Annotated in this window: 57 protein-coding genes and 2 riboswitches (1 of these 59 running past the window's edge); of the genes, 31 read left to right on the plus strand and 26 right to left on the minus strand. The window is 37.4% G+C overall.

Features of this window, described 5'->3' with window-relative positions:
• Positions 1-271: 271 nt before the first annotated feature.
• Entirely contained in the window at positions 272-496 is a 225-nt protein-coding gene (locus ACNSTQ_RS15065; protein WP_418200643.1) for a hypothetical protein, read from the minus strand.
• Between the two features lie 404 nt (positions 497-900).
• Between ACNSTQ_RS15065 and cls the strand changes: the two genes are divergently transcribed.
• The 5 genes from cls (at position 901) to ACNSTQ_RS15090 (ending at position 7,091) form a co-directional block, all read left to right on the plus strand.
• Positions 901-2,349 carry a cardiolipin synthase gene (cls, locus tag ACNSTQ_RS15070; RefSeq protein WP_418200644.1) on the plus strand — a complete coding sequence of 483 codons (1,449 nt, stop codon included), beginning with the start codon at positions 901-903 and terminating at the stop codon, positions 2,347-2,349.
• 149 nt (positions 2,350-2,498) lie between these two features.
• Positions 2,499-3,197 carry a class I SAM-dependent methyltransferase gene (locus ACNSTQ_RS15075; RefSeq protein ID WP_418200645.1) on the plus strand — a complete coding sequence of 233 codons (699 nt, stop codon included), beginning with the start codon at positions 2,499-2,501 and terminating at the stop codon, positions 3,195-3,197.
• 322 nt (positions 3,198-3,519) lie between these two features.
• The gene (locus ACNSTQ_RS15080; RefSeq protein ID WP_418200646.1) at positions 3,520-3,780 is read left to right on the plus strand and encodes an SHOCT domain-containing protein; all 261 of its coding nucleotides are present in this window, start codon (positions 3,520-3,522) and stop codon (positions 3,778-3,780) included.
• A 128-nt stretch (positions 3,781-3,908) separates the two neighbouring features.
• On the plus strand, positions 3,909-4,544 hold the full coding sequence (locus tag ACNSTQ_RS15085; protein ID WP_418200647.1) for a nitrite reductase: 636 nt from the start codon (positions 3,909-3,911) through the stop codon (positions 4,542-4,544).
• Positions 4,545-4,628: 84 nt separating this feature from the next.
• The gene (locus tag ACNSTQ_RS15090; protein WP_418200648.1) at positions 4,629-7,091 is read left to right on the plus strand and encodes a heavy metal translocating P-type ATPase; all 2,463 of its coding nucleotides are present in this window, start codon (positions 4,629-4,631) and stop codon (positions 7,089-7,091) included.
• Between the two features lie 130 nt (positions 7,092-7,221).
• Here ACNSTQ_RS15090 and ACNSTQ_RS15095 read toward each other — a convergent pair whose 3' ends face one another.
• Both ACNSTQ_RS15095 and ACNSTQ_RS15100 read right to left on the minus strand, forming a co-directional pair.
• The gene (locus ACNSTQ_RS15095; protein WP_418200649.1) at positions 7,222-7,899 is read right to left on the minus strand and encodes a response regulator transcription factor; all 678 of its coding nucleotides are present in this window, start codon (positions 7,897-7,899) and stop codon (positions 7,222-7,224) included.
• Complete coding sequence (locus tag ACNSTQ_RS15100) at positions 7,877-9,268, minus strand: sensor histidine kinase (protein WP_418200650.1); 1,392 nt, start codon at positions 9,266-9,268, stop codon at positions 7,877-7,879. The genes ACNSTQ_RS15095 and ACNSTQ_RS15100 overlap by 23 nt, the downstream gene beginning before the upstream one ends.
• A gap of 252 nt (positions 9,269-9,520) precedes the next feature.
• Between ACNSTQ_RS15100 and ACNSTQ_RS15105 the strand changes: the two genes are divergently transcribed.
• From ACNSTQ_RS15105 to ACNSTQ_RS15115, 3 genes are all read left to right on the plus strand, one after another.
• Positions 9,521-9,808, plus strand: coding sequence for a hypothetical protein (locus ACNSTQ_RS15105; RefSeq protein ID WP_418200651.1), 288 nt, complete (start codon positions 9,521-9,523; stop codon positions 9,806-9,808).
• 208 nt (positions 9,809-10,016) lie between these two features.
• The gene (locus tag ACNSTQ_RS15110) at positions 10,017-10,616 is read left to right on the plus strand and encodes a hypothetical protein (RefSeq protein WP_418200652.1); all 600 of its coding nucleotides are present in this window, start codon (positions 10,017-10,019) and stop codon (positions 10,614-10,616) included.
• Positions 10,617-10,809: 193 nt separating this feature from the next.
• The gene (locus ACNSTQ_RS15115) at positions 10,810-12,129 is read left to right on the plus strand and encodes an MFS transporter (protein ID WP_418200653.1); all 1,320 of its coding nucleotides are present in this window, start codon (positions 10,810-10,812) and stop codon (positions 12,127-12,129) included.
• Between the two features lie 105 nt (positions 12,130-12,234).
• On the opposite strand, the gene ACNSTQ_RS15120 is transcribed toward ACNSTQ_RS15115, so the two are convergent.
• Both ACNSTQ_RS15120 and ACNSTQ_RS15125 read right to left on the minus strand, forming a co-directional pair.
• Positions 12,235-13,068: a cytochrome c oxidase assembly protein gene (locus ACNSTQ_RS15120; protein WP_418200654.1), complete on the minus strand. Its 834-nt coding sequence runs from the start codon at positions 13,066-13,068 to the stop codon at positions 12,235-12,237.
• On the minus strand, positions 13,055-13,573 hold the full coding sequence (locus ACNSTQ_RS15125; protein WP_418200655.1) for a DUF2243 domain-containing protein: 519 nt from the start codon (positions 13,571-13,573) through the stop codon (positions 13,055-13,057). The genes ACNSTQ_RS15120 and ACNSTQ_RS15125 overlap by 14 nt, the downstream gene beginning before the upstream one ends.
• 499 nt (positions 13,574-14,072) lie before the next feature.
• On the opposite strand from ACNSTQ_RS15125, the gene ACNSTQ_RS15130 reads away from it, so the two are divergent.
• A complete protein-coding gene (locus ACNSTQ_RS15130; protein ID WP_418200726.1) occupies positions 14,073-15,389 on the plus strand; it encodes a Na+/H+ antiporter NhaC family protein in 1,317 nt (438 codons plus the stop codon).
• Between the two features lie 140 nt (positions 15,390-15,529).
• Here ACNSTQ_RS15130 and ACNSTQ_RS15135 read toward each other — a convergent pair whose 3' ends face one another.
• The 3 genes from ACNSTQ_RS15135 to ACNSTQ_RS15145 form a co-directional block, all read right to left on the minus strand.
• A complete protein-coding gene (locus ACNSTQ_RS15135; protein WP_418200656.1) occupies positions 15,530-16,045 on the minus strand; it encodes a YsnF/AvaK domain-containing protein in 516 nt (171 codons plus the stop codon).
• 90 nt (positions 16,046-16,135) lie between these two features.
• Positions 16,136-16,621: a YsnF/AvaK domain-containing protein gene (locus ACNSTQ_RS15140; protein ID WP_418200657.1), complete on the minus strand. Its 486-nt coding sequence runs from the start codon at positions 16,619-16,621 to the stop codon at positions 16,136-16,138.
• 181 nt (positions 16,622-16,802) lie between these two features.
• On the minus strand, positions 16,803-17,726 hold the full coding sequence (locus ACNSTQ_RS15145) for a S66 peptidase family protein (protein WP_418200658.1): 924 nt from the start codon (positions 17,724-17,726) through the stop codon (positions 16,803-16,805).
• A 329-nt stretch (positions 17,727-18,055) separates the two neighbouring features.
• Between ACNSTQ_RS15145 and ACNSTQ_RS15150 the strand changes: the two genes are divergently transcribed.
• The 3 genes from ACNSTQ_RS15150 to ACNSTQ_RS15160 all read left to right on the plus strand — a co-directional run bounded on the left by ACNSTQ_RS15150 (position 18,056) and on the right by ACNSTQ_RS15160 (position 21,181).
• Positions 18,056-18,706, plus strand: coding sequence for a lipoprotein (locus ACNSTQ_RS15150; RefSeq protein ID WP_418200659.1), 651 nt, complete (start codon positions 18,056-18,058; stop codon positions 18,704-18,706).
• Between the two features lie 228 nt (positions 18,707-18,934).
• A riboswitch (cyclic di-AMP (ydaO/yuaA leader) is annotated at positions 18,935-19,081 on the plus strand.
• A gap of 91 nt (positions 19,082-19,172) precedes the next feature.
• Positions 19,173-19,829, plus strand: coding sequence for a potassium channel family protein (locus ACNSTQ_RS15155; protein WP_418200727.1), 657 nt, complete (start codon positions 19,173-19,175; stop codon positions 19,827-19,829).
• Positions 19,830-19,861: 32 nt separating this feature from the next.
• The gene (locus ACNSTQ_RS15160) at positions 19,862-21,181 is read left to right on the plus strand and encodes a TrkH family potassium uptake protein (protein ID WP_418200728.1); all 1,320 of its coding nucleotides are present in this window, start codon (positions 19,862-19,864) and stop codon (positions 21,179-21,181) included.
• Between the two features lie 116 nt (positions 21,182-21,297).
• Here ACNSTQ_RS15160 and ACNSTQ_RS15165 read toward each other — a convergent pair whose 3' ends face one another.
• Both ACNSTQ_RS15165 and ACNSTQ_RS15170 read right to left on the minus strand, forming a co-directional pair.
• Positions 21,298-22,317, minus strand: coding sequence for an ion channel (locus ACNSTQ_RS15165; RefSeq protein ID WP_418200660.1), 1,020 nt, complete (start codon positions 22,315-22,317; stop codon positions 21,298-21,300).
• A gap of 136 nt (positions 22,318-22,453) precedes the next feature.
• The gene (locus ACNSTQ_RS15170; protein WP_418200661.1) at positions 22,454-22,948 is read right to left on the minus strand and encodes a hypothetical protein; all 495 of its coding nucleotides are present in this window, start codon (positions 22,946-22,948) and stop codon (positions 22,454-22,456) included.
• A gap of 241 nt (positions 22,949-23,189) precedes the next feature.
• On the opposite strand from ACNSTQ_RS15170, the gene ACNSTQ_RS15175 reads away from it, so the two are divergent.
• The 5 genes from ACNSTQ_RS15175 (at position 23,190) to ACNSTQ_RS15195 (ending at position 27,741) form a co-directional block, all read left to right on the plus strand.
• The gene (locus ACNSTQ_RS15175; RefSeq protein ID WP_418200662.1) at positions 23,190-23,849 is read left to right on the plus strand and encodes a hypothetical protein; all 660 of its coding nucleotides are present in this window, start codon (positions 23,190-23,192) and stop codon (positions 23,847-23,849) included.
• Between the two features lie 195 nt (positions 23,850-24,044).
• Positions 24,045-25,280 (plus strand): SLC13 family permease, encoded by a 1,236-nt coding sequence (locus ACNSTQ_RS15180; RefSeq protein WP_418200663.1) that lies wholly within the window; start codon positions 24,045-24,047, stop codon positions 25,278-25,280.
• A 17-nt stretch (positions 25,281-25,297) separates the two neighbouring features.
• Positions 25,298-25,696, plus strand: coding sequence for an SLC13 family permease (locus tag ACNSTQ_RS15185; RefSeq protein ID WP_418200729.1), 399 nt, complete (start codon positions 25,298-25,300; stop codon positions 25,694-25,696).
• A 49-nt stretch (positions 25,697-25,745) separates the two neighbouring features.
• Positions 25,746-26,222, plus strand: coding sequence for an RrF2 family transcriptional regulator (locus tag ACNSTQ_RS15190; RefSeq protein WP_418200664.1), 477 nt, complete (start codon positions 25,746-25,748; stop codon positions 26,220-26,222).
• 554 nt (positions 26,223-26,776) lie between these two features.
• A riboswitch (cobalamin riboswitch) is annotated at positions 26,777-26,971 on the plus strand.
• 185 nt (positions 26,972-27,156) lie between these two features.
• Complete coding sequence (locus ACNSTQ_RS15195; protein ID WP_418200665.1) at positions 27,157-27,741, plus strand: GNAT family N-acetyltransferase; 585 nt, start codon at positions 27,157-27,159, stop codon at positions 27,739-27,741.
• 544 nt (positions 27,742-28,285) lie between these two features.
• On the opposite strand, the gene ACNSTQ_RS15200 is transcribed toward ACNSTQ_RS15195, so the two are convergent.
• Positions 28,286-28,453 (minus strand): hypothetical protein, encoded by a 168-nt coding sequence (locus ACNSTQ_RS15200; RefSeq protein WP_418200666.1) that lies wholly within the window; start codon positions 28,451-28,453, stop codon positions 28,286-28,288.
• 402 nt (positions 28,454-28,855) lie between these two features.
• Positions 28,856-29,404 (minus strand): CBO0543 family protein, encoded by a 549-nt coding sequence (locus ACNSTQ_RS15205; protein ID WP_418200667.1) that lies wholly within the window; start codon positions 29,402-29,404, stop codon positions 28,856-28,858.
• A 97-nt stretch (positions 29,405-29,501) separates the two neighbouring features.
• On the opposite strand from ACNSTQ_RS15205, the gene ACNSTQ_RS15210 reads away from it, so the two are divergent.
• From ACNSTQ_RS15210 to ACNSTQ_RS15220, 3 genes are all read left to right on the plus strand, one after another.
• Complete coding sequence (locus ACNSTQ_RS15210) at positions 29,502-29,735, plus strand: class I SAM-dependent methyltransferase (RefSeq protein WP_418200668.1); 234 nt, start codon at positions 29,502-29,504, stop codon at positions 29,733-29,735.
• 262 nt (positions 29,736-29,997) lie between these two features.
• A complete protein-coding gene (locus ACNSTQ_RS15215) occupies positions 29,998-30,453 on the plus strand; it encodes a hypothetical protein (RefSeq protein WP_418200669.1) in 456 nt (151 codons plus the stop codon).
• A 654-nt stretch (positions 30,454-31,107) separates the two neighbouring features.
• Complete coding sequence (locus tag ACNSTQ_RS15220) at positions 31,108-31,260, plus strand: hypothetical protein (RefSeq protein WP_418200670.1); 153 nt, start codon at positions 31,108-31,110, stop codon at positions 31,258-31,260.
• Positions 31,261-31,318: 58 nt separating this feature from the next.
• Here ACNSTQ_RS15220 and ACNSTQ_RS15225 read toward each other — a convergent pair whose 3' ends face one another.
• The 3 genes from ACNSTQ_RS15225 to ACNSTQ_RS15235 form a co-directional block, all read right to left on the minus strand.
• Positions 31,319-31,885 carry an FAD-dependent oxidoreductase gene (locus ACNSTQ_RS15225; RefSeq protein WP_418200671.1) on the minus strand — a complete coding sequence of 189 codons (567 nt, stop codon included), beginning with the start codon at positions 31,883-31,885 and terminating at the stop codon, positions 31,319-31,321.
• A gap of 83 nt (positions 31,886-31,968) precedes the next feature.
• Positions 31,969-32,595, minus strand: coding sequence for an FMN-dependent NADH-azoreductase (locus ACNSTQ_RS15230; RefSeq protein ID WP_418200672.1), 627 nt, complete (start codon positions 32,593-32,595; stop codon positions 31,969-31,971).
• 243 nt (positions 32,596-32,838) lie between these two features.
• The gene (locus ACNSTQ_RS15235; protein WP_418200673.1) at positions 32,839-33,276 is read right to left on the minus strand and encodes a MarR family winged helix-turn-helix transcriptional regulator; all 438 of its coding nucleotides are present in this window, start codon (positions 33,274-33,276) and stop codon (positions 32,839-32,841) included.
• A 202-nt stretch (positions 33,277-33,478) separates the two neighbouring features.
• On the opposite strand from ACNSTQ_RS15235, the gene ACNSTQ_RS15240 reads away from it, so the two are divergent.
• The 4 genes from ACNSTQ_RS15240 (at position 33,479) to ACNSTQ_RS15255 (ending at position 37,422) form a co-directional block, all read left to right on the plus strand.
• Entirely contained in the window at positions 33,479-33,997 is a 519-nt protein-coding gene (locus ACNSTQ_RS15240; RefSeq protein ID WP_418200674.1) for a hypothetical protein, read from the plus strand.
• 202 nt (positions 33,998-34,199) lie between these two features.
• Complete coding sequence (locus ACNSTQ_RS15245; RefSeq protein ID WP_418200675.1) at positions 34,200-34,355, plus strand: hypothetical protein; 156 nt, start codon at positions 34,200-34,202, stop codon at positions 34,353-34,355.
• Between the two features lie 242 nt (positions 34,356-34,597).
• Positions 34,598-35,335, plus strand: a complete 738-nt coding sequence (locus ACNSTQ_RS15250; RefSeq protein WP_418200676.1) for an alpha/beta fold hydrolase — start codon at positions 34,598-34,600, stop codon at positions 35,333-35,335.
• A 125-nt stretch (positions 35,336-35,460) separates the two neighbouring features.
• Entirely contained in the window at positions 35,461-37,422 is a 1,962-nt protein-coding gene (locus ACNSTQ_RS15255; protein WP_418200677.1) for an electron transport protein, read from the plus strand.
• 154 nt (positions 37,423-37,576) lie between these two features.
• Here ACNSTQ_RS15255 and ACNSTQ_RS15260 read toward each other — a convergent pair whose 3' ends face one another.
• The 4 genes from ACNSTQ_RS15260 to pepV form a co-directional block, all read right to left on the minus strand.
• Positions 37,577-38,782, minus strand: a complete 1,206-nt coding sequence (locus ACNSTQ_RS15260; protein WP_418200678.1) for an OFA family MFS transporter — start codon at positions 38,780-38,782, stop codon at positions 37,577-37,579.
• Positions 38,783-39,161: 379 nt separating this feature from the next.
• Positions 39,162-40,049 (minus strand): hypothetical protein, encoded by an 888-nt coding sequence (locus ACNSTQ_RS15265; protein WP_418200679.1) that lies wholly within the window; start codon positions 40,047-40,049, stop codon positions 39,162-39,164.
• 221 nt (positions 40,050-40,270) lie between these two features.
• On the minus strand, positions 40,271-40,990 hold the full coding sequence (locus tag ACNSTQ_RS15270; protein WP_418200680.1) for a TspO/MBR family protein: 720 nt from the start codon (positions 40,988-40,990) through the stop codon (positions 40,271-40,273).
• A 165-nt stretch (positions 40,991-41,155) separates the two neighbouring features.
• Positions 41,156-42,574, minus strand: a complete 1,419-nt coding sequence (pepV, locus tag ACNSTQ_RS15275) for a dipeptidase PepV (RefSeq protein ID WP_418200681.1) — start codon at positions 42,572-42,574, stop codon at positions 41,156-41,158.
• A 310-nt stretch (positions 42,575-42,884) separates the two neighbouring features.
• Between pepV and ACNSTQ_RS15280 the strand changes: the two genes are divergently transcribed.
• From ACNSTQ_RS15280 to ACNSTQ_RS15290, 3 genes are all read left to right on the plus strand, one after another.
• On the plus strand, positions 42,885-43,400 hold the full coding sequence (locus tag ACNSTQ_RS15280; protein WP_418200682.1) for an acyl-CoA thioesterase: 516 nt from the start codon (positions 42,885-42,887) through the stop codon (positions 43,398-43,400).
• A 131-nt stretch (positions 43,401-43,531) separates the two neighbouring features.
• Positions 43,532-44,254, plus strand: coding sequence for an HAD family hydrolase (locus ACNSTQ_RS15285; RefSeq protein WP_418200683.1), 723 nt, complete (start codon positions 43,532-43,534; stop codon positions 44,252-44,254).
• Between the two features lie 111 nt (positions 44,255-44,365).
• A complete protein-coding gene (locus ACNSTQ_RS15290; RefSeq protein WP_418200684.1) occupies positions 44,366-44,512 on the plus strand; it encodes a hypothetical protein in 147 nt (48 codons plus the stop codon).
• Positions 44,513-44,657: 145 nt separating this feature from the next.
• Here the strand turns inward: ACNSTQ_RS15290 and ACNSTQ_RS15295 are convergent, their stop codons facing one another.
• A complete protein-coding gene (locus ACNSTQ_RS15295; protein WP_418200685.1) occupies positions 44,658-45,338 on the minus strand; it encodes an N-acetylmuramoyl-L-alanine amidase in 681 nt (226 codons plus the stop codon).
• 168 nt (positions 45,339-45,506) lie between these two features.
• Between ACNSTQ_RS15295 and ACNSTQ_RS15300 the strand changes: the two genes are divergently transcribed.
• Positions 45,507-46,442 carry a nucleoside hydrolase gene (locus ACNSTQ_RS15300; protein WP_418200686.1) on the plus strand — a complete coding sequence of 312 codons (936 nt, stop codon included), beginning with the start codon at positions 45,507-45,509 and terminating at the stop codon, positions 46,440-46,442.
• 52 nt (positions 46,443-46,494) lie between these two features.
• On the opposite strand, the gene ACNSTQ_RS15305 is transcribed toward ACNSTQ_RS15300, so the two are convergent.
• Both ACNSTQ_RS15305 and ACNSTQ_RS15310 read right to left on the minus strand, forming a co-directional pair.
• On the minus strand, positions 46,495-47,712 hold the full coding sequence (locus ACNSTQ_RS15305) for an iron-containing alcohol dehydrogenase (RefSeq protein WP_418200687.1): 1,218 nt from the start codon (positions 47,710-47,712) through the stop codon (positions 46,495-46,497).
• A gap of 43 nt (positions 47,713-47,755) precedes the next feature.
• Complete coding sequence (locus ACNSTQ_RS15310; protein WP_418200688.1) at positions 47,756-49,288, minus strand: aldehyde dehydrogenase family protein; 1,533 nt, start codon at positions 49,286-49,288, stop codon at positions 47,756-47,758.
• A 178-nt stretch (positions 49,289-49,466) separates the two neighbouring features.
• Here ACNSTQ_RS15310 and ACNSTQ_RS15315 point away from each other — a divergent pair, with 178 nt between their 5' ends.
• Positions 49,467-50,147, plus strand: coding sequence for a response regulator transcription factor (locus tag ACNSTQ_RS15315; RefSeq protein WP_418200689.1), 681 nt, complete (start codon positions 49,467-49,469; stop codon positions 50,145-50,147).
• Positions 50,148-50,168: 21 nt separating this feature from the next.
• Here ACNSTQ_RS15315 and ACNSTQ_RS15320 read toward each other — a convergent pair whose 3' ends face one another.
• Positions 50,169-51,830, minus strand: a complete 1,662-nt coding sequence (locus ACNSTQ_RS15320) for an alpha/beta hydrolase (RefSeq protein ID WP_418200690.1) — start codon at positions 51,828-51,830, stop codon at positions 50,169-50,171.
• A 601-nt stretch (positions 51,831-52,431) separates the two neighbouring features.
• Here ACNSTQ_RS15320 and ACNSTQ_RS15325 point away from each other — a divergent pair.
• Together ACNSTQ_RS15325 and ACNSTQ_RS15330 are read left to right on the plus strand one after the other, a co-directional pair.
• The gene (locus tag ACNSTQ_RS15325; RefSeq protein WP_418200691.1) at positions 52,432-52,575 is read left to right on the plus strand and encodes a hypothetical protein; all 144 of its coding nucleotides are present in this window, start codon (positions 52,432-52,434) and stop codon (positions 52,573-52,575) included.
• Between the two features lie 309 nt (positions 52,576-52,884).
• A complete protein-coding gene (locus ACNSTQ_RS15330; RefSeq protein WP_418200692.1) occupies positions 52,885-53,346 on the plus strand; it encodes an LAGLIDADG family homing endonuclease in 462 nt (153 codons plus the stop codon).
• A gap of 289 nt (positions 53,347-53,635) precedes the next feature.
• On the opposite strand, the gene ACNSTQ_RS15335 is transcribed toward ACNSTQ_RS15330, so the two are convergent.
• From ACNSTQ_RS15335 to parE, 3 genes are all read right to left on the minus strand, one after another.
• On the minus strand, positions 53,636-53,968 hold the full coding sequence (locus tag ACNSTQ_RS15335; protein WP_418200693.1) for a hypothetical protein: 333 nt from the start codon (positions 53,966-53,968) through the stop codon (positions 53,636-53,638).
• A 416-nt stretch (positions 53,969-54,384) separates the two neighbouring features.
• Complete coding sequence (gene parC / locus ACNSTQ_RS15340; RefSeq protein WP_418200694.1) at positions 54,385-56,829, minus strand: DNA topoisomerase IV subunit A; 2,445 nt, start codon at positions 56,827-56,829, stop codon at positions 54,385-54,387.
• 1 nt (position 56,830) lies between these two features.
• A protein-coding gene (gene parE / locus ACNSTQ_RS15345) for a DNA topoisomerase IV subunit B (RefSeq protein WP_418200695.1) crosses the window boundary here: on the minus strand, positions 56,831-57,671 show its 3' portion. Its footprint extends 1,133 nt past the window's final position; only the last 841 of its 1,974 coding nucleotides appear in the window; its start codon lies beyond the right edge, outside the window — the gene reads right to left on this strand; its stop codon occupies positions 56,831-56,833.

A 57,671-nucleotide genomic window follows, 5' to 3' on the forward strand; every position in this document is an offset into this window, starting at 1 on the left:
TTTACATCCTCAAAAACTTCGATTTTCTTCTTAGGCATTAACTCACCACCTTTATCGATTATCTTCGTTAAAAAGATTGTACTCTGTATCGATTTTGGTGTCCAAGTCATTAAGGGGGCTTAAAAGGAAATTCACATTTTATTGTCCGGTTTTTGATTTTATTGTCCAGTTTAAAGAATTTATTGTCCGATTTCACCTTTTTATTTGCCAAACTGTGTCCAACGCCAGTATAGATCTAACTCTACTGCTTATGAAACACAACAACATACCCTTACACTCTTACATCAAAGTAACTGCTTTCCTGCCGAAGCGGTTTAAGGCCATAATTATTAAAGTCCACTTTCGCTGTGTATGTTGTTGCTTGCTTGCCTTCTTTTTCAGGAGCACTTGGCTGATTTCTCTGTTGACGGCGTTGACGTTTATCAAATGCAGCTAATGTGTGCTTCGGTCTTCTCACTAATGGTTGTCTTGGGGGAAACATCAGGTTTGATATCATCATTTTTTCTCCTATCGATGGTAGATTTTTTATGTATTCAACTATCGCTTCCTATTTTTGAGGCTCTGTTATAAGCATTCCTACATGAAAAACGTTGAAGAAACACCCTTGATTTACATAACTATTCGAAAAGAAAAAAAGGTTTAAGGGGGTAAAAGGAAAGATCATAAATAATTGAGAATATAGTAGTAGCATGGGTTTTAATTGGAAGGGATTTGTAGTAAAAATGTTTAATGGTAAGCTATAACTAATTACCTAATCACAAAAACAAAAATTTAAAAAGCGATAAAAAGAAGAGAGAATACCGTATTGTTTACATACCATATGTCTAATTAGAGAGAACTTTCAGTGTAAACATGGTAGAATGGAAATGAAGAAATTTATGGTAAGGCAGGAAATGACACATGGGAATTTATTCGATATTAGTCGCTGTCATGTTTATCATCAATATGCTCTTTGCGGGTGTCATTATCTTCATTGAGCGGAAGGATGCCAGTTCGACGTGGGCTTGGATTTTAATTTTATTTTTTATTCCTTTTCTCGGATTTATTATTTATCTGTTTCTCGGGCAAAATCTAACACGAAAACGATTGTTTGATACAGACGGAACAAAGAAGATCGGTATAGATCGTGTGATTGCTGAACAAATTAGTCAAATTAAACATTCGGAGTTTCCATTTGATAGCGAGACGACAGAGGAATATAAAGATTTAATTTATATGCACCTAAATAATAATGACTCGATGTTAACAAAAGGAAATGACATTCAAATTCTTGTTGATGGACGTAAGAAGTTTGATACATTATTGGAAGATATTCAGCAAGCAAAGGACTTTATCCATATTCAATACTATATTATTAAAAATGATGGTCTAGGAAAACAAGTCATTCAAGCACTTGTGGAAAAAGCTAAAGAAGGTGTAAAAGTTAGAGTGCTATATGATGAACTCGGCTCTCGTAAATTAAAACGGAAACATTTTTCCGATTTAATAGCAGCCGGGGGAGAGATCGGTGTCTTTTTTCCATCAAAGCTCGCACCCATTAACTTACGTCTTAACTATAGAAACCACCGGAAATTAGTAAACATCGATGGGTATGTCGGTTATATTGGCGGTTTTAATGTAGGAGATGAGTATTTAGGGTTAAACGAAAGGTTTGGATATTGGAGAGACACACATTTACGAATAACTGGACCGGCTGTTGACTCGATTCAAAAAAGATTTATTTTAGACTGGAACCAAGCATCTAAGCAATATTTTATCAATTATGACCCTCATTATTTTCCGAAGAAAATCGGTACCGGTAGAGCAGCGATGCAAATCGTCTCCAGCGGACCAGATTCTGAATGGGAGCAAGTAAAAAACGGCTATATTTATATGATTATGTCCGCCAAACATTCAATCTATATTCAGACGCCTTATTTTATCCCTGATCCAAGCCTTCTTGATGCCTTGCGAATTGCCGTTCTATCAGGAAAGGATGTCCGCATTATGATACCGGACCGTCCCGATCACCCGTTTGTTTATTGGGCCACATACTCCCATGTGGGTGAGCTTTTAAAAACCGGTGCGAAAGTATTTATTTATAGAAAAGGTTTTATCCATGCAAAAATGTTAGTTGTTGACCGTAAAATTAACTCCGTCGGTACAGCAAACATTGACATGAGAAGTTTTAAGTTGAACTTTGAAGTAAATGCTTTTATCTATGACAAGGAGACATCCGAACAATTAGCCGATCAGTTTGAAAAAGATATGGAATTGTGTACCGAGTTAACGCAGCAACTATATGATCAGCGTTCTAAAATCATCCGCTTTAAAGAGTCGATTTCAAGATTGTTGTCACCAATTTTATAGTAAAACCTCATATAAAACACATGAGTATAAGGCGCTTTCCGTCCGAGGTAGGCGCCTTTTTTAATACGAAAATTCCCAGTTGATGTACAGGAACTTATGCAACCTCCCATTCATATTAGTAAACAAACATAGTAAAAGGAGTTATGGAAATGTACATGGATGCACTGGCGAAATTAGGGGTGGGTGGGGCCCATCCAGGAGGGTTGTCCTTAACGGAAAATCTAATAAAAGCAGAAGAACTTGATGCCCATTCTCGTGTGTTAGATATTGGTTGTGGAACAGGCCAAACTTCTGCTTACGTTTATAACCAATTTAAATGTCAAATAACAGCATGCGACATTCATCCGCTAATGATCGAAAAAGCTAATGAGCGGTTTAAACAATTAGAACTACCTCTTCAAGCGATCATGGCTAGCTCAGAAGCTTTACCTTTTCCAGATCAACACTTTGATTTTGTGATCTCTGAATCCGTTACTGCTTTTACAAACATTGAGCAATCGCTGAAAGAATTTTATCGTGTGTTGAAAAAAGGCGGAAAGCTGCTTGCGATTGAGATGACACATGATGGTACATTAGCGACTGATGACTTAAAGGAAATAAAAAAATTTTACGTATTAAAAAAAATAATGACAAAAGAAGGTTGGCAGAAAGCACTAAAAGATGGTCAGTTCTCAGCCATACAAATTGATCGTTTTAAAATGGACGAAAGCCATGCAAAAAATACGACCGACTTTCAACCATCACCTTCGATTGATGAAGAAGTACATCAGATTTTTACAGAGCATGAAAAGTTAATGATCTTCCATCAATCCAGCATCTTTCCTAGCATTATAAAAGCTAAAAAGTAAATAAGGATCTTCTCATTCAAGTCTTCAACATTAGATCGTGGATTCCACCGTTTTGTTAGTAATAAAAGACCTGAGAAGACATAAGGTAGTTCAAAAAACATACATTGAAAAATAGATCCGACAAATATTGAGCGGATTTATTTTCGTTTTTGCAAAAATGTTGGTACACAATCACCTTGGGTTTCATTTTATATAAACCAAATAGGTTTACAAATTTTGTGACTAAATCATGGATAAATTTTCTCTCCATACTTTCTCGATATTTTTTTGCTAAATTCAGTAAAGATAAATAAAAAAACGAAAAAGTTAGGGGAGCTTGAAAATGATGAATCATGGGGAACATTTCAATTGGATGATGAGTGGAATAGGTACAACATCTATGATCATGATGATGTTATTTCACATTGCCGTTTTAGTCGGGGGTATCTATTTTATTATATATCTAGTCAAGACATTCTCAAAAGATAAACCGATCGAGAAAGAAGTCAGTGGGGTATCTATTCTAAATGAACGGTTTGCTAAAGGTGAGATAAATGAAGACGAGTACAAACGAATGAAAAAAACATTAGAAACTGGCGTATAATTGGTATAATACCCCAGCCACATATGAACTTCAGCTTTAACAAAGAGGTATTCAAGTTGTTGTTATTGACATACCATACCAGGGTATAGTAAGTTTAAACCAACATATCAATCAAGGTGGGGTATTATATGGTAAAAGAAGAAAAAATGATAAAGCTGGCTGTCAATGCCGGAGTTTCCTTTGGGGCCAAATTGAATGCGAAACAATTGCTAGTGATCGCTGAATATATGGATGATCATTCTGAAATCGAACTAACTACATTTCAACAACTATACATTGAAGTGCCAGAAAGCCAAAAAACAACAATCGAACAGAAATTTAATGAGTTAGGCTTAGTCTGTTATCCTGTCGGAAATTTCGTGAAAAGTTTACGAACGTGTAATTTTTGTAAAGGCGCTGAAGAGGAAGGCATGCCTGTAGCAATTGAATTAAACAAACGAATCGCAGGGAAGCCCGTACCATTTACTTTGCGTCCTGCTTATACAGGCTGTGAGGTTGGCTGTGGTGAACCGCTGATCAATGATATTGGTGTAATGAAAGTTGGCAAGAACGAATACGACCTCTATATTGGCGGGAAGACAAAAGGTGCTGATGCCGAAGCTGGAAAATTATTTGAAATGGAACTGGTACCCGAACAGCTTTATAAAGTTGTTGATCAATTATTAGACATTTATGCTGAACAAGGCAAAAAGCGAGAACCTTTTTATAAATTTGTTCATCGTTATGGTTTTGATCATTTACGAAACCAAATATTCAAACAGTAATTTTTATCAATGATCAATTGCTTTTACAAATACCCTAAAGAGGTATCTAAAGTTGTAAATCAACATGTAAAGGAGGGAATGTGAATGGGCAAAATGCTTTTTACTATAAAAGGAATGACCTGCGCGTCTTGCGTGAACCGCGTAGAAAAAGTCATAGCTAAGGTAGACGGAGTCGAAGCAGTCAATGTAAATCTAGCCTCTAACCAAGCTCAAGTGGATGTGAATGATCAAGTTACAGCCGAGCAAATTCTTACAGCTATTGAGAAGCTAGGCTACGAAGCGAAAAGAATAGATGACGAAGAGCCACAAAGAAAGTTACTGTTTTCTATAAAAGGAATGACGTGTGCATCTTGTGTCAATCGGGTCGAAAAAATGATCTCTAAGGTCAATGGAGTTACGAAGGTCAATGTAAATTTAGCTGCTCATCAAGCTCAAGTCGAAGGGGAAAAAGGAGTTCTTGAGGCGGACGCAATTATTCAAGCGATTGAAAAAATTGGTTACGAAGCAGCGTTACTTGATGAACGTAATGAAATGGATGAACGAGACGATAATGAAGAGGAAACAAAGACATTATTGAAAGATTTTTCAATTGCGGCGGTTTTAACTACGATCGTCTTAATTGGAAGTATTCCCCATATGATGCACGGTTGGGGAACGTGGGTACCAGACTTTTTAGCAAACCCCATTTTTCTCCTAGTCTTAACAACTTATATCCAATTAGTACCCGGATGGCGATTTTACAAGAACAGTTACAAAGTGTTGAAAAATAAATCAGCAGACATGAACGTTCTAGTAGCCATGGGTACAACTGCTGCTTGGTTTTACAGTGGCGCGATGACCTTGTTTCCAGCCCAATTAACGGAAATGGGGTTTCCTTATCAACTTTATTATGATGTAACAACCGTTATCACTACGTTAATTCTACTTGGCCGGTATTTCGAGGCAAAAGCAAAAGGGAAAACATCGACCGCTATAAAAAAACTAATGAGCTTACAAGCTAAAACGGCTAGAGTGGTTCGTAATGGAACTGAGCTTGAAATTTCGGTAGAAGAAGTGAGGATTGGGGATCACGTGCTCGTTAGACCTGGGGAGCGAATTCCAGTTGATGGTGTCGTCTTAAAAGGAAAGTCTGCGGTCGATGAATCAATGCTAACAGGAGAATCGATTCCAGTAGAGAAAACAGCAGGAGATCATGTGATTGGTGCAACCATTAATAAATCTGGAAGTTTTACCTTTCAAGCCACCAAAGTAGGAAGAGAAACGGCTCTAGCTCAAATCATTCGAATGGTAAATGAAGCTCAAGGATCAAAAGCACCGATCCAACGCGTTGTCGATTTAATTTCCGCTTATTTTGTACCAACTGTTGTCATCATTGCTATTCTTTCATTTATCGTTTGGTATTTTGTTGGTCCAGATCCAAGTCTTATTTTCGCTCTAACAACCTTTATCGCCGTGCTTATTATAGCTTGTCCCTGTGCCTTAGGGTTAGCGACCCCAACATCCATCATGGTTGGGACAGAAAAAGGAGCAGAAAACGGGATTTTAATCAAGGATGCTACGAGTTTAGAAAGAGCTCATAAAATTAACACGATTATCTTAGATAAAACCGGAACCATTACAGAAGGTAAACCGAAATTAACCGATTTAATTACAGCAGGCCATTTATCTGAGCATGAATTATTGACTATGGCAGCATCCGTTGAAACAGCTTCTGAGCATCCATTAGGGGAAGCAATCGTTGAAGCGGCAAAAGAAAAGGGAATAAAGATGGATGAGCCTGATTCGTTTGAAGCCATTGTCGGTCATGGACTGATCGCTTCCTTAAAAAGTCAAGAAGTGTTAATCGGGAATATTAAGTTAATGCAGAAGTTTAACATTGAGCTCGAGTCTTATGAACAAACAGCAATTACTTTAGCTGATCAAGGAAAAACCCCAATGTATGTTGCGGTAAACGGCCAATTTGCTGGGATCATTGCTGTCGCAGATACATTGAAAAAAGGAAGCCAACCTGCGATCACAGCGCTTAAACGTATGGGTATTGAAGTAATCATGTTAACGGGTGATCATGAACGTACCGCAAGAGCAATAGCCAAAGAAGCAGGGATCGATCATTACATTGCTGAGGTACTTCCTGAACATAAAGCTGCAGAAGTTAAAAAGCTGCAAGATCAAGGGAAAGTCGTCGCCATGGTTGGTGACGGGATTAATGATGCTCCAGCTCTAGCTCAAGCTGATGTTGGAATTGCAATAGGGACCGGTACCGATGTGGCGATGGAAACTGCAAATATTACCTTAATGCGCGGAGATATTTTAGGTGTTGTTACGGCATTGCGCCTATCTAAAGAAACGATGAAAATGATATGGCAAAACCTCGGTTGGGCGTTTGGCTATAACATCGTTCTCATTCCAGTTGCCGCTGGGTTATTATATCCTTTCTTCGGGATACTACTTAACCCTATGTTAGCCGGGGCTGCTATGGCTTTTAGTTCCGTATCAGTCGTATTAAATACTTTACGACTAAGAAAGTTTAAATCAAGCACTGTGTAATAGGAAGATGGTAATTTACCTTGTTGAGATACGAGAATAATAGTGAAAAGGGTAATGTTCATATACGTGAACATTACCTTTTTCATAACTCACTTAAATTCAAATACGACAATAAACGAACCCTTAAGGATTAAGAACTCCATTTATAACCAATTCCCCATACCGTTTTTAAATGATCATCAACAGGAAATCCTTGTTTACGTAATTTCTCTCTTAAGTTTCGAATATGCGAATCAATCGTTCGATCTTCTGTATCTACTTTTAGACCCCAAAGTGTTGACAGGAGATGCTCTCTAGAAAAGACTTTATTTTGGTACTTTAAGAATAATTCAAGAAGTGCAAACTCTTTCGGTGTCATCGGTATTTTTATGTTTTTATAGTGAACTTCTACGGTTGTAGGATCAAAGGTTAAACCAAGGAAAGATAAGGTATCATCCTCGGTGTCACGACTCGTTCGTCGAATAACTGCTTCCATTCTAGCAAGTAGTTCTTCTTCGTCAAATGGTTTGGATACATAGTCATCTGCACCAGTCTTTAAACCTTTTACAATATCACCTTTATCATTTCGAGCCGTTAGCATAATGATCGGAACATGGGGAAAATCACGAATATGTTTTAACGTCGTCCAACCATCCATTTCAGGCATCATGATATCCAATAAAATAAGATCTACATTTTGTTCCTGTACTACCGAAATGGCTTCTTTGCCTGACGTTTTCTTAATGCACTTATACCCATAAGGGGTAATATATAATTCTAAGAGATCAAGCATCCTTTTTTCATCATCAATGAGTAAAACTGTCTTCATCAAAATTCTCCTTCAAACGAATAGTAAAACAAGTGCCTGCACCTAATTGACTTTCTACAGAAATCGTACCATTATGGGCTTCGACTAATTCTTTTACAATAGACAAACCTAATCCAAATCCGCCTGTTAAACGAGAGCGTGATTTATCAACTCGATATAATCTATTAAAAATATAAGGTAAGTCTTCACTAGGAATTCCTTGACCTTCGTCTTTAATTGAAATTAGAATATCATCGTTTTGTTTCTCCACGTTTATTTTCGTAACAGAATGTTCCGCTGAGTATTTAAGCGCATTATCTAATAAATTTAAAATAATTTGTTCAAATCGACGAGGATCGACTTCGACCGTCCAGTCACCTCGACAATATAATTCAAGTTGGTGACCTTGAGCTAAAAACACGTGACGAGCTTTATCATAGATCATAGATACAAAATCGTTAACACGGACTGATTGTTTCTGAATAGTAAACATATTTTCATCCATTTTAGCTAGTTCAAACAATTCTTGTAACAACTGATGAACATGTTCTGATTCTTCATGAATGATGGTAAGGTAGTGCATTCGTTCTTCTTCTGATAACGTTTTTCTTCTTCCGATGTCTGCATAACCTTTAATGTAGGTTAGTGGTGTCCGAAGCTCATGAGAGATACTAGCTAAAAATTCATTTCGCTCTTTTTTTAAATAACTTAGATCATTCGCTAGAGTCTGGATCGACTTCGATAATTCACCAATCTCATCATTGGACTTCACTGGGAGTGTTACTGAAAAATCACCGGTACTTAATTTCTTGGTTGCTTCTTTCATTGAAATAAGTGGTCGAGTTAACACCTTTAGTAACAAAATAATCGTTACTAAAAGAAAAAAGAGAATGAGTGCAACAGCTACTAAAAAATGATCATTCAATTTCCCGATAAAAGCTTGAATCAGATTATTGCTTTTTAACATGTATACATACCCTTGATTTCCTTGCGCATCATCAAATGGTGATACTGTTGCAATATATTTTTGATCTTTCCAGTCGGCTTGAAGTACTTGTCCATCTCTAGGCAGATTAAGGACTTCCTGCTGTAAGATGTATTGGATGCCTGTATCAATCTCATTAGAAGCTTCCACAACATCCCCAGATAAGTTAGTGATCACCACTTCGGTATCTGTTTGCGATTCCATCATCGCGATGTGATGAAGCGTTTCATAATTAAACGACATTTCTAATACATCACGATGGCTATTTCCTCTTGCTTGTAATGAGTGAAGCTCTTCGTCTACGAGGGATTGTACGACCGTGTTATGTAGAAATAACATGGAAACGGATTCAATAATGAGAATACAAACAAAGAACCATAAACCTAATTTAATCGAGAATTTCATATTTATTCACCTTTACCAATGGCTTAGTTCATATCAAGTGTGATCAACAGATGCACGATTTAGCACCATCATCCTCTTAATAAGTCGACTGAGATTAATTTTAGCTGCAAAATGTCGAGAAAATATGCAGCAAACCGAAAAGACAGACCTATATGTAAAAGTACTATAATTTTACTACTTAATCTGCACATTTTCTTCAAGGATTATTGTTAAGCTTATTATAAATATTTTTAGTATTAAAGGTGATTTAAAATGAATGTTTGTAAAATATCGAACCGAGGTATCATTAACTTTTCAAAGAAGATCCGAGACCAACTCAATTTGATGAACGGAAAATTATACTCCGTTTATATTCATCATAAAGATAGATCAATTATAATCGAGCCATCCAAAGATGAAACCACACATAATCAGTGCGTTTTTCACCAAGGAAAAATTACGATCCCAAAGGAAATTCGAAATCTATTAAAAATAAATGCAAATGAACACTTTCTCATTGAAGTAATAGGGGAAAAGGTGTATTTACGAAGAGATCATTAAGGTAACTCCCATTAGAGCCGTTTAATAAACAAAAAAACTCGGTGACAATTGACAGAATAATATTTGCTATGGAAACACGTGAGAATAATTCCCACGTGTTTTCGCTTTCTTTATACTGACGCTAATCTAATTATCTACTATTTATTTTAAAGCTCCCACTGCATGTACACCGATTTTCTGTCATAAGTATAAGCAAGGAGGGGGTATCTTGAACCTATTTTATAGTTACATTTCAATCAGCCTCTTACTTATAACAGTGCTTATTATCATCATCTCATTTCTGCTAAAGGACAAACTGCTTCCGATGTACAAAATGGTTCTAGCCATGACTTTTGCGATGAACATCGGCTTAACCGTTGGTGTCATGTTTGGTGTCCTCTATCAAGGAAACTTATTTATTTCTACTGTGCTTTCGATTTTTATTGGTATAACGATAGGCGTATTATGCGGAATATGTTTCGGAATCGTGTCATCGATTGAAGGAGCAATGGCTGGCTTAATGGGGAGTATGATGGGAGCCATGCTCGGTGAAATGATCTCTGTACCTCAAGCTTCAACGATGTTAATGATCTTGTTAACGTTTTTGGCTTGTTCGCTTCTATTATTCTTTGTACTAAGTCCCAATGAAAGTGAGGGTAGAAAAACGAATAAGATCTCGTTACTATTAACTCCAAGCCTAGTGATAATTGGGCTAGGCAGTTATTTACTATTTGGCTTTGAATTAAGTAAAGATAATGCTCGTACGGAGTATCATTCAGAACACCACCACGAAGGACACCACCATGACCATCTACAACGGAATCATTAACGATACTATGAACAATCCTGGTTCTCTTCCACCTTAACAGTTGAGGAGAGAGAACTGAAGACATATCTGTTGCCCGAAAAATATTAACAGTTTAAACTAAAACTACTAAACTAGAAAAATTTGGAGGGCAACATGAAGATCGATATCAGGCAAGATTTTAAACTTCTAATATGTAAGGAAAGTATCAAAAGCGATGTCTAATAATAAAGAACAAACGAAAGAAAAACAACGACTGTCTCCTAGGGTAGAACCATACATAAAATCGCCTGAAAAACGGCGACAATTATATAAAAGAACATTAATCATTATTGTAATTTCACAAATTTTTGGCGGTGCAGGACTTGCGGCTGGTATTACTGTTGGGGCGCTTCTTGTGCAAGACATGCTCGGAACCGACAGCTATGCAGGTGTTCCCGTCGCTTTGTTCACCCTAGGTTCAGCTGTTGCTGCACTGCTCGTTGGACGATTTTCGCAACGTTTTGGCCGGCGCTATGGGTTAGCATCAGGATTTATAGTCGGTGGTATTGGGGCAATTGGTGTTTTAATTGCAGCAGTATACGGCGATTTAATTCTCCTTTTTGCATCATTATTTATCTACGGTGCCGGTACGGCTACTAATTTACAAGCGCGTTATGCCGGAACGGATCTAGCCACACCGAAGCAACGAGCGACTGCTGTCAGTATCGCTTTAGTTGCTACCACATTCGGTGCAGTTGCCGGACCGAACTTAGTTCATGTGATGGGTGAGTTTGCTATTTCAATTGGTATCCCCCCATTAGCTGGTCCATTTATTTTAGCTGCCTCGGCCTACATCGTCGCCGGTTTAGTCATTTTGTTTTTCCTTCGTCCAGATCCACTAATTGTTGCAAAGAAGCTGGCAGAATCGGTAGAAAAGGATACTCAGGAGGGCTCTGAAGTCGAGGAGGATAGTACACGAAAAAAACGCGGCGTCGTTGTCGGCGCTACGATCATGGTCTTAACTCAAATCGTCATGGTGGCCATTATGACGATGACACCTGTCCATATGGGTCATCATGGTCATGGGTTAAGTGAAATTGGTCTAGTCATTAGCATTCATATCGGTGCGATGTATTTACCTTCTCTCGTTACAGGAATTCTCGTCGATAAATTCGGACGAATGACAATGGCCGTTGCCTCAGGTGCTACTTTACTTGCTGCAGGTGTGATGGGGGCTTTGGCACCAGGTGATTCACTGTTTGTCATGATTGCAGCTCTCGCTTTACTTGGGCTTGGTTGGAATTTTGGCTTGATAAGTGGTACGGCACTCATTGTCGATTCAACGACACCGTCCAACCGAGCGAAAACACAAGGTTCGGTGGATGTTTTGATTGCCTTATCAGGAGCCTCTGGCGGTGCCTTATCTGGTATGGTTGTGGCTCAAACTAGCTTTACTTTTTTATCGTTAGCTGGAGGTATATTGTCCCTCATTCTTATTCCAGTCGTTATTTGGTCTCGCCAAACGAAACGAGAGAATGAGAAAGCTTCTACTTAATTTTAAAAAGGCAGGTGATTCCTTCGGTTAAGGTAATCGGCTGCCTTTTTCTGTAGATGTCATGCTATTAACAGGAGATAACTCAGCAGTTAAGTCGTTCATCGATCAAGTACTTTGAAGAAAATAAAAATCTCGTTCCACTTCCGGCCTAGGCCGAGCAGCTTTGTACCATTGATAACATAAAATAAAAATAATCAAGATATCCACTGCATCTCCGCCGTAATACATCAGCATGCCACCAGTTTGAGCCTCGGCTGGAGCGATACCAGCAGGAGGGTTGGCGTAAATAAACTTGGATAAAATTCCGTGAGCTGCAAGTGCTATAATTAACACAATTGACCGATAAATAAAACTGGTTCGATGGGGTGTCGGATCAATGTAAATCATAGAAATCGTAAAAACATACCCCGCCAGAAAGACATGAAAATGTATCAAAACATGGAGCCAACTATATTCATGCATGGCAGCATATAAATTGGTCGTATATAAAATCCATAGCCCGCCCACATTGAGTAATGAAGCGACGATTGGATCTGTCACAAAGCGGACATATCGACTTTTTAATAAACGAGAGACCCGTCTAGCTAGAGTAACAGGAAGTGTTCTTAAAATAACGGTCATCGGTGCTGCAAGAACCATTAAAAGGGGAGCGAGCATGCCGAGTAGTAAATGTCCTACCATATGTATACTAAAATCCATATGGGCACGTTCTGCTAACGGCCCCGCTACAGCTACTATCGAACACAAAACACCAGTAACCCAAAGAGCGGTTTGATAAACGGGCCAAGGTTTCCCTCTACGTCTGGAAACAAACACCGCCATTAAATAAACGACTAATCCAACGATAAAAGGAAGTGCCAAGACGATTTGTGGCGCAACGCCCATCGTATGGTGAAGATGACTCGCGTCCATATGATGGATATGATTAAGATGGATCATTTGAAACCGTTCCTCCTACCATTTCTTTACGTCTTGTTTTGTAGGTGAGAATAACACCGACGATGATGAGAGCAACGGCAAAAATGTTCCAAATAATATCATAAACAATCACATTTTCTACATATCGTATTTGATGAATTCGCATGATCTTATGTTGAATGATTCCATCATATAGCTGAAAAACACCGGCCCCAAGAAAGACGCCGCCCCACCATCTAGTCACCCATAAGGCATTGCGCCGCCTGAGATCCGCAAACAAAAATAAGCCAGCGATCGTTGCAAACCAACTAAACGCATGAAATAAACCATCGGAAATTAAACCAACACTTGTTGTTGATAAATCATAAAAATGATGCCAATGCAGCAGTTGATGAAACACGACTTCATCAAAGAACGCAATTAAACCAAGTCCGAACAAAATACCTGACCAAAGGTTGCGCCTCGAATAGAGGTGTCGATTGATTCGCTTTGATGCATGATGAGTGTTGACTGTATCTTTTTCCATAACATCCTCCAATGCTGTGTAGTTCCTCAAAATCTAGGTAATCTTCACATCATCTAGCTATTTTCTCCATATTTTCAGAAAATAGTCAGGAGTTATGGTGTTTTGGAAGTAGCAGGGAAGTATGCATTTTTTAAATTTATCAATATATCGGCGCAATTCCAATTTTATCGTCGTAAATTTCAATATATCGGCGTAACTCCAATTTACGAAATAACTCCCCTCTAGAAACCAAAGCCGAAGCCCTGTCATCTCAGAAGTATGGCACAGGATAACGGTTTCCCTTCACATATGGGCTTGTCCTAAAAATACTTTTACCTATTACTATCAATCTTATATCTGTCATTTGTTCCCCATAAACTTTGTGATCTAAGTACGTAAATGGATTTTTCATGTTAGTATTAGTAGGTCGAAAATGTTGAGTTTTAAAATATAGTTTTGTAAAATGCCTTTCTTATATAAATAGGAGTGAAAAAAACTGCATACATATAGGTTTTCAAAAATACAAGTTTTTAGTCTATTAATTATTACTCTACTAGGAGTTTTATTATCCGTATACTTCGATAAGCCTTTGATTATTGGGTTTTTACCAGGCTTTATCAGCTTAGTTATTATTGTAAAACGTAAAGACGTTTCATTTAATGTTATAGGCACTATTTGTATAAAAGGAATTAAGAAAACGCAAACCGTCGTTTTCATCTTATTGTTAGTCAGTTTCGTACTACCGTCTTGGTATCTAGCAGGAACTATTAACCAATTAGTATCGATATCACTTCATATCATTACACCCGAATATTTTTACTTATTAACTTTTTTGATTGCACTATTTTTTTCAATGGTTCTAGGAACATCTGTAGGAACGTTAAGTGCTGTTGGAATTCCGATCATGAGCAGTGCCATAGCTATTGATCTTTCGCCAGAAATTGTAGCTGGAGCTCTTATTTCTGGAGCTTTTGTAGGGGACAGAACCTCTCCATTTTCAAGTGCTCATCAGTTGTTATCACATACAGTCGAGCTTCCAGGAAGAAAACAGCTTCGCGCTATGTCTACTACAACCATCCTAGCAATTATTATCGGACTGGGATTTTATGGACTATTGGATTATCAAAAGGATGTAAAGTCGGATTATTTAACTTCATTTTCCTGGGATCAATTATCCTTCATTCACTTTCTTCCACCGTTAGTATTAATAACCGTTGTTATGTTGCGTAGAGGGATTATATATGCTTTTTTAACAAGTATATTAACGGCTAGCATCATTGCATTGGTCCACGGAAAAAGTTTCACTGAGCTTTTCAGTGTGTTAGTTTTAGGCGTGGATGACATAGGTGGCGGACTAATCAACATGTACTTACTTTTACTATTTCTTGTGTTAGCAGGTGCCTATAATGGTTTATTAGAAGAGTATCAAATTATCCAACCAATACTAGATGGATGGCTCGAAAAATCTAAAACACTAGTGGAAGATTCCCTTAAAACCATTGCCGCCACACTAGGGATTTCTTTAATCTCTGCAAACCAAACACTCCCAATCATCCTTACAGGACGAACGTTCTTACCACATTGGTCTAAAAAGCAATCGAAGCAAGATCTAGCGAGAGTTATGGCCGACTCAACGATGTTGTTCCCTGGAATGATCCCATGGAGTGTGTTAGCGATTATGTGTAGCACGATTATAGGTGTGCCTATTATTACATACTTACCATATGCAATTTTTCTATGGGTTTTACCTATATTAACGATCCTCGTATCTGTAATAAAACAACTTCAACAGGTGAAGAACGAGTCAATTAAGATAAATAAGACGAATATATCATGAGGGCTACAAGTAATTAAAGTAACTATTTATTTAGATAATTGGTTAGAAAACCGTATTTTTACTCGGTTTTCTTTTCGCTACTTATAAACTAGCTACCATGCTTCATGATAAAAAGACCACAACCTAACCCCTAAAAGGGCTTATTGTTGTTCGTCTTTCTCAGCAATATCTACTATACCATCGACATCAACATCAGCGGTTTCTTTCTTAACGGTTGCCTTTACTTGTTGAACCTCTTTAACTTCTTGCTTGGAAATCGAAACATCGTTAAGTTTAACTGGGTGTTTTTGAATTTCAATTTCCTCTTCTTTTAGGGGGATACGATACTGCTCCTCATCGCCAGCTTCTATAACCATTTCTTGTCTGCGAATGGGGACGGTAATTGTTTTCTTTTCTTCTACGACTTCTTTATGAATTTTCACTTCGCCTGTTTGTACTCGTTCTTTTTTAATGTCTAATTCTTCTGCTCGAAGTTGTATGGTTTGTTCTTCCTGCTTATTTTTTTCATCTTGTTGTGTGGTTGTTCTCTTTGTAAGTAATGAAAAGATAATCCCCCCAGCAATTGCACCGACAATAATCCCAGAAAATACTGTAAATCCCATGACCCAACCTAACAAGCTTCCCAGAATAGCTCCAATCAGAATTGACTTTCCCATAGGACCTCCTGAATATTTTTATTTTAGATTGCACAGTTTAGAAAAGAGTATGTATAGGAGGCTGACCCTTAAGCCAGCCACCAGTCTTAATTATTTGCGGTCTTCATTAATAACATCTGCATTACCATGCGTTTCAACGTCTGCCACTTCTTTATGAAGGACATCACGAACTTGTTGTGTTTCTTCAACTGAACGTTTATGAGCAGAAACTTCACCAGTTACGACCGTATGCTTATCAACATCGATCTGTTCAGCAGTTACTGGAATATGAACCGTTTCTTCATTGGTGATCGGCTCATTTGTCGGTTCGCGGTCAACTGCTTTTCTTTCAACAACTACTTGATCATGAGCAACCGGAACATTAACTGTCTGTTCTTCTTCGACGATATCTTTGTGAAGCGTCACATCGCCCGTTTCAACACGGTACTTGTCAATGTCTAATTCTTCTTCGCGAAGATCCATATGCGCATTTTCACTAGCAAATTCTGTATCTGCCACGCGGTCTACATTACGTACTTCTTTACGTTTTTCCTTCTGAGTGTTTTCTTCTTCGTTTAACCAATCAAAAAAGCCCATGTTTAAACCCTCCTAGGAAAATGTGTGTTAGACCAACTTACACGTAGTATGTTATCCGACAATAAAGCAAACTATACGGTCTGAGGGATGGAGGAATTATACAATTAGCTTCCAAAGTCATTCATGATCTAGCCATCAACCATAAAAAAACAACGCGTAATTGACACGTTGTTTTCATTTTTTAAGCGGTAACTGAAGGCTCAATAACCGTTAACGTATTTTCAGTTGTATTTAAATTAACTGTCGCTCCAATTGGTATTGCGGCCTTATATAAACCATGTCCGGTAGCAACGTTTGTCATTAATGGTTTCCCTAAAGGTACTAACCATTCATTAATTAGATCCTCGTAGGATGTAGCGTAAGAAACAAGACAATTCGTACATTCTCCCATCACAATTCCGATACAATCGTCAAATTTTCCAGCCATTAACAATTGAGTAAAGTAACGAAGGATAATCGTTGTCGGGGCATTAATTTCTTCTAGAAACAAAATTTTACCGGCTGTATCAATTTCATAAGGCGTTCCAAGCGTATTAACTAAAGATGCCATATTGCCACCTACGATTGGTCCTGTTACATTTCCTGGAACTAAACTAACTTGAGGTGTAGTTGGAGGATTTTCAATTATCCTAGGAGACATAAGTGTAGAAGTAGCTGCAAAAAACTGATTATAATTATACGTCGGTGTGTCCGGTCTAAAGTCAATTAACATTAAACTATGAAACGTCGTTAAATCACTCAATTGATACAATAAATTAAGAAGAACTGTTATATCGCTATAGCCCGTAATGATCTTAGGATTTGCACTTATTTCTTCAAAATTAAGATAGGGGAGAATGGTTTGAACAGACGTTCCTCCTCGAGTGGGCAGGATCATTTTAACCGATGGATCTCTAAACATCGTCATCAAATCTTCAGCTCGATCTTGGGCAGGAGCTGCTGCAATTCCTTGCCAAGAATACACGTGTCGACCGTACGCAATATTAAAACCCATATTTTGAAGCATTTGTATCCTGGCATTCGTAATGTTCGCATCCAAAGGACTTCCTAGAGTTACTAAACCAATCGTATCGCCACTTTCTAACCGAGGCGGGTTTATTGCCATATAATTCGCTCCTTGTCTTTCTAGTAAAAACAATTCAAATCCGCTAAAAAAGGTCCTTTTTAAGGCAATTCTCATCCATTTTTCTTCTATTTTATGAAATGAGTAATTTTAAAATTACAAATTGTTTACACATTGACCTAGGATTGCTTAATGGGTGAATGAGCAAAAATATCCAAGAATGAACTACAACTGCATTTTTTCCCTAAATTATTTGGTGGTTTTTAAACATATAGATCAGGGTTTAACCTGATTGGTTATAAATAGGAATAATGTTACCTTTTGTATAGGGGAGTAAAAACAAATATAAATATTATATGGAGGAATAAACGATGAAAAAAATAAAATTATTCGTTGCAGCAACACTACTAATCGGAGCACTAGCAGCATGTGGAACAGCTGCACCAGAAGAAGAGGCTCAAACACCAACTAACGGTGAGATTGTAGAAACACCAGGTGAAGGAGAAGCGGAAGAGCCAGGTGAGGATGAGGCAGCAAACGATGATGAAGAAATGATTTTAATACCTGAAATGAAGGAGTTAGAAATAGAAGTTGAAGGTCAAGTAGAAAAGAGAATTGCTCATTTAGAAGTAAGCGACTTAAATTATTCAATGTTTGTACTTGAGGGATATTCATTAGAAGCGGAAGAGCCAGGTAAGGATGCACTATTGATGGACTATGATAACGAATTTTTTGTAAGAATTGAACCTCAAGGAAAAGGTGTTAATGCTGAGGAAATCAAGAACCATATTATCGAGTATGCCGAAGGAACGGTAGAAGAAGGACATTCTGTTCCATTAGCTAATGTAGAGTACGCAGTGTTAGAAGTTGTCGAAGATGGAGCAACAGCTATCATTCATACGGCGAAAGATTTCAATGGAAACTTATTTAAATTTACGATGTTCTTACCAGGTAAAGAAGCAGCTGAAGGAGCAGAGCCAAGCTTCTGGGCTATGCTAGATACAATCTCAGCTGGGGAATAACCTTCTAATACAAAAGTAATCATACAAAGAAACCGCCGAATGAACTTGCTCATTCTGTGCGGTTTCTTTTTGTTCATTATTTCCGGTGCCAGGCACCTTTAATGCGCTGTTGCACTAAAGGTGCCTGGCACCATTTTGTTAAGCTATGAATTTTTTGAATTAGCTATTGACAACATTAATTTAGAGGAGTAAATTAATCTCCATAATAAAAAAAATTAAATACCTAGTACCTTTTATTCGCTGAATCTATATGAGCGGGGGAACCAATTTTGACATAGCAATATGTCTTGGGGTGAATCTTATTTGTGAAATAAGAGGGGATACTCTCAGTCCCTAATCCGACAGCTAACCTCGTAAGCGTTACTTTTCTTACTAGAGAGAAGGGTCTATGGATAAGCCAAAGACCATTCTATTTGTGATGGTCTTTTTTGTATTGGGTACGGTGGTAAAAGGAGAGAAGAGAAATATGAGAAAACAGTTCGCAGTAATTGGTCTTGGAAGATTTGGGAGCAGTGTTTGTAAAGAATTGTATAAGCTAGGCCATGACGTCCTTGCGATAGACAACAATGAGGAGAAAGTAAATAACATGACACAATTCTCTACCCACAGTGTAATCGCAAATGGTACAGACGAAAACGCATTACAATCATTGGGAATTCGTAACTTCGACTTTGTCATTGTCGCGATCGGGGACAACATTCAATCTAGTATTCTATGTACATTAATTCTCAAAGAGATGGGCGTGAAAAACGTCTGGGTAAAAGCGCAAAATTATTATCATCACCGTGTACTTGAAAAAATCGGTGCAGATCGGATCGTTCACCCAGAGCAGGATATGGGTATTCGAATTGCTCAACATCTCGTCTCAGAAAAAATAATCGACTATATTGAACTGTCAGATGAATACAGTATTGTGGAATTAATAGCTAGTGAAAAAGTAGCAGGTAAATCACTTGCTCAGCTAGATATCCGTGCGAAATATGGCTGTACGATACTTGCAATAAAACGAGATAAAGATATTAATATATCGCCTTTCCCTCAAGACCTAATTGACAAAAACGATATATTAATTGTTATAGGTCATAAAAACGATCTCAAGAGGTTTGAAGAAGAGGGGCTGTAATGAAAACGTCAAACTTATTTTCTTCAAACCAGATGAGAGGGAAAGTTATACATCTTTCACCTCCACAAATTTTAGCATTAAGCTTTCTCGTTTTTATTGCGATTGGAACTGTTTTATTAAAGTTGCCCGTTGCATCTACCACCTACATCTCGTGGTTAGATGCGTTATTCACAGCAACGTCTGCGATTACTGTAACAGGACTGGTCGTCGTGGATACAGGAACCGATTATACAGTTTTCGGTCAGGTTGTCATCATGTGCCTCATTCAACTTGGTGGTCTTGGGCTTATGACTTTTGCTGTCCTTATTATAATGATGCTCGGGAAAAAGATTGGTTTACAACAGCGGATCTTAATTCAAGAAGCTTTTAACCAAACGTCCATTGGAGGATTGGTTCGTTTAATTAAAATCTTAGTCATATTTACTCTCATTTTAGAAAGTATTGCATTTACTATACTCTCGATCCGATGGGTACCCGAGTATGGGTGGCAAGAGGGGATGTACCAAAGTCTCTTCCATACGATTTCTGCTTTTAATAACGCTGGATTTTCGTTATGGTCCGATAGTCTTTCAGGTTATGTTGGAGATCCTGTTGTTAACCTTGTAATTACAGCTTTATTCATTACAGGCGGGATTGGGTTTACCGTACTAGCTGATTTGTGGTATAAAAAGAATTTTCGTCGATTATCGTTGCACTCAAAACTTATGATTGTTGGAACATTTGCTACGAACATCATTGCGATGCTTGTCATTTTTGTTTTAGAATATGCAAACCCAGCCACTTTAGGAAGCTTGCCACTTTCAGATAAGTTATGGGGAGCTTATTTCCAAGCCGTGACCCCTCGAACAGCAGGATTTAACACACTTGAAATTGGCGATATGACAACGGCCTCGATCTTACTCATTTTATTGCTGATGTTTATCGGAGCAGGAAGCGCTTCAACAGCGAGCGGTATCAAATTAACAACGTTTTTAGTCATGATTTTAGCGACTATTACTTTTTTAAGAGGAAAAAGCGAATCCGTAGTGTTCGACCGAACTATCAAGCAACAAACGATGATCCGAGCACTAGCGATTATCGTTATCAGTATTTTATTTATCTTCTTGACGTTGTTCATCTTAACCATCACTGAAAACGCACCATTTCTCATGATCGTCTTTGAAGTATTTTCAGCCTTCGGAACGGTCGGCCTTTCAATGGGGCTAACAGGTGAATTATCACCGATTGGAAAGCAGGTTATTATCCTGTTGATGTTCATCGGCCGAATAGGACCACTTACACTTGCCTTTACACTAGCAAGACCAAAAAAGTCGAATATCCGGTACCCAGACGAAGAAGTCTTCACAGGCTAAAAAATCCGGTAGCAGGTACCTTTAGCGCAGCAGCGCATTAAAGATACCTGCTACCGATTTATTCATTATATATTCACTTTATATGCTTTAATATTTCTTATCTAATAATGTATGACTTACTTGATTTTTTGATAGGTTGCTTTATTACAGATGATATAGAGTTCTGCTTCAGCGGGGATCGGTTCTCCTAATTTTGTTAGTATATTAAAATCGTTTCGATCCGATATGAGGTTTGCGCCAGCTCTCTTTAAGTCTTCAAAAGCATCATTATAGGTTTTCCACTCTTGGTGTTTATTAATTTTCCATAGATCAACACCGCTTTTGCGGCTCAATAATTTCATCACAAGCTTGCCTGATCCTCTGTGTACAGCTGATTTTGCCATTAAATCTGATAGTGCCTCGTCAGCGAGTATAAACTCATCTACATTAGCATGTTCAAATGTTGGAATATGCTTCTCCTTCAGTATTTCAACTAATGTATAGATTTCTTTGTTCTTTTCCTTCGCATAACTTTCAATTGAGGAGACAATGATTAATGACTTTCCATCCGCAGCAATCGAGTCCATTACATTATCTTTCGTGAAAATTAATACCGCCTTGGCATTCAGTACATTTGCTTTCTCCAACACTTCCTTGTCAGTAGGGTCGCCTTGGATATAAAATAATGTTTCCTCATCCATAGGAGATTTCGGCATAAGGTCAATCAAAACAATTTTTGAATGATCATCAATAGCAAGTATTTCTTTCATCGTATGCTTTGCTTTATTCGACCACCCAATAATGACATAATGTCCTGACCCTTTATACTTCAATTTACCTTCCTCCTTTAATTTACGATAAATCCCAAAGCCTTCAACAATTTTTCCGATAACGATACCAATTAAACCAATGCCAAAAAAATATAAAAAAAGACCAAAAACCTTACCTACAGTTGTTTCAGGTACAAAATCTCCATAACCAGTAGTCGTTACCGTTGTCATCACATACCAAAATCCAATAAAGGGAGTGGGGAAGACTTCAGGCTCAATCCAATGAATGATGTAAGAACTCCCTATTAAAAAAATAATCGTAATGATAATTAAAGTAAGCTTGCGAATTCTTACAACCACTTTCATTAGTTCAAATATCATTAACATACTGCCTATACCATCCTTTCATCAGAAATTATTGCCATTTTAAAAACCAAATAACCTACAAACACGACAAAAAACCACTCTCTTCAAAAAGAAGGGGAGTGGTCCTTACAATAAGTAGTTACTGCAATCAACTAGCTTACGCCATTTCATAAACACTAACGAATGTTGCCATGTAGCGAACAAATCCATGGAGAGCAATGATTTCAGCAATCTCTTCTTTAGTGGTGCCTTGTTCTTGAAGGGAACGGAGCGTCTCACGATCCACATTTGCAGGGTTAACTGCTAACGTTTTTGCCAATTTAGCCAATAAAATCTGTTTTTCACTCATACGAGATGGGTAGTTCTCTTGTAAAAGTTCATCAAACTGTTGGCGGTTCCAGCCATAGCGCTTTAATATCATCAAATGTGCAACAAGCAACTCTTGAATTCCGAGAGTGTGAGCGACAACAGATGCACAAATTCGCTTATCTTCATGGGTTGCAGCACCAGACTTAAATGTTTCTCCAGCTAACGCCCAAAGTCTTGGTAGAAGCCCAGCGTCTGCTACAGCATAGTACGTCATCGGTATTGTGCCATAATATTCTTTCACTTCTTTTAGCATCCGCTTCGTTTTATCATCATAATGGTCCATGTCTGTCTTCACACCCTTAATATTTTTAGAATATTAAGAATTATAATAACACATCTCATCATTAGGGTATAGAATAATTTATCTATTTACAGATAATTCACAGAATTGACTTTTTTAATGAGAGCAGTGACTATATAATAGAAACCCAAAGATAAAAAAAGAAATTAAAATAATATTACATTATTTGTAAAATAATTGGAAATTATAATTACTAATGAGAAAAGACAAAGCGAGGAACATCATGAGAAGAAACCAGGTCTTACTTCTACTATTTACAATAATCCTTGCAACAGCAGGATCCTTGAAGCATCTTCCAAAACACTATAAAGAACTAGCATACATCAGTTTCTTTAATGCTTTTTATTACTACATCTGTAAGAGGTACCTTCTGTGGGAATTTAAGCCGAAAGATATAAATTGGCGTATGGTTCGAGCCGCTCATACGTTTATCACAACACCATTGGTCGTTTTATCGAGTTTATCCAAATTCCCTCAAACATTGCCAAAACAGATTGTCCATGTATTAAAGTGGACGTTCATCTCGGCTTATTTAGAGCATGTGATCGCTCAACAGAAATTAATTCGATTTAAACATGGCTGGAATATTTATTGGTCGGCACTAATTTACTTAAAGATGTATACGTATAGTTATTTACATACAAAGAATGCTTTACTAACATGGGTTTTATCGATATGGAGTGCCATCTTTTTTATTCTTAGGTTTAAAATTCCTTTAAAAGCACGACTGTTCAAAGGTCCGTTTTTTCTAGTATTCAAAAAAGACATGCCCTTTAATTGGACAAACAGTAAGCTAATCAATAAGCTCTATTACAAAATAACCAAGCGAACAATGAACATGTACACCGGAAGACGGATATCTCAAAAATCATCAAATTCGTAGTTGACAACTGTGTTTAGTTTGAATAATATAATATTTAACAAAAAGAATCCGAAGCTGATTGGAAACACCAAAGGCTAATACTTCAAACCACTTGAAGTATTAGCCTTTTTTTCTCTTTAATTCATACTAAACTAATAGGTTTTATTGAATTAATGTTAGATTGGGAAACAAGCAGCTACTACTGGAGGCATGAACATGACTTTTGAAATTGCATTCGTTATTTTTGTTGTACTTGGAATGTTGGTGTTTCTGATCCGAGAAGTGGCACGGCCAGACTTTATCGTCGCATGCGCCTTAGCTGTATTAATACTAAGTGGGATTTTGTCTCCAGCCGATGCATTAAAAGGTTTTTCCAATGAAGGGATGTTAACTGTCGCCCTATTATTCATTGTCGCTGGTGCGATCAAGCAGAGTGGGGTATTAAATAATATCGTTACAAAATCATTGGGCTCTGGAAAAAGCGAACGAAAATCATTGCTGCAAATGATGGTGCCCATCTCAAGTTTATCTGCATTTCTGAATAATACACCGATTGTTGTCATGTTTACGCCTGTCATTCGAAAATGGTGTAAAGAACGAAACATTTCACCTTCTAAATTTCTAATGCCGCTATCTTATGCAACCATTTTTGGGGGAACGTTGACACTCATCGGAACTTCAACGAATTTAGTGATCCATGGCTTTATGCTCGAAAAAGGATTTGATGGTTTTTCGATGTTTCAACTAGCTATAGTCAGCTTGCCAGCAGGACTGCTTGGTATTTTATTTATGGTCACCATTGGCTATAAACTGTTGCCGGATCGAAAATCATCAGAAGAAACATTTGGGGAAGATGTAAAAAAGTATTTATCGGAAGCAACCGTTGAAGCTAACTCGCCCCTTATCGGAAAAACGATTGAAGCTGCTGGGTTACGAAATTTAAGTGGCCTATATTTAATTGAATTAATTCGAAATGGTGAACGAACAACTTCTGTCCCTTCCTATAAGAAATTGATGGCAGGCGATCGGTTAATTTTTACAGGGGTTTTATCAACCATTGTAGATATTCAAAACATTAAAGGGCTTAAAGTTGAAACCGGAACGTATCTAAAATTAGAAGATTTACAAAACGGAAGTGCATCTCTAGTAGAAGCTGTCGTTTCCCATCGATCTTCTCTTGTTCATAAGACCATCAAAGAAAGCAAGTTTCGAAGTTTTTACGGAGCAGGTGTAGTTGCCGTTCATCGAAATGATGAGCGAATTAACGATAAGGTAGGAGATATTAAGTTAAAAGCGGGAGACACTTTGTTACTTTTATCGAATAAGGACTTCGAGCCCAGGTGGTCTAATTCCAAAGATTTTTACCTATTATCATCCCTAGAAGAGCCAGATATAGTCGACCCTAAAAAATCAATTACAAAAAATACATACAATTCGATGTACTACTACTAATCGCATGCGCCATTGGTATTGGTACCGCACTTGATCAAACAGGGGCTGCAGCTTGGGTTGCTGACCACTTTATTCAACTGACAAAAGGGGCAGGTGTCATAGGCGCGATTGCAGCTGTTTACTTATTAACAACGGTCTTTACCGAGGTGATTACAAACAATGCAGCAGCCGTCCTTATGGTACCGATCTCTCTAGCGATTGCCACTCAATTAGCGGTCGATCCTATGGCATTCTTCGTAGCCATCGCGATTGCAGCATCAGCTAGCTTTGCAACACCGATTGGTTATCAGGCGAACTTAATCGTCTATGGCCCAGGTGGCTATCGCTTTTCTGACTTCTTAAAAATCGGGATACCGCTCAACACTTTATACATGATCGTTACAGTTATTATGGTGTATTTCGTATGGATTATTTAATACAAGCTAGAAAATTATATAAACTATTCTTAAAAATAAGAGGTGGATGATGAAAATATCAAGTAAAGGTGAGTACTCATTACGAGCATTAATTGCACTAGGAGAAAATACGGGAAAGGTGATGACAGTTACTGAGATCAGTACGATAACACAAGTCCCATCACCTTATCTAGAAAAGATATTAATGCAATTAAAACAGTTAAGCTATATTACCAGCCGGCGAGGCTTCGGGGGAGGGTACCGACTAAGAATAAATCCTAGCGAAATATGTATAGGTGACGTCATTCGGAAACTGGAAGGCCCTTTAGCACCAATGAGTTGTGTCAGCGTTACATCCTACGAACCTTGTGAATTAGAAGGGAATTGTCGACTACAACCCTTATGGGGACTCGTTCGTGATACAGTGTCTCATATATTAGAGAACATTACTTTAGATGACATCCTTAAAAATAAAGTGATTGAAAAAGAACAACTTCTTAATGGAACATGGGGAAATCGGTGGGATGTTCGTATGGATATCGAGTAACATATAACAAACAAATAATTGAAATAGAACCACCACTACTATAATCATAAAATAATAGAATTAAAGTCCAACCAAGTAATGAAGAGAGGCAGTCAACACCTCCCTCATTTTTCTAACTCCTATACTATTCACGAAGATATACTTAAGTTATAATAAAGTTAAAAGTTACCACTTGAGGGGGATTTTTGGTAATTTAATAATTGATATGACGAGAGATTAATGCCAACTCCAAAAAGATGATAGGTGATGACATGTCTTATTTATTTACTATAATAATACCAAGTTTATTATTTTGGTGGCTCTTCTTTTTAGTTCTAGCAAGAATTATGAGTAAAAGTACAACAAACAGTTGGAAGAAAGATTTATTACTGTCATTTATTCAATCTGGACTTCTAATCGCACTACTTCCGCTATTTTCTTATTTTATAGATTTTATTAAGTAGAGAAAAAAGATTAGTAGTACTCCAAACTTCTTCAACCTGCAAGAAAAGATTGAAATATTCTAACGCTAGATATAAGATTACAACATATTGTAAATCTGCTTTAACCAACAACTGCATATTGGAAGTATCGGTGTCGAATACGACTTAATAGGGAATCTGGTGTAAGTCCAGAACTGTCCCCGCAACTGTAAGTGTGGATGAAATGAGATTACCACTGTATAAGTAACGCGTCAGCGGCTTATATGGGAAGGCTCAAAGTAAAAAGAAGCACAAGTCAGGAGACCTGCCTTTAACTTCCAAAAGTTTCAATTTCTTCGGGGGGTGAGAAGATGAGACGGTACAGGCGAATTATATCTTCTTTTCCTTCATAGGGTTAGTACCGTTTAATTTGTAATTACTCTTCCGTCATCGGGAGAGTTTTTTTATTTTCCTATAAGTGTACCGTTTAACTTTTCGATAATACAACTTTCAAAACAAAAAGGAGCTATGTCATGAGTAATAAAATACGGTTCATTTCTGATGTCCATTCTATCAATAAATATATGAGAAACTATCCTTTTCATCCATCATTAAATCGGTTTCGAGAAGCAAAAGAACAACAAGAGGCATTACTAGCAACTCTTGAAAAAGGAAGCCAAATTTGCATTGCTATGGATAAGGAATGGATTGTGGGCTACACCTTAATACTTGATCCGGAAAAAAACGAACGTTGGAGTGTCTTACCCTACATTAAAGTACTTGGAGCAATTGAAGTTGCACCTTCCTATCGAAGCGGAGGGATCGCTAAGAAATTAATTCAGTCCATTTTTGATGATCCACAAATAGAACAATTTATTATTCTATCAATCGAGTATGCTTGGCATTGGGATCTTCCTATGGTCGATGGAAACATTCATTTGTATAAAGCTCTATTAAAACGTTTATTACAAACACAGCAGTTCAATGAAACGGTAACGGACGATCCAGATGTCGCACAATACAAACATAATTTTATGATGGCAAGGTTTGGGAAGGGAGTATCAAGTGATCAAATCAATCAATTTATAAGGCTTGCTAACATGAACTCCATTTACTAATTTAACACGTGAAGGGTAAAAATACTGCAGGTATTGAAGCAAATGACGATAAAGCAATAGAAGAAATGAACAAATTTTTGGTTGGTAAACCACCAAATTAATTACAGGAATGCATAGTAATTCTTCCCGTATATGCGCAGAATGAAAAATTAAGGGAAAAAAAGAAATACGTCTCATTACAGGATATGCCCTGACGGATGATGGGTTGTGGAGAGAACACACGTGGTGCGTCGAGGTAGGTCGAGAGGAAAATATGATTATCGAAACCACCATGTGAGGATTGGTTACTTCGGTTATGTCATGACGGAAGAAGGATCTACCATGTTTTTTTGATCTAGGAAAACTTCACAATCTTCATAATAGAAAAAGGGTAATATAATTTAGATGTGTTGGGTTTAAGTCGAAATAAACCCAACACATAATACTCCATACCCCCAAAACGATATCTTTCCATTTTAGAAAACTGGATTACTCATCTAAATCTAGCAAAACAACACTTTTCAACAGTAATGGTGTAATTTTTGTGACCGTATCCTTACACAGCTTACTTTTTCTCTAGTTCTTCCTCAAAGAAAAAAGTGGCTGGCTGTTCTTTGACCGTGTATGAATATCTTTTCATGTTCTTGACATATTGACTTTTAGAGACGGTTACTGTTTCATCCGTTGCTTTAATTATCACTTGTTCACCATTAGTATACAGATTTTTCTTCATTATATCACCCTCTCTAGATGGATACTTCCATTATAGCTCAATTTCCATAGGAAATATAGGGCGCGCAAGTGATATCTTTTTATAGGCTTCTTCTTATATTTTGTTGCTATTGACCTGTTTATTCTTAAAGAAAAGGGAAATATCAGTAGCTGTTCAAGAAGAAGTGCCTTAGAAATACCAAGTTCGTATATCGATGGTGCTATTTATACTCTATTGCGAGAAAGAAATTCATATGCAGAAAAAATGTATCGTCCGAAATACCTTCCCCTAACTTTAGGACTTTAAAAGAGTGATACTTGATCATTTCGTTCCTCAAGACATTCTTTTCTTCAACGTAGTTCCCACAATCCTGGGTTTAAAGTACAATGTTGAATAAATAATCTAAACTTACTGTACCAAATTTTAAAGAGGTTGATACGATTTCCCATAACATAATAAATGAGCCATGATATACAAGATAAAAAAGATCGGGAGCGAATAGATATGTTCCCAAGTGTGTGGATAATAAAGACCTATCGAGATAAAAAAAGGTTCTGCAGCATAAGCCGCAATGAGTGCAAAAAGGGATCCTTTAATGTAAGGATTGACGTAAGGCTTTATTTGCAAAAAGACCATTGTCATAACAGGAATTAAAGACAAATCCCAAGGAATGAATGCCGGGATAAAAGGGATAACCTCATAATGATATTCCCAAAGACCTAATTGGATACCCAATGAATCTAACCAAGACGCGATGAACATCATAAAGAATCCCGCAGACAATAAACGCAATGTACTGTCTTTTTTTCTATAGATTAGCCATAAGATCCAAGGAATAATAGTAAGTGTTAGACCTAGCCACCACTGCCAAGTAAATAAAACATACTCACTCCACAATTGAATATGCTCATTGTTGATATCATGGATTTGTTTAAATAATTGAGACATTTTTTCAATACCGTTTATTTTCATAATGTATAGTTTACCGCAATCTAATAAAAATCATGTAAATATTAGATTGATTTGATACTCGCACTGACTCACTAAATTAAACCTAGGAGGAATTCCATTGAAGATCGACCAGAACTTTATTATTCAATCATTTGAACACGCGGTTCATAGTTATCGTGAAGCGACTCACCAAGTAGGTCTGTGGGAATCAGAGAAATATGTATTTAAAAAGTATTTTAATACAGAAGATAAAATTCTAGATATTGGCTGCGGGACAGGCCGAACTACGTTTGGATTGTACGAGCTTGGCTATAAACATTTAGTTGGGTTAGATTTATCACATGCTATATAGATAAACCACCTATTAATTTAGTATTTTTTTACAATCTAACAAAACATTGACTCAAAATACGGTTAACAAGAAGCGATTAGAAATCTAGTCGCTCTTTTTATTTCTAATAAATAAACATTTATCATAAACAAAACTAATACAAAAGTCATAAATTAATTAGTTGCAGTATAAACAGCGACCACCTACTTACATATTCTGTAAGTTGTTTGGGGATACTAGACTTTGATCGACGCTTCAAATTACATAACGAGGTATTGTACTTATGAAAAAAACAGAAGCAATTATGTGGAGTATCGCTCTTCCAGGCTTTGCTCAAATGTTAAGTAAAAACTATTTGAATGGAGTTTTATTTATTTTCTTGGAATTCCTTATAAATGTACAAGCGAATTTCAACGAAATTATTATGTTAAGCTTTCTTGGTGAAACACAAACAGCTATTGAACGAGCGGATTTCCAATGGCTTTTATTTTATCCATGCCTTTATTTTTTTGCGATGTGGGACGCCTATAAAGATGCAGGAGGAGGAAAGGGAGAATATTCGTTTTTACCACTCGTTTTTGCCGCATTTTTTGTGACCGTTGGAACAATGTATTCACCGAAGGTCATGATCTTCGGTGTATTGCTAGGACCTGTATGGCTACCTATTCTCTCAGTCATTCCCGGGTTATTAACAGGATACATCATCCGAAAAATAATACTTTCTGTACAGGCGGCCTAAAAGAATATTTTTTATAGGCCGATTTCGTAAACTTTGTAGCTTTTGGGCTGTTTTTTGAGAATAAAATAGCCTTTTCGAGACAACTTCATTTGTCTAAACGGCTATTTTATTTTCAAACCTTCACGCACAACGTGAAGAGCCAAGCATCCGCTTGGCTACGGTCCAAAGCAAGGAGCAACATTCTTTGAGAAAGACCCTTTTAAAAACATAACCCAAAACTTCAAAACAGGTGGGAGGAAAGTGCTTATGATTTTACTACAACTACAAGCGTTATACTTCCCATTTGTTTTTGTACATTCATACGAAAATGACTTCACCTAGGAAAAATTTATTCCAATTATAAATTAATTATGGATTTATAAGGAAAAATCATTCATACTATAGAAATAGTAGTATAGTATTCTATTTCATACATTTATTGTAAAAAGTTGTATAAAGATGGTATATCAATTGGCATTACCTATAGGATTTATATTAATTAGCTGTTTTTCCTGGATGGTGTATCAAATTGAACGAAGTCAATCTAATAGACTATTAAAATACGTTCTTGGCGCTAGAACTAATCAACAAGAAAAAAGAGATGTATTTCATTAAAAGCTCCCTTTTACTGATTGAGATAGGAAAGGGACGAGTTAAAAAAATGGAGGGGTTTCAATGAGTGTCCACAAAACAGAACCAAATTATTATGACGGAAGAGATGTTTCAAAACTAAAAATTCAACTTAATGATAGCCAAACCGTTTCTAAACCACGAACAGATACACTTCTAAAGTTTCCTGTATTTCCGAATTTAAATATGAAAAACTAAATATAAAGTAAAAAAGGGTGATCCATACAAATTGGATCACCCTTTTTAAAGCCATTAATTATGATTTTAATACATCATGATCGACGTAACGCTCGCCATTTAACTCACTAACAATATTAATAGCTACAGAAGCACCATGACCTGCTGTAATAATCGTGTGAACACTAACACCAGCTATCGTTCCAGCTGCCCAGATCCCGTCAACGTTTGTTTTGCCGTAAGCGTCGGTTTCGACAATCGTTTTAATTCTCGGCTCTGTACCGTCAACTAAATTGACACCGATCTTACTAGCTAAGTCTGTTAATGCTCCAGTTGCTAACACGACATGCTTCGCTTGAAATTGGCCATTGTCTTCTGTTGCAATAGTAAAAACATCGTCCTCTTTAGCAATCGTCATAACCGTATCCTTCACGATTTCAGCACCTTGCTTGATCGCTTGATTTTTTCCTAATTCAAGAAGTTCAGGTCCTTCAATCCCGTTTACACCATAGTGATTTTCAACCCAGGCACGGTTTGTCATACTTTTATCATTTTCAAAAACGACTGTTTTCTTTCCTGCCTTTGCTGTAAAAAGGGCAGCACTAGCACCCGCTGGACCAGCTCCAATAATTGCTACTTCATACATACTAATTCCTCCATAGATTCATAGTTTTTATTAAAACTAGAGTTTCAGTTTATAAAGCCTCTAGTTGTGAAACAGTAGTAACTTTAAAATTCCTTTGCTGCTTTTTTCGCTTTTTCAATTCCTTCAGCAATAATAGCTTCCGCTTGGTCAGGGAACTGATTGTGACCCTCTACAATAATTGTAGTTGGGTTTTGAATGCCCCAAAAACCGAGTATATTTTGTACATAATTGACAGCCATTTCTACTGATTGAGCAGGGCCTTCTGAGTAAATACCACCACGAGCATTCAATAGAACAACTTGTTTATCCGTAATTAAGCCAACTGGGCCATCGGCTATGTATTTAAACGTTTGCCCTGCTTGTGATAAGTAATCAAAGTACGTGTGCAGTACAGCAGGAACTGTAAAATTCCAAAGAGGGAAGGCGATCACAACTTTATCTGCTGCTAAAAATTGAGTTAAATACTTAGTAACAATTTCAGTTGCACCTTGTTCTTCAGCAGTTAGTTCCATTCCTTTTGTCAGCTTAAACATTCCGTTGATCATATTTGTATCATAATAAGGTAAGTTTTCATTAAAAAGATCTAGCTCAGTAATTTGATCCTGTGGGTGGGATTTTCTATAACTATCAAGAAACGCTTGATAGAGCTTAACACTAACTGCCTGGTCAATTGGTCTTGAATTCGCTTTAATAAATAATACATTCGACATGGTAAAACCTCCAAAGATGTGTTTAATTTAAGATGTTGGTATAGCAACTAAAGTACTATAAAGTTGATACAGCAACAATTTTAATGCGAGATGTTGCTGTATCAACTATTATTTATAAATATAACTGTTTTTAGCAAGAAAAGCGTAAGCGCCAGATCACCATGATAGGCTAAAGTCCCCTGAAGAGATCAAGAAAACAGAGGTGTTCATTTATCGTTAGGGGGCCCGGAGCTGGAGAGCATCTCATTTATAAAAACAGTCTACATTTTTACTCATTTTAGTAAGTGTCTTTTCTAATTGTTCTAATTCTTCTTTTGAAATATCTTTAACAACTACATCATTAAACTCTTCTGTAATTGGAACAACTTTTTCACCCAAATCCTTACCTTCAGTTGTTAAAAATAACTTCACAGAACGACGGTCATCATTACAATTCACTCTAGAAATGAAACCTTTTTTTTCAAGGTTTGAAGCCATTCGCGCGATGTTTGTTTTATCTTTATTTAGTTTTTGAGAAATTTGATTTTGTGTTAAACCGTCTTGTTCCCAGAGGAGCATCATGACTAAATTTTGCTCAGGAGCTAAGTTAAAAGCTTCTAGTTTAGCTTTAATATAACTCGTTAAGTGTAAGTCAGTTTGATGAATTTTAATACTAATGTAGTCATGCAAAGATAGTTTCAAAAGAATTACCTCACTATTTATTTTAGTTGCTATACATACTATTTATAGTTTCAAATTATAAAGAAGTGGAGAGACGATGTCAAATTCTTTGCTTTTTTTATTGGTTAGGAAATTTACCTAATTTTAGGTATTAGCCCGCTCGCTTTTCTAGGTATTTGCATACAAAGGAAGAGAAGTAAATTAAAAAAGGATGGTTTTTTTCATGGAGAGAAATTGTAACTGTAAAAATAAAGGTATGACAAAACCAGCAGGATTAGAAAATATGATGCCACATATGCACGGTCATGAAATGATGGGGCAGCCAGGAATGACAATGCCATTAATGGATCAACACCACATGCAGCCTATGATGCCACATGCTCACCATCAACAGATGATGATGCCATCATGTCAAGGAATGCCGCACACGATGACACCGTGCCAAACGATGCCAGCTCACCACCAGCACGGTATGATGCCTCACGCACAACATCAACACGCGATGATGCCGCATATGATGCCTCATGCACAACACCAGCAGGCGATGATGCCGCATATGATGCCTCACTCACAACACCAGCAGGCGATGATGCCATCTCATATGATGCCTCATGCACAACATCAGGCCATGATGCCGCAAATGATGGACGATCAATTTATGGAAGGTCCGATGACGCACCCATTTCCATCAGGTGATGTGTATGAAACACAATTTCAGCAATTCCCATTTCGTAAACAATAATTGAATTTAGCGAGTATTCTTGTTAAGTCCGATTCAGTACAGCCGTCTTAATATGAATTTGTCATTTAAGTAAAAATTATGCAACAAAAGACTCATTCAAGCCTTTCTATGGCTGAATGAGTCTTTTGTTATTAATGAAGTGTAATATCAATGATACAAATTATGGAGTTCGTGTAATATTGTAAAAGGAGGCGAACGTAAAATGCAAGGAATTTTCAAAAGAGCATTATGGTCAGGCACGCCAATCGAGATGATTTACCTTTCCAAAAAGAAAATCATTACCCAACGAATTTTAACCATTAAGAAGTTTGATCAAGAACGAGTTCTTGGAATTTGTCATCATAGCAACCAAATATGAATGTTCAATCTCGAAAATATCTTGTCAGTTGCAGAACGCCCTGATGAAAAGAAAAGGTATGGGTGATTGCTTAATAACCTCCACATATCAAAACAGGTACATCATAGAAACTTAAAGGGATGTAATTCATTTTCTAATAAATTTGTGCCAGCCATGGATGAGAGTAAACGATTTAAGACATAATTATGATAAAAAACCGTCGTATCCTATTCTGCAGGACAAAAATGAAGGAGTTATTTCGTATGCTGCATTATCATCGTCAAGGTACAGGAGAACCTCTCCTCTTGATCCATGGATTTTTAAGTACGAATCGTGTATACGATAAGATTCGTTCTGATTTTGTTGATACCTATGATGTCATTTCAATAGATTTGCCAGGGCACGGAAAGTCAACGTTAAAGAACGAAAACACGGTGTATGACTATGCGCATTCTATAGTACAACTGTTAGACTCTTTAAAAATAACGAATGCGACCTGGGTCGGTCATTCGATGGGTGGCTATATTACAATGGCTGCTATTGAGAAGTATACTCCTTATGTAAGACGAGCTGCTTTTGTGTATTCGTCTCCCGTCCACGATAGTGAAAAGGATAAGGCCCAACGAGATGAGCATATCGGTTTAGTCAAGCGAGAAGGGGTGGCTGCACTTGCCAAGAAGCGTATCCCAACATATTTTGCATTTCAAGGAGAGCCCAAAGATGTAAGGGAGGCGTTTCGTCACGCAGATCAAACAACACAAGAAGGAGCAATTGCTGCACTACACGCGATGAAAGAACGACCAAATCAAGTGAATATGCTTAACCGAGTAGATTTACCTTTATTTTTTTTAGAGGGGACAAAAGATCTATCAGAAGCACCGTTTCACGCAACCTCATCTCAGATTACAAAATCATCAACAGACACTTCACATATGGGAATGCTCGATAACCCGAACCAATTCATCACTGAACTCAAAAATTGGCTCACTTTAACACACTAAAGGTACCTGGTACCTAGAAATGGTAGTAGTAGTATCTTATAAAAGTGCTTCCTATCCTGTATATGTTCAATGTTTTCTAAGGAAAATATCTACAGAATATTCATCGAAAGGTAGGGGAGCATGAAATGAAAAAACGGACTATATTCATACTTATTGTCTTTCTTGTAGCACTTGTTGTTGGCGCGATCAATATTATCGAGCCCGAATACGCCTACATTCCTCGAAAAGGTGAAATATTAAATGATGCACGGTCTAATGTCGGCCACGGAACAAGTTATGACGTCTGGGGAGTAACTGTTACACCCGAAGATGCAGCCAAACTCCTACAAACAGAGGATGGAATGGAAATGCTCTCTCCTTCCAATGGAGCAGTAGAAGTAGATGAAGACTTTGTAGAACTTGGTCGGGAAATCTTTTATAAAGAAACTTTTGATAATGAAATATATCTCACAGATATCTTAGGAATGTTAGATGGACCAATCACAATCACTAATATTGCAAAAGCGATACTCAAACTACAGGGTGGACACACGGATAACCTCCGAGTCGAACTCGCTGAAAACGTAACAATCGGTGGTAAAAACTATGCAAAAGGCGAGAAAATTGATACAGGGTTAGATGTGCCAAAAAGTGCATTGTCTCCCCTTGGGATGCCGATTTCTTATCAAGACGGAAGGTTGAAGGCCGGGGTAAGTTGTGCAGCCTGTCACGCCACTGTGGATCGGGATACGGGAATGATCATTGAAGGCGCACCTAATCTAAACTTTAACGCAGGGATGATGCTAGCATTAGCTTCAAACTCAGCTGCCTATTTTACAAACACAGAAGTAGATGCAGAAAAAATTAAAGCTTTTATCGAAGATCACGATCGGACAGTAGAAACGACAGACGGGAAACGTGAACCGCTACCAGATCCCGAAAAGCTTGAAAGAGCAGTCGATGAAATGCTTGTCCAGTGGCCTCCAGGTAATTTTGACTCGACCGTTGACCTAGTAAACAACCCAGCCCAGATTCCAGATTCATTTACATTAGGTGATCACCCATATGGCTGGAATGGATTTGCGGCAATAGGTCCATTTAAGGGTCTCAGCTCATTAAATAACAATGTTCACGCTCAAAACTCGGATTTATTAGCCCAAGCTGACCAAAGTAATGAATTATTCGATATTGATAAGGAAGTGTACATCGGAACGATCTTACAAAACGCAGCCAACGAAAATTATCGCTTCGATCCAAATTCCGGCATGAAACCATCAGAGTTCCTGAAAATGATTGATGAAGAGCCCGATGTTCCAGGGGTTAACGAAATGGTGAAGCCACCGACTTACCCGAAAATATCAATGTTTTCACCAAACGGAACGGTCATTAGTTCTCCAGGCTTTCATTTCGGTGAGCAAATTAACGCGATGTCCGCTTATCAAAACTCGCTAATACCGCCAAAATATGAAATCGATGAAGCGACTAAAGCACAAGGGCGTGAAGTGTTCCACCGAGCAGGATGTATTTCGTGTCATGCCGGGCCTGCATATACGAATCATCGAATCATCGATAATGATATAGTAAAAGCACAGCCTTCTAGAGCAAAAGCGTTCGAAGATGCAGACAAATTATTAGAAGATTCGTGGATCTATTCTTTTGATACACCGGTACCAATTCCAAGAGAAGCAAAGGCCATTCGTGTACCAACTGAGCATGTTGACGAAGAACAGAAAAAGCTAACACTTGCTCAAGATGAAAATAGCAGCGGCGGTTATAAGGTTAAAGGGTTAATTGGACTTAAATGGTCACCACCTTACTTGCATGATGGCGGGGTTGCTGTTGGTCCTAATGAAAAAACAGACCTCGGTATACCGGGAACCTTGCATAAAGCCATTAATCCGGACCCATATAACAGTTTAAAAGCGCTTGTTGACTCTCATTTACGTAAAAAAGTAGTAGCAGCAAACCGGAAATCAAAACCACTTCAAGAAGCAAACGTGGAAGGGATCGGTCATGAACATTGGGTCGATCAAACGAATGGTTTCACAAAAGAAGAACAAGATGCGTTAATTGAATTTATGCTTTCCCTAACTTCAAGTGAGGAGTAAGTGCGAAGATTGAAAAACCTAAGAGAAACAAGGTGGGACCCTATTCTCTTAGGTTTTTATTCATTAGACAGGTATTTAATTCAGATATAAAGAAAATGTGCAGCCCCCCTCATTCTTCTAACCAAAGTGGGGGGCTGCCTTACATACATGCTTCCTATGCAGCTTCCTTACCAATGAACTTTTTAGACCCAATAGGTTGAGGTACTTTAACGAGCTTGGCCATGAACATGGCGATGACACAGATAAAGCCCGCGATGAGAAAGGCCTGTGAAAAGGGTAGAGCTTTTACAATAAATGGTCCTGCAAAAGCAGATAGACCGTATGCTTGATACATAAACCCGTAATTGCTGCCGATATTTTTCGTTCCATAAAAATCTGCCGTAACAGAAGGGAAAAGAGCTAAAAAACCACCGAAACAAAACCCTATCAGTGAAACGGAAATTAAAAATGACCAATACATCATTTCACCGAAACTCATGTAAAACATGATAACCGCAGTTAACCCGTAGATTAGCATGAGCGTATTTGTTCGGCCGAGACGATCCGAGAGATTACCTAATATAATTCGTCCTGCTGCATTAAAGAGTGCAATTACCATTACAGCGTTAGCTGCTTTTTCAAGGTCAAGCTTCGCCACCTCGATCCCGATATCAACTGCAAAACTAATGACCATTAACCCAGCCATACTCCCGAATAAAAACATAACCCATAATAAATAAAATTGATAGGTGGACAACATTTCCTTTGGTGAAAAATGAGTATTTGAGTCCAACATGACTGAATTTTCTTTTGTTGTTGCTTGCTCCAGCACCGGTGGATTTTTTAACAACTGGGCACCCATAACAACAAAAAATAGATAAATCATTCCTAAATATAAAAAGGAGGATGATACACCAGCAGCACCGATTAAATATCCGATAACCGGCTTATAAATTAACCCACCTAAACCAAATCCAGCGACAGCGACACCACTGATAAATCCACGTTTTTCAGGAAACCATTTTACGCAGGCCGATAACGGGCAAACGTACGTCATTCCAATTCCAATCCCGCCAATCACACCATAGAATAAATAAAGTTGCATGAGCGTTGACGCTTGACTGGACAAAATTAATCCAACACCGAGAAGTAATCCCCCAATTGTGGCCACCCATCTTGGGCCAATTTTATCTTGAAGCCTTCCAGCGAAAATTGTAGTTAATGCGAACGTCGCAATCGTGATGGAAAACGTAACTACAACGTCTTCTCGAGCCCAGCCAAATTTATCAATTAGTGGCTGATTAAATAAACTCCACGCGTATACTGCTCCTAAGTTAATTTGAATAATAACAGCACCGAGGACGACTAACCATCTATTCATAAGTAAAACCTCCTTAATATGTACATAAGCCTATAAAAATTTTTCATTTACACAAAAAAGAGACCAATGATGATCAATTCATAATCAACATTGGCCCCTTTAGTACTCACACCTTGGTATTTACAAAAAGTTTCCGTATACATAATATTTAATGTTATTTAATTCATATCAATAAGCAGCAATAAAACAAAAGATAATTTTAGATGATTTCTCTTACCCTTGCAAAAAATAAAGGCAACAGCTCTCATGAAATTTTATTTTCTTGGTGTCACTTTAATTATTATGGCATAGTTTTTTTCGAAGTCAACCAAAAAATAAAATGAAGACGATTACATTTGAATGTAATCGTCTTCATTACCAGTTAATCAAGTATAGGTTCTTAGACCAACATTTTCTCTTTTTTGTCACGATCTAATGCAACAGATCCATTATTCTCATATAACTTTTGATGTATGAACTTTCCAATAGCCATACTAGCAATCTTTGTAACGAGTGAAGCTGTATAAAAAGCCGGATAAGAATATATTTTTATAACTTTTGCTTTAATTAACAAAGTTTCTAGCAAGATGAAAGAAACGACCGTTACCGCAGCCCTTCTTTTTATATTCTTCAATACAGCAATAACAAAAAGGACCGAGCTAAGTCCACTGTATAAAGAAGACAACGTAACGTGACTTCGATATCGATTTTTATAGAGAGGAACATTGAAAAAACAAGTACGAAATAGTGAAACATGTAAGAAGTTCATCGTCGAGTAACAGACAAATACAGAAAAGAAGATTGTTAACACTTCAAATAGTCTGTTCTTTTTTTCTATAATTTGAATTGTCCAGTATCTTGCGATTACATAAAAAAATTGTAATCCAACCGTTGTAAATGGAGTAACCCACCAATTGAGTTTAAATATTTTTTGTTTAATAAAAACCTTCTCAATACCAACAGACAGTAGTAATGCAAAAAAAGTAGACCATCTTGCTTTTAAATTAAGCATATTTATAAACAGGCTAGTCGTTGGGACGACAAATAGTTGTGAAACAGTTGAGCCAAATACATTATCAAAGTATTGCTTTTTTAGAATTTTGGGATCATACTCATAGGCTTTGCCAATCACAAGAACAAAAAATTCAAAAAAGTAATTGAGTCCGGTAAATGTAACATAAAGAGGCCAGAAGTACCTCTTGTTTCCCTTTTTGGTTTTCCGAAAGGTATAGATTAATAAAAGTATCGAAAAGAAATTTAAACTTAAATATAAGAGTCTATTTTTCATAAATTTAAGCCACCTAACCGCACCTTTTCGTAAATTATAGATACATTTAGAGTAAATAAGGATCTTTTTTATTCACTGCAAGCTCTAAATTGGGACTATTACTCATTAGAATAACCAAAGAGTCACATTCTCATGAGTTCGTTCGGAAATGAAAAGAGCAGAGAAGAACTGATCCGAAAATCGAAATAACGACGGTTAGGCTTGTTATTTATATCTTTTCGTCAACTTTTTGCCTTTATGGGTAAGAGAGTAACGATAACAATAATTGCAGCTAGCACGTAAGTAAGATTAGCTAACGATGGGTAAGCAGATTGATTTTGAACACCGATTCCAACAATTGCCCATACGAAAACGAGTGGAAAAAGGCGATCATTTTGATGGATCCTAAAATAGACAGCTAACAATGTCGCTACAACAAGCATGATAATGGTCCATGTCACTTGTGATAAACCAAATCCACCCCAAGTGTATTCCACTAAAACATAGCTAACATTAGCTATGGTTGCGACACTGATCCAGCCGAGATAAATGGAAAAAGGAGCTTGGTCGATTTTCGCTGGATCGGTAGCCTTGACCTTTTGGTAAAGAAAAATGAGTGTAAGAAGCAAGCTAACCATGACTGGGACGGTCCATAAAAATAATTGATAATGCCAAAGAAAGATCCATGCCGTATTCAATAGGCAACTTAAGATAAATAGGGAACTTGTTTCTGTATATAACGGAAGATTTCTGCGATTTTTAGGAATTCCCCTGACAAGCCACACACCGAGAAGCAAATAAATTAGACCCCAAATAGAAAAAACATAACCTGCTGGAGTAAATAAAACCTCGAGTCTAGCAGAAATTTCTCCTGTTGTTTTCCCGCCAATCGGAATAATGTTCGCAAGCGCGTTCACTCCGACCATAAGTAAATAGGCAAGCCAATTAAAAATAAGCACCATTTCAATACCTCCTCTGCAAATTCTTTCTAACCATGGTGATAAACCTAATTATAAATATTATGAAAAAGACGCACCAATCATGTATGGTACGTCCAACTGTAAACTTTTCAATAAAATTAGCTTCCACACCGCGCTAAGTCGATTGATAAAGTGAAACCGGATAACTTATCCTTCCATGTTGGCAAGGTTGTAAATGGCTCTCGCATAAATGGCCGTAGCTTTTAAGAGGTCATCGACTTCAATATACTCATCTTTTTGATGAGCTGTCATTTCTTTTCCAGGAAAGACAGCTCCGTATGCAACGCAATTCGGAAGCAAGCTAGCATATGTATTACCGCCACTTGAAAGCAAGGTTGGTTCATTGCCTGTTTCTTCTTCATAAGCCAATTGGAGGGAGCGGATCATCGGTGTATCTTTGTCGACGTGATGAGGATTTTTATTACGAATCTCATCTACCGTGAACTCAGTAGCTTTTAAGGCACTTTGAATTGTACTTTCAATTGTTTCAAATTGAGCTGTTACCGGGTATCTAATATTCAATTGTACGTATCCTTCCGTTCCTTCGTATTGAAAGATGGCTGGATTAACTGTTAAAGGTCCTGTAATTTCATCCGAATGATTGATACCTAGTTTTTCGCCGTAGTGATCTTCATAAAGGGCCGTATCAATAAATGAGAGATATTCTTTTCCACTTGCATCTAGTCCTAACGTATTTAGAAAGTGCGCTAAGTGAACTGCTGCGTTTTTACCTTTAAATGGCTCCATGCTGTGAGCAGACAGCCCTTTTAGGTTCAAGGTTATTTCTTCGCCATTAATTGAACTTTCCCCTTGCAAATCATTGCTTTCTAAAAAGGAAGTAAACTTCGCCGACATGGTTGAAACATCTCCATGAACAATCGCTGTTGCCGTTTCAGGAACCATATTCGCTCTAGATCCAGATGCAAAAGAAAGGAGTGTAAAAGGACTTTGTGACTTGTCATCCGAAGCATTTACATTAGTCATACCACATTTCACATGAATTTGTCCTTTTTCTGCATTAATGATTGGGAAAGTAGCATCAGGTGCAAACCCGGCAACTGGAGGTTGTTCTACTTCACGATACGTCTTCAAACAACTCATTCCACTTTCTTCATCTGTCCCGAATATAATTCGAACGTTACGCTTTAGTGGTAATTGCAGTTCGTTTATAAGCTTTACCGCGTAGAACGCTGCCATCGTTGGTCCTTTGTCGTCAATGGCTCCTCGCGCATACAGTTTTCCTTCACGGATCGTCGGTTCAAACGGAGGAGAGGTCCATTCTCCCGTTGCGGGGACAACATCGATGTGACAAAGCACCGCTACATGATCATCATTTGTTGTACCTTTTAATTCACCATATCCATAAAACCCTTCATGATTTTTTATAACCATCCCTTGTTGAGAAGATAGATGTAACATATAGTCAAGAGCCTCAGCTACATTCTTACCCATCGGATATTCTGACGAAGCCGTTTCTGGATCTTTCGTACTTTCAATTTTGAGCAAGTTCGTTAAATCTAATAGTAAATCTTCTTTTCGTTTCAGTACTTCTTCATACCAATTCATTGGCGAACAACTCCTTTTTATGTATTTTGAAGAAAAGAGAAGAAACATTAGAAATTTCTTAGTAACACGAAATATAAACTTCATCCCTATTATACAGATCTTTTTTATATCGTAGGAAGGTTTTGTAGAAAACTTTGCGAATACAATGTTTATCACTTTCTATTTATAAGGAATAATGAATGTAGGGCTGATTTATATTCAAAAGCTTCACGCTAAAGCGTGAAGAACCAAGCTTTCGCTTGGTTACGGTCCAATAGCTAAAAGCAACATTCTTTTAGAAAGAGCCATGTAGAAAGAAGGAGGTTTGACCATGAAACCTAAATTTGTAAAAGAATCGAGAGTGATTAAAACACATTTAGTATTACCGAATGAGACGAATAATCACAATACATTATTCGGTGGTATTTTAATGAGGAATGTAGATGAGGTAGCTTCGATCAGTGCGAGGCTTCATAGTCGGACTGATGTAGTAACAGCATCGACCGATTCGGTAGATTTTTTAAATCCTATTTATCAAAGTGATGCGGTATCTTTAGAGTCATTTGTAACTTGGACTGGGAAGACGTCGATGGAGATCTTCGTAAAAATTATTGCAGAAGATTTTAATTCTGGAGATAGAAGAATGGCTGCTACTGCTTTTCTAACGTTTGTTAGTCTAGGAGAAGACGGACGACCCATTCCTGTTCCAGGAGTAACCCCAGAAACAGAAGAAGAAATGAAATTAAATAAGACGGGCCATGAACGAGCAAAAATCCGGATTGAACGAAGAAAACAAAGTAAAGAAATGGCAGAATTTATAACGACCACGAAGCCGTGGGAAAAGTGAGATTGGGTAAAGTGAAATTTGACGCCATTGTAATGCCTCTTTACTTTTTATAAATGGTATTTATGTTATAATTTGGGATGAACATTCTATTAAAATTGTAAAAAAATTCACAGATATAAGAGGCGATAATCATGGCAAAAGTAATCTTATTCGACTTAGATGGAACACTTCTTCCAATGGATACGGAATCTTTTATTCAGACATACATTAAGGAACTCGCTCCACGAGTTGCACATATTGTGGAGCCGCAACGCTTTGTACCATCCCTATGGGCAGGAACCGAAGCGATGATAAAAAACTTAGATCCAATGAAAACGAATGAACAAGTGTTTGAAGAAACATTTCTCAATGCTGTAAACGTAAAAAAAGAAGACATTTGGCCTACATTAGACCACTTTTATGAGAGTGTTTTCCCGACTTTCTCTCATTTAACAAAGCCCACGCTAACAGCAAAAAAAGTAGTAGAAGAGGTTTTTTCACAAGGATACCGAGTGGGAATTGCTACAAACCCAGTTTTCCCAAAAGTAGCGATTCATCATCGTTTAAACTGGGCAGGCGTTGCGGATATGCCATTTGAAATGGTGACGGTGTACGAGGAGAGTACATTTACAAAACCACATACCCATTATTACGAGTCGATTTGTAATCGCCTAGAAGTAACCCCAGAAGAATGCATTATGATCGGTAACGATATTCAAGAAGATATGGTCGTTAGCGAACTGGGGATGAAAACGTTCCTCGTCGAAGGACATGTTATCGACCGTGGGGCACCGAAATATACTTTTGATGAGCGTGGGACGTTAGAAGATTTATATGAGAGAATAGTCAAACGTCAAGGGATATTTGCAAAGTAATAACACCACATTGTAAGCGTCATTGAAAGAAAAAGTAAAACATAATGTTATTATGTAAACTTACTTCTCTTATAAACGATGTCTTTCCTAGATTGGACTGGGGGGTTACTTTTGGAACGCGACTTAGAAAAAGCGTTTAAACAGACAAAAGCTAATCTCGAACTATCTGGTTTTGTCATCACGGAAAAGCATGAAAAGCTAGTCCGTGAACACCTTAACGGCGAGATTAGTGAAGAAGACTTTATAAAACAGTACTAGAGTATGCAAAACAGAAAAGCGATGAAGAAGGAAATTAGGTTACCTAAAAGAAAGCTAAAGATCCCTATATATAAAGGAATCTTTAGCTTTTATTTATGAAAGTGTCATTTATTCTCCGTATCAAAAAGGCCCATAAAGAAAGGTGCTATGAAGAACGAGTCTCTCTTCTAATGTACGCTTCGTACCCTTGTGCTTCTAATTCCTCTGCCAAGCGCTTCGCATTTTCTTCGTTTTCAAATGCCCCTACTTGAACGATAAATAAAACATCGTCTTCTTGATCATTATCTTCTATTTCTTCAAGGTCAAATATCTCCACTAGGCCATTAACATGAGCTTGTGCTATCTCAGTTAGAAACGAAGGATTGCTTAATTTTTCAGCTTCTGAAGCATTATCGACAAAAAGGTTTTCTGTTAAGATAGCAGACATCTCCGTTTCTCGCAGTACAGCAAAGTCGGCTTCTTTTTTACCTCGATCAGTTACATCCAGTGTATTAACGATGACACGATGCATCGTCTCACGCTTATCGACAGTTTCTTCTAAACTATTTGAGTGAATATATGATTCAAAACCAGAACCCTCACCAGCGTTGACGTGAACAGAAATAAAGTAATCAGCGTCCCAATCGTTGGCCATTTGTGCGCGTTCTGAAAGTCCTACGGAACGATCATCTTCACGACTTAACCGAACTTCTACATCTGGATAACGATTTAAGATGGACTGCATTTCTAGAGAAATGGTTAAAACCAAATCTTTCTCAACTAATCCGTTGCCTTCAGCTCCAGTATCGTCACCACCATGTCCAGGGTCAATAAAGATTTTCACCATTTTTACATCACCTCGATAGTTATTCTATGATTTGTTTTTATACCGGTATAGACGAACAAGGAATTTTAATAGAAATGGTTTGTAGTTTACCTAAGGAACAAGCACTTCTCATGAAAATGTCCATCTTGGTCAAACTAAACATACATAGCGGAAAAGGAGAAGATCAAGGTGAGGAGAGTAATCATTGACACGGATACAGCTTCAGATGATGTCGTTGCCATTATTATGGCCCTTCGAGAACCAAGTATTAAAGTAGAAGCGATAACGGTCGTTGCAGGCAATGTTACAGTTGATTTAGCTTCAAAAAATGCCCGTATTTCTGTTGAAAGAGCGAATACGTATATTCCTCCTGTATATAAGGGAGTAGGAAAGCCATTTATGAGAGAGTTGTTTACGTCAGAGTTTGTCCACGGAAAAGACGGCATGGGAAATATGCATCTTCCTGAACCAAAGGTAACAGAAGATCAAGAACATGCTGTTGATGCGATCATTCACCTTATTACGAGTAACCCTGGAGAAATAGAAGTAGTCACATTGGGTCCCCTAATGAATTTGGCACTAGCTTATTTAAAAGAACCGAGAATAGCAGAAATGGTTAAAAAAGTAGTCATTATGGGAGGAGCTGGGCTTGGTCCTGGAAATATTACTCCTGTTGCTGAATTTAACATGTACGTCGATGCAGAAGCAGCTAGTATTGTCTTGCAGTCCGGAATGCCCATAACGATGGTTGGTTGGGATGTTTGCTTAGGAAAGACGTTTCTTTCCAAAGAAGACATCGAATACTTACAGCAACAGAATTCACCGATTGCTGATTTTTGTGTACGGTGTAATCAATCCGTTGAGGCATTTGACGAGAAACGTTTTGGTAAGCGAGGATTTGACCTCCCCGATCCAACGGCAATGGCCGTCGCGATCTCAGACAAAATCATTTTAAAAAAATACGAGGCGTATGCGTATGTCGAAACGAAAAGTGAACAAACGTATGGACAAGTTATTATCGATCAACATCATTTGCTAGAAAAACACGCTAATGTGACAATCTGTGAAGAGGTAGATGCAAAGAGGTTTAAAGAGCTACTATTTAAAAATATAATAGATTGCTAAAGGCACGAAGAACAGTTCTTCATGCCTTTTACAATCCGAATTATACTGTAATTTAATTTTTAATTTGCAGTGGCACTACTTTCTCTCCAATCGCTCGAATCAGTTCAGGAGGCATAGGAAAGTTAAGTGCAGCCGGATCCATTGATACTGCAGTTATCGTCTGCTCAAGATCACTCTCGGAAATATTATAAGCGTCAAAGTTTTCTGGCAGTCCAGTTTTTTGCTGGAGTCCTTTGATTTTGTCCACAATTTGAGTCAAAAGTAATTGCGGGTCATCACCACTTACTGTGTCTACACTTAATGCTTCTGCCAGTTCTTTTACTTTTGGCAGGTAAAGATCAGGAACCGATTCCATGACAACTGGTAAGAAGACAGCATTGGCTAAGCCATGCGGGATACGGAAAAGCGCTCCATAGGCATGGGCAAAATTGTGAACTGGAATCGCATTTAATGCAAAGCTGAAGGCTGTAATTCCCATTAAACTTGCTTGTAACATTTCCATGCGTGCTGTTTTATCTGCACCGTTTTCAACAGCAATCGGTAAGTTTTTTTCAATTAAACGAATGGCATGAAGCGCATAAGCATCTGTTAGTCCAGTTGATGTAGGAGAGGCGAGTGCTTCAACAGCATGTGTTAGCGCATCAAAACCAGTAAATGCCGTTATAAACGGTGGTAAGCCGACTGTTAAATCGGGATCTAAAATAGCCATATCTGCCGCAATAAATGGATTAATCATATTCGTTTTCATTTTAATTTCTTCATTATAAACAACGGCGATAGGAGATACTTCCGAACCTGTTCCAGCAGTCGTAGGAATTGAAATATGCGGGATCGAAATATAATTGGCTTGTGGAAAAGATTCGTATAAAAACCCTCCAGGAATGGCTTCATTTATATTCGTCAGCCCTTTATGAAGAGAGTACTTAACAGCCTTAACCGTATCTAGCACACTGCCGCCACCGACCGCTAACAGCGCATCTGCACCAACTTCTCTAGCATAACGTGTCGCAGCATTGACAGAAGAACTTTCTGCATCTTGAGCAATATCTAAATAAATTCCAGCAAGTTCTGGACCTGTCCCATGTGGAGTTAATTCAAAAATTTGTGCTACTTTTTCAACAACCCCGGCTTGCTCCAATCCTCGATCACTAAATAAAACGACACGTTTTGCACCCAGCCCTCTGAACAGATCAGGAACGAGAGCACGCGTATTTGATCCACTATATATACCTGTACGTAACATAAATTGAGATAAAGTTGTCGTTAACAAAAGATCACCCCGTTATATTGATTTCATTTTAGAACACATGATTTTAGTTTGAATTCGTGTCAGAGAATAAGATTTGGTACCAAGGTCTATTTTTTAAATCAGACACCATGGAAGTATGGACATGTTTTAATTGAGTATAAGCATCTAGAGATTGTTTCCCCATTTCACGACCAATTCCGCTTTGCTTATATCCTCCAAACGGGGCATCATTTCGTAACATATGCCAGTCATTGATCCAAACGACACCAGCTCGTAATTGTCTAGCTGTTTTATAGGCCTTATTAACATCTTCCGTCCAAACACCAGCAGCTAATCCGTAGATCGTATCATTCGCTTGTCTAATAACATCATCCACATCAGAATAGCGGATCACGCTAAGTACTGGGCCAAAAATCTCTTCTTGGGCAATTTTCATATCATTCGTTACATTCGTAAAAATAGTTGGTTCTATAAAATGTCCGCCTTCGCAACCTTCAAGAGTCACTTCTTTTCCGCCACAAACGAGTGTCGCACCTTCGCTTAATCCCGACTCAATATAAGATAAAACGGTATCCCGCTGCTGACTGGAAATAACCGGACCGACGTCAGTTGTTTCCTCTAATGGATGACCAAGCTTCAGTTTCTTCGTCAGCGCAACTAAGCCCTCGACAACCTCCTCGTGCAACTCGTCTGGAACAAATAATCTCGTACCAGACTCACATAATTGACCAGAGTGGAGGAAGACCCCAAATAAACTTCCAGGTAGAGCTAGTTCTAAATTCGCATCATCTAATAAAATATTAGGAGATTTACCGCCTAATTCTAATGTCGTATTTTTGATGGTATGGGAAGCGAGACTCATAATATTTCTCCCGACTTCTGTTGAGCCTGTAAAAGCAATTTTATCGACATCCGGGTGGATTGCTAGTGGTTCACCTACTTCTTTTCCTGAGCCAGTAACGACATTAATTACACCTGGAGGTACGACTTGAGAAATAATTTCTGCTAGCTTCAAAGTTGTTAACGGGGTATAAGATGCTGGCTTAATCACAATCGTGTTTCCAGTCGCAAGAGCCGGAGCAATTTTCCAAGTTGCAATTAACATCGGCATGTTCCAAGGAGTAATTGCTGCACACACACCAATCGGTTCACGCCAGACGAAGTTATGTGCTGGACCAGGGAAAGGAGGAACAGGTAATGTTTCGGAAAACGGATACTCTACCACAAATTTCGCCATCGTTTGAAATAAGTCTGCCATCTGTAAAATATCATTGCTCGATACGCGGCGTACGGTAGCGCCTGAACTAATGACTTCTAAGTACGCTAATTCTTCTGCATTTTGCGTAATTAAGTGTGCAATTGTATTTAAAATTTGCGCGCGGTCCTTTGGCTTCATATACGCCCAGTCTTCATTTTCAAAAGCTACTTTAGCAGCTTGTACAGCTGCGTTCACATCGGCCTCATTACCTTTCGCCACTTTTGCAACGACCTCTCCAGTTGCCGGGTTTTTTACATCAAACGTTTCTCCTGTAAGAGAAGGGACCCATTGTCCATTAATAAATAATGGAAAGTTCAATACCTCAAGATTTACCGTCATAAAGAAAGCCTCCTTTTTCATTGAAACGAAACAAAAATACTTTAAAACCACCGTGTGACAGATTATAATGAAGTTATTAAGTCTAAAAATTCTGATAAGTAAGCGCTTACTTAAATTAATTTTATATACAAAAGACTTCTTGTAACAGTACTGAAAATAGAGGGGTGAATATTGTCGAATGTTAAATGCAAGAATGTTTGATTACATTCATCGTTTACAAACGATAGAGGATCCATTGAAAAGGGTTGAATGGATTATGCGAGGTTGTACAATTTTCTTTCCGTTTAAAAGGGGGACAATCTATACATACTCCCCTTTAAATTATCTTGGAGAAGGGATCATCCTTATTGAAGAGGATATTATCGAACCATTAAATATGATAAAAGAAGATGTTCGTGACTTTCCACCCATTTATTATGCTTTATCGCAAAAAAGACCACATCAAACAATCATCGAACCACGAAATTGGCCCATCCAATACATAGAACAATTCCAATTAACTTCACTCGTCATCATACCGATATGTTATAGCGGAACGGTAATTGGAACAGCGTTGATTGACCGGTATATTGAAGAGCAGGAAGTAACAAAAGATGTAATTGAAGCACTTTATCAATACTTTCAAATTTCAGCTCAATGGCTATTCCCACACTCGAGTGCGAGACAGAAACTAAGTAAACGCGAAAAAGAAGTACTGCAAAAATTATCATACGGTTACAGTCTAAAAGAAATGGCAGATTTTATGGGGCTAAGTGAGTTTACCGTACGTGATTACTTAACATCTGCAAGCCGAAAGCTCGGTACAAAACACCGAACGGAGACTGTGGCTGTGGCGATGCGGAATGGGCTTATTATCTAAAATGGCTCTTCGTTCATTTCATTATTTAAATTGATACATAAACCGTTCCATATAATAGATAAACAATTGATTGAAGTTACCTGAATAATAGGAATTGCTAGCATGACCAGCATAAGGAAGAAGAATTAAAGCTGATTTTTCATTTCCTATTTTTTTGTAGGTCTTATCCATTTGAATAGCAATCGTTTGATCAACAATTCCATCGTGGGTTCCCTGACAAATTAAGACAGGCGGGCTATCCTTTGCTACTAAAAGAGAAGGATCCATAATGTCGTCAGAACCATCTATACCTACTATAGAAGCTAACCCGTTCGCCGGATAAACAGGTATAACGCCTTTGATTTTTAGTTTAGGGTTTAAGTAATCATATCGTGTATTTGCCAGACCAACAGCATTTGCTAAATGTCCTCCAGAAGAGTTACCAGACACAAAAACAGAGTCTAAATTGGCCCCGTATTCCTTGTAGTGATCTGCCAAATAGTCTGTGAATATTCCAATGTGACGGACCATATCATCTGTTGAAAAATTACCGACAATATTTTCAGGGACTTTGAGAAATTTAAAGACTCGTTCTCCATCACTGAGACCGTGTTGGACATCAAACACAACGTAACCTTGGCTGGCAAAGTGTTTATTCAATTGAGCGTTATTTAATGACCCTTTATCTCCTGACGTCCAGCCGCCACCATGAATTCGTATCAATACTGAATGATGACCCGGAAGACCCTTTTCATTAGCTGGAGGCCTATAGACGTCAAAATGTAGCTTAATGCCTTTATCAACACCTTCTGTCCCTTCATAATAAAGTATATTTTCTTTCACACGGTAATTACCTGATTTTGTTCCATAAAAATAATCCGGTAAAGAGAAGGGAGTCTGCATAAAATGCATCTCTTCAGCTGTTGGTACGATCTGTTTCGGGTCTGAACGAAAAGCTTGAATATAATTCAGATTGGTTTCACTAATGGTGAATGGTGTCATGATTACCGGTAGAGTAAAGATCGTAGCAAGCGTTATACCAAGGAGTAGAATAAACCTCCTAGGATATAACCTCAAATTTGTTATTTTTAAAAGGAATACGGCAACTGTCAAGAAGATGATACTAAAAAATAAAGATAGCTGTGGAACAGCGACCTCTACAAAATTAGCACCTCTACCAATGAGTAGTTCATAAGAAACATAAATCCCGAGAGCAAGAATGGTACTTAATAAGAACACGAGGCTTCTTTTAATGATCTTATTCGGACCACTGGTCTTATTTTTATTTAAATATGGTTTTGAGTAAAAATGATGGTTTTTTAGGTGATAAAGCTTATTACTCGCAAGTACTCCACCTAAAATAAACAATAAAAAAATCAAAATCAAAGAAATAACACTCCGTGAACTCGCATGTGTCACTTGCTCAGATACATATTTGTTCATAATTGGAACAATGGGCACTGTTAGGATGGTCACACATAAATAAAGGTAATCTAAACTTCTACTAGGATAGTCTACTATTGTTATAATGACATTACTTATTAAGGTTAAAAACAAAAAAATTCCAAAAATGTTCCAAAGTCCATGAGAAACGTTTGTTAGTATATAGATAAACCCAACTATAATTGACAAACCATTTGCAACAACTAATGCCTGTATCCAAAAATGCAGTTTTTTCTTTTCATTCAGCAGGAAACTTTTCATGTAGCCCCTCCTATAAAAAGTACTTTTACTTTCACGGATTAACTGCGTAAAATGTTATATTCACATTACTGGTGACGTAGTAACTTTTAGGTTCTCTCCATATAGAATAATTACTCATTCTGATATGAGAGATTATTTATTTCTCTGCACGTAAACTCGGGTGCGCTCGTGGTGGAGGAGTTGTACAAACTAAAAAGAAGCTTATCTTCAATGGTGGTTTAACGTATGTTGAAGAAGCATAGTATTACGCTTCTTCTTTGGAAGATTAGAAGCTGAATCGAATTGGCCTGAAAGACTAGCAGCAAAGTTTAGAGCAGATTTTGGCGATAGTTTGTAAGAGAAGCTAAAATAGGTAGGCCAAAAAAAGATATCATGAAATAATGCTCATTTTATAAGATTAGGCGTAATCCTTTAAGGTTACGCCACTTTATATGTTCTGAAGGCAGCATAATAAGCAATTATCATTATATTTTCACATAATTTAAAATATAATCAATTTTTTTAATAAAACAAGTCATAATTATTGCACCTACATGTAAAATACATATATAGTATTGATGTAAGTCCTATTTTTTATTATAAAAGAAAGGAGGGAGAAATTATGATGTCGCCAAAAGACTTTAAGCTGTCAATGAAGGCATTAATGGAAGATGTTGAAATGACTGAACAACCTAGAACGAAAGGACGTTGCTTATATTTTAAGCTTCCATTCTTTAATCTTTTCAAACTGTATAGCTATCGGTAACGGACTCCATAAGATAAAGCAGACATGACGAAAAACATTAAAAGCAAGACCTTATAAACACCCACACTCATTCTTAAAGAAATAGAGTGTGGGTGTTTATTTTCGTACAAAAAAGTCACTAAGCAACATTAAAAAGTAAAACGCATTGGCTATTAATAATTTCTACATTATTTAAAAACTCTTAACAAAAGAACCACACGCCGGAACTTGTTAACGAAAAACATATGTTCGTATAATGATAATAAAGGTAGTTACATTAGATTTCCTTGAAATAAAAATTGTAAATGAAAAAAAAGTGGAGCGAGAAAAATGCCGAGAAAACCTGGGATAACAGATGATATAATAATTGATATGTATAATAAATCATTAACTGTCCAATTCCCAGATGTACCAGCAGAATTTTTGCCTTCGTTTGTAAGAGGGGTTATTGATGGTGATGGATGGGTTGATCATGAGGGGTATACGATGAATGTTACGTCAGCTAGTAAATCATTTGCTGAACAATTACATTTTATTTTTCAAACGTGGGAATTAAATTCGATGATTATTGTAAATCAGACTAAAACTGGTAATCCTATTTACCGTGTATGGGTAAAAGGTAAAGATCATTTAATTACTTTGTCAAAACTAATATATAAGGTTGAGATTGGTGAATACTTAACTTATAAACGAATAAATATGTCTCAACACTGTAAAGAACAAATGTCATACTTAAAGTACTTATTAAATCATAAAAACTTCGAGATTATAAATCGAATTAAGAAAAATTAATTATTCCTTATAAAACTCACAGAAGTGGATGTGAGTTTTAATTTTTCACTTTTTACTAGTTTACATAATATATATTATTGGAAGTTGTAAATTAAAAAGATACTATGTCTCAAAACCTGAGTAAACTTAAAATAGTGAGACGAAATTGAAAAAATTTTGTGTTGATACGCGTTTCATTAAGTACGATCATTTATATAGATCATTAAATTCAATCCATAAAAATATCCAGTTCAGAATAGTTTCTGTACTGGATAAGTATCAAACAATATTTATTTGCCGTTAATTGTGGTTATTGTTTATTTTGTGTTTCTTCTTCAGAATTTACTTCTTCATACCAGTAATCTAAAACTTTTGCATCCAAAACCTTTGATTGTACATATTTAGCTTGTTTTTCTGTAAATGATGGGCTCCAGTCTAGATCTAATTCTTGAGCTAATTTAACAACTGTTAATAATTCTTGCCAAGCTACGTATCGTTTATACCAAAAGAATTGCGGTTGTTCACTCATGTATGGGTATAGATCGTCAAATTCTGTATGCTTACAATCAATTGTTCGTTCGAATTGCACTTTTGCCGTTTCAATTTTCTGAATAAAGAAATTAGATAGCTCTTGTTTCATCATATTTATCACCTTCATCTATTATTTTTTAGTGACACTTTGTAATAAAACCTAACTATACTATTACTCTATCATAAAGATGTTGCTGTATCTAGTGACTTGTTTGTTAGTTTACATAATATAATTATGGTAATGATATTATGTGACTTTATTTGTCAACAATCTACACAACCATTTTGTCCTTTGTTGCTGATGTTTGCATTTATTCTATGTTTTATGTAGTCCTCTTCCCTACATACACGAATTTTGTTTTTATATATATAGTTAAAAAATAATAAAAGGCTTTACTTGTATACTTTGTTGTTATTGGAAAGCTTCACGCTAAAGCGTGAAGAACCAAACTTTCGCTTGGTTACGGTCCAATAGCTAAACGCAACATTCTTTTAGAAAAGAGCCTAATAAAAAAATGATGAGTACAATTACTCATCATTTTTTGGTTCAGTACTAACAATTTGAACTATGCGATTGACTTCCCCATCTGTGGCACTGTCTATGACAAATGATCCGTTACTATACCTATCATTTGGTCGTAAATGAGCGACTTCCACAAATGCTTTTGCATTTCTTTTTGTCATCAAGATGATTTGTTCATTACTTGTTACTTTTTCAATTCCTACAATTCGATGTGGTTCTTTTTTCAATTCGCGTAACATCACGAGACCGCGTTTTGCTCTTGTTGATTTATCAAATTCTTTAATTGATACCTTTTTAGCAGCACCTCGTTGCGTAGCAACAAAGAAATAAACATTTTCTTCTGGCGTAAACGTATGACCATTCACAACATAGTCATCTGTCTTCAAATTAATTCCTTTAACTCCAGCGGCCCGCTGACCAACGATATTGACTTCATCTTCACCAAACCATAAGCCGTAACCTTGGTTGGTTCCAATAAATACTTCTGTTGCCCCATTGGTTAATTGAACATTAACGACTTCGTCTTCATCTTTTAGTTTTACAGCAACGAGTGGTTTTGTAAATCGTTGTGCCTTATAAAGAGACAACTGACTTCGTTTAATCATTCCATGTTTTGTAAAAAACACTAAATATTCTTCTTCACTAAATTCTTTAATGATCATTGAATGAAGGATTTCATCTTCACGATCTAACCCTGAAACGAGGTTTGCAACATGCTGGCCGTTGTCTTTCCAGCGAATGTCTGGAAGTTGGTGAACTGGTAAATACAAATAGTTTCCTAGCTTTGTGAAAATAAGCAGTGTATCTACAGTATTCGTATGGTAATGACCAATAACATAATCTTCTTCCTTCATTCCTGGCGGTTCACTATTTGATGCTGCGTAAGAACGAAGACTCGTCCGTTTTACATACCCTTCCTTCGTTACGGTAACCATTACATCTTCAGCTGGAACAAGAACTTCCAGGTCAATTTTAATTTCTTCAATATCTTTTTTAATGACCGTTCTGCGCTCATCTGCGAATTTTTCCTTAATTTGAAGTAAATCTTTTTTGATGACACTGATTAATTTTCTTTCGCTATTAAGGATTGCTTCTAAACGGTTAATGAGCTTAACTAATTCATCGGCCTCTTTTTGCAGTGTTGTAATATCGGTGTTTGTTAAACGATATAACTGTAACGTGACAATTGCTTCGGCTTGTGGTTCAGTAAATTCAAACCGTGCAATAAGGTTATCTTTAGCGTCACGTTTATCTTTTGATGATCGGATTGACGCGATTACTTCATCTAAGATTGAGATCGCTTTAATAAGTCCTTCAACAATATGGGCACGTTCTTTTGCTTTACGCAGCTCATATTCTGATCGTCGTGTAATAACTTCTTTTTGGTGCCCCACATAAGCTTGGAGCATTTCTCTTAAGCCGAGTAATTGAGGGCGCTTGTTATGAATGGCAACCATGTTAAAACTGTATGTGATTTGTAAATCAGTATTTTTAAATAAGTAGTTTAAAATTGCTTCAGAGCTCGCATCTTTTTTCAACTCTACGACGATTCGAAGACCCGTTCTATCTGTTTCATCACGTACTTCAGCGATTCCGTCGACTTTTTTATCAAAACGAAGCTCATCCATTTTCTTTACGAGGTTCGCTTTAATAATTTCATATGGAATTTCAGTAATAACAATTTGTTGACGACCGCCTTTAAGCTCTTCGATTTCTGTTTTAGCTCGTAAAACAACTTTTCCTTTTCCTGTTTGATATGCTTGTTTAATTCCATCTAACCCTTGAGCGATACCTCCAGTTGGAAAATCAGGTCCTTTTACAAATCCCATAATATCTTCTAAGCTTGCTAACGGGTTCTCCATTAAGTGAATCGCACCATCAATGACTTCACCTAAGTGATGTGGTGGTATGTCCGTAGCGTACCCTGCAGAAATTCCTGTGGACCCATTGACCAGTAAGTTGGGAAACATCGAGGGTAAAACAACGGGCTCTTCTTGCGTGTCATCGAAATTATGAATGAAGTCAACCGTTTCTTTATCGATGTCTCGTAAAAGTTCAGAGGCAATCGATGACAACCGCGCCTCTGTATAACGCATTGCTGCTGGTGGATCTCCATCAATTGATCCGTTGTTTCCGTGCATCTCAACAAGAAGGTTACGAAGCTTCCAATCTTGACTCATACGAATCATCGCATCATACACTGATGTATCTCCGTGCGGATGGTAGTTACCGATTACGTTACCGACCGTTTTAGCGGCTTTTCGGAACGGCTTATCAGCTAAGTTTCCTTCACGGTACATCGCATATAAAATTCGGCGTTGTACAGGCTTTAAGCCATCACGTACATCTGGCAGCGCACGATCTTGGATAATGTATTTACTATAGCGACCAAAGCGGTCGCCAATGACTTCTTCTAGTGGTAGGTCTAAGTAGCGCTCTGTCTGTGCCAAGTTAATCCTCCTTCGTTACCATGATATTTTCGTTTTCTAAGATGTTTGTTTCCTCTTCTAGCCCAAATGCAACGTGAGACTCAATCCATTTACGGCGTGGTTCAACTTTATCTCCCATCAATGTTGATACACGTTTTTCAGCACGAGCAATATCATCAATTTTCACACGAATTAGCGTTCTGGTTTCAGGGTCCATCGTCGTTTCCCATAATTGAGTAGCGTTCATCTCCCCGAGACCTTTATAACGTTGAATCGTATAACCTTTACCGATTTTTTTTATCGCTTGCTTTAGTTCGTCTTCATCCCATGCATATTCTAAAACTTCTTTTTTACCTGTACCTTTACTTACTTTGTAAAGTGGTGGAAGTGCAATGTAAACTTTACCGGATTCTATAAGCGGCTTCATGTAGCGATAGAAGAATGTAAGTAGTAAAACTTGAATGTGTGCACCATCTGTATCGGCATCGGTCATGATAACGACTTTATCGTAGTTTATATCTTCAATAGAAAAATCTGCACCAACCCCAGCACCTATAGCGTGGATGATCGTGCGGATTTCTTCGTTTTTCATAATGTCATCTAATTTTGCTTTTTCTGTATTAATAACTTTTCCTCGTAACGGTAAGATCGCTTGGAATTTACGATCACGACCTTGCTTTGCAGAACCACCAGCAGAGTCACCCTCTACCAGGTAAAGTTCATTACGGCTCGGGTTCTTGGATTGCGCTGGAGTTAGTTTTCCACTTAAAAGAACGTCTCTTTTCTTACTCTTTTTACCGCTTCGTGCTTCTTCACGTGCTTTCCGTGCAGCTTCACGTGCTTGAGCAGCTTTAATTGCTTTT

Source organism: Alkalihalobacterium sp. APHAB7, from assembly GCF_048323755.1.
Classification (GTDB): Bacteria; Bacillota; Bacilli; order Bacillales; family Bacillaceae_F; genus Alkalihalobacterium.

Excerpts from the sequence above, each read along its gene's own strand:
- ACNSTQ_RS15065 (WP_418200643.1), bottom strand. The coding sequence starts at position 496 with ATGATATCAAACCTGATGTTTCCCCCAAGACAACCATTAGTGAGAAGA.
- cls (WP_418200644.1), top strand. The coding sequence starts at position 901 with ATGGGAATTTATTCGATATTAGTCGCTGTCATGTTTATCATCAATATG.
- ACNSTQ_RS15075 (WP_418200645.1), top strand. The coding sequence starts at position 2,499 with ATGTACATGGATGCACTGGCGAAATTAGGGGTGGGTGGGGCCCATCCA.
- ACNSTQ_RS15080 (WP_418200646.1), top strand. The coding sequence starts at position 3,520 with ATGATGAATCATGGGGAACATTTCAATTGGATGATGAGTGGAATAGGT.
- ACNSTQ_RS15085 (WP_418200647.1), top strand. The coding sequence starts at position 3,909 with ATGGTAAAAGAAGAAAAAATGATAAAGCTGGCTGTCAATGCCGGAGTT.
- ACNSTQ_RS15090 (WP_418200648.1), top strand. The coding sequence starts at position 4,629 with ATGGGCAAAATGCTTTTTACTATAAAAGGAATGACCTGCGCGTCTTGC.
- ACNSTQ_RS15095 (WP_418200649.1), bottom strand. The coding sequence starts at position 7,899 with ATGAAGACAGTTTTACTCATTGATGATGAAAAAAGGATGCTTGATCTC.
- ACNSTQ_RS15100 (WP_418200650.1), bottom strand. The coding sequence starts at position 9,268 with ATGAAATTCTCGATTAAATTAGGTTTATGGTTCTTTGTTTGTATTCTC.
- ACNSTQ_RS15105 (WP_418200651.1), top strand. The coding sequence starts at position 9,521 with ATGAATGTTTGTAAAATATCGAACCGAGGTATCATTAACTTTTCAAAG.
- ACNSTQ_RS15115 (WP_418200653.1), top strand. The coding sequence starts at position 10,810 with ATGTCTAATAATAAAGAACAAACGAAAGAAAAACAACGACTGTCTCCT.
- ACNSTQ_RS15120 (WP_418200654.1), bottom strand. The coding sequence starts at position 13,068 with ATGATCCATCTTAATCATATCCATCATATGGACGCGAGTCATCTTCAC.
- ACNSTQ_RS15125 (WP_418200655.1), bottom strand. The coding sequence starts at position 13,573 with ATGGAAAAAGATACAGTCAACACTCATCATGCATCAAAGCGAATCAAT.
- ACNSTQ_RS15135 (WP_418200656.1), bottom strand. The coding sequence starts at position 16,045 with ATGGGAAAGTCAATTCTGATTGGAGCTATTCTGGGAAGCTTGTTAGGT.
- ACNSTQ_RS15140 (WP_418200657.1), bottom strand. The coding sequence starts at position 16,621 with ATGGGCTTTTTTGATTGGTTAAACGAAGAAGAAAACACTCAGAAGGAA.
- ACNSTQ_RS15145 (WP_418200658.1), bottom strand. The coding sequence starts at position 17,726 with ATGGCAATAAACCCGCCTCGGTTAGAAAGTGGCGATACGATTGGTTTA.
- ACNSTQ_RS15150 (WP_418200659.1), top strand. The coding sequence starts at position 18,056 with ATGAAAAAAATAAAATTATTCGTTGCAGCAACACTACTAATCGGAGCA.
- ACNSTQ_RS15155 (WP_418200727.1), top strand. The coding sequence starts at position 19,173 with ATGAGAAAACAGTTCGCAGTAATTGGTCTTGGAAGATTTGGGAGCAGT.
- ACNSTQ_RS15160 (WP_418200728.1), top strand. The coding sequence starts at position 19,862 with ATGAGAGGGAAAGTTATACATCTTTCACCTCCACAAATTTTAGCATTA.
- ACNSTQ_RS15165 (WP_418200660.1), bottom strand. The coding sequence starts at position 22,317 with ATGTTAATGATATTTGAACTAATGAAAGTGGTTGTAAGAATTCGCAAG.
- ACNSTQ_RS15170 (WP_418200661.1), bottom strand. The coding sequence starts at position 22,948 with ATGGACCATTATGATGATAAAACGAAGCGGATGCTAAAAGAAGTGAAA.
- ACNSTQ_RS15175 (WP_418200662.1), top strand. The coding sequence starts at position 23,190 with ATGAGAAGAAACCAGGTCTTACTTCTACTATTTACAATAATCCTTGCA.
- ACNSTQ_RS15180 (WP_418200663.1), top strand. The coding sequence starts at position 24,045 with ATGACTTTTGAAATTGCATTCGTTATTTTTGTTGTACTTGGAATGTTG.
- ACNSTQ_RS15190 (WP_418200664.1), top strand. The coding sequence starts at position 25,746 with ATGAAAATATCAAGTAAAGGTGAGTACTCATTACGAGCATTAATTGCA.
- ACNSTQ_RS15195 (WP_418200665.1), top strand. The coding sequence starts at position 27,157 with ATGAGTAATAAAATACGGTTCATTTCTGATGTCCATTCTATCAATAAA.
- ACNSTQ_RS15200 (WP_418200666.1), bottom strand. The coding sequence starts at position 28,453 with ATGAAGAAAAATCTGTATACTAATGGTGAACAAGTGATAATTAAAGCA.
- ACNSTQ_RS15205 (WP_418200667.1), bottom strand. The coding sequence starts at position 29,404 with ATGAAAATAAACGGTATTGAAAAAATGTCTCAATTATTTAAACAAATC.
- ACNSTQ_RS15215 (WP_418200669.1), top strand. The coding sequence starts at position 29,998 with ATGAAAAAAACAGAAGCAATTATGTGGAGTATCGCTCTTCCAGGCTTT.
- ACNSTQ_RS15220 (WP_418200670.1), top strand. The coding sequence starts at position 31,108 with ATGAGTGTCCACAAAACAGAACCAAATTATTATGACGGAAGAGATGTT.
- ACNSTQ_RS15225 (WP_418200671.1), bottom strand. The coding sequence starts at position 31,885 with ATGTATGAAGTAGCAATTATTGGAGCTGGTCCAGCGGGTGCTAGTGCT.
- ACNSTQ_RS15230 (WP_418200672.1), bottom strand. The coding sequence starts at position 32,595 with ATGTCGAATGTATTATTTATTAAAGCGAATTCAAGACCAATTGACCAG.
- ACNSTQ_RS15240 (WP_418200674.1), top strand. The coding sequence starts at position 33,479 with ATGGAGAGAAATTGTAACTGTAAAAATAAAGGTATGACAAAACCAGCA.
- ACNSTQ_RS15245 (WP_418200675.1), top strand. The coding sequence starts at position 34,200 with ATGCAAGGAATTTTCAAAAGAGCATTATGGTCAGGCACGCCAATCGAG.
- ACNSTQ_RS15250 (WP_418200676.1), top strand. The coding sequence starts at position 34,598 with ATGCTGCATTATCATCGTCAAGGTACAGGAGAACCTCTCCTCTTGATC.
- ACNSTQ_RS15255 (WP_418200677.1), top strand. The coding sequence starts at position 35,461 with ATGAAAAAACGGACTATATTCATACTTATTGTCTTTCTTGTAGCACTT.
- ACNSTQ_RS15260 (WP_418200678.1), bottom strand. The coding sequence starts at position 38,782 with ATGAATAGATGGTTAGTCGTCCTCGGTGCTGTTATTATTCAAATTAAC.
- ACNSTQ_RS15265 (WP_418200679.1), bottom strand. The coding sequence starts at position 40,049 with ATGAAAAATAGACTCTTATATTTAAGTTTAAATTTCTTTTCGATACTT.
- ACNSTQ_RS15270 (WP_418200680.1), bottom strand. The coding sequence starts at position 40,990 with ATGGTGCTTATTTTTAATTGGCTTGCCTATTTACTTATGGTCGGAGTG.
- pepV (WP_418200681.1), bottom strand. The coding sequence starts at position 42,574 with ATGAATTGGTATGAAGAAGTACTGAAACGAAAAGAAGATTTACTATTA.
- ACNSTQ_RS15280 (WP_418200682.1), top strand. The coding sequence starts at position 42,885 with ATGAAACCTAAATTTGTAAAAGAATCGAGAGTGATTAAAACACATTTA.
- ACNSTQ_RS15285 (WP_418200683.1), top strand. The coding sequence starts at position 43,532 with ATGGCAAAAGTAATCTTATTCGACTTAGATGGAACACTTCTTCCAATG.
- ACNSTQ_RS15295 (WP_418200685.1), bottom strand. The coding sequence starts at position 45,338 with ATGGTGAAAATCTTTATTGACCCTGGACATGGTGGTGACGATACTGGA.
- ACNSTQ_RS15310 (WP_418200688.1), bottom strand. The coding sequence starts at position 49,288 with ATGACGGTAAATCTTGAGGTATTGAACTTTCCATTATTTATTAATGGA.
- ACNSTQ_RS15315 (WP_418200689.1), top strand. The coding sequence starts at position 49,467 with ATGTTAAATGCAAGAATGTTTGATTACATTCATCGTTTACAAACGATA.
- ACNSTQ_RS15320 (WP_418200690.1), bottom strand. The coding sequence starts at position 51,830 with ATGAAAAGTTTCCTGCTGAATGAAAAGAAAAAACTGCATTTTTGGATA.
- ACNSTQ_RS15325 (WP_418200691.1), top strand. The coding sequence starts at position 52,432 with ATGATGTCGCCAAAAGACTTTAAGCTGTCAATGAAGGCATTAATGGAA.
- ACNSTQ_RS15330 (WP_418200692.1), top strand. The coding sequence starts at position 52,885 with ATGCCGAGAAAACCTGGGATAACAGATGATATAATAATTGATATGTAT.
- ACNSTQ_RS15335 (WP_418200693.1), bottom strand. The coding sequence starts at position 53,968 with ATGATGAAACAAGAGCTATCTAATTTCTTTATTCAGAAAATTGAAACG.